This window comes from Streptomyces bluensis (genome assembly GCF_014650715.1).
GTDB classification, from domain to species: Bacteria; Actinomycetota; Actinomycetes; order Streptomycetales; family Streptomycetaceae; genus Streptomyces; species Streptomyces bluensis.
Genome location: NZ_BMVM01000022.1, coordinates 1 through 57,671 on the forward strand (window position 1 = coordinate 1; position 57,671 = coordinate 57,671).

General features: G+C 68.8%; 53 protein-coding genes and 5 pseudogenes (1 of these 58 running past the window's edge). 22 read left to right on the forward strand and 36 right to left on the reverse strand.

What is annotated here, in order from left to right:
- Together IE262_RS34350 and IE262_RS34355 are read left to right on the forward strand one after the other, a co-directional pair.
- Positions 1–1,142: reverse transcriptase domain-containing protein (locus IE262_RS34350; RefSeq protein WP_189879257.1), on the forward strand; the 1,142-nt coding region annotated here is incomplete at its 5' end.
- A 286-nt stretch (positions 1,143–1,428) separates the two neighbouring features.
- Complete coding sequence (locus IE262_RS34355) at positions 1,429–2,646, forward strand: IS110 family RNA-guided transposase (RefSeq protein ID WP_189879260.1); 1,218 nt, start codon at positions 1,429–1,431, stop codon at positions 2,644–2,646.
- Between the two features lie 382 nt (positions 2,647–3,028).
- Here the strand turns inward: IE262_RS34355 and IE262_RS34360 are convergent, their stop codons facing one another.
- From IE262_RS34360 to IE262_RS39925, 12 genes are all read right to left on the reverse strand, one after another.
- The gene (locus tag IE262_RS34360) at positions 3,029–3,643 is read right to left on the reverse strand and encodes a histidine phosphatase family protein (RefSeq protein WP_189879261.1); all 615 of its coding nucleotides are present in this window, start codon (positions 3,641–3,643) and stop codon (positions 3,029–3,031) included.
- A 278-nt stretch (positions 3,644–3,921) separates the two neighbouring features.
- Positions 3,922–4,422, reverse strand: a complete 501-nt coding sequence (locus IE262_RS34365) for an NUDIX domain-containing protein (protein ID WP_229877786.1) — start codon at positions 4,420–4,422, stop codon at positions 3,922–3,924.
- A gap of 97 nt (positions 4,423–4,519) precedes the next feature.
- Positions 4,520–5,209, reverse strand: coding sequence for a hypothetical protein (locus IE262_RS34370; protein WP_189879263.1), 690 nt, complete (start codon positions 5,207–5,209; stop codon positions 4,520–4,522).
- Between the two features lie 93 nt (positions 5,210–5,302).
- Positions 5,303–5,749 carry a hypothetical protein gene (locus IE262_RS34375; protein WP_189879266.1) on the reverse strand — a complete coding sequence of 149 codons (447 nt, stop codon included), beginning with the start codon at positions 5,747–5,749 and terminating at the stop codon, positions 5,303–5,305.
- Between the two features lie 85 nt (positions 5,750–5,834).
- Positions 5,835–7,565, reverse strand: a complete 1,731-nt coding sequence (locus IE262_RS34380) for a relaxase/mobilization nuclease domain-containing protein (protein WP_189879268.1) — start codon at positions 7,563–7,565, stop codon at positions 5,835–5,837.
- The gene (locus tag IE262_RS39920) at positions 7,562–8,224 is read right to left on the reverse strand and encodes a plasmid mobilization protein (RefSeq protein WP_229877788.1); all 663 of its coding nucleotides are present in this window, start codon (positions 8,222–8,224) and stop codon (positions 7,562–7,564) included. Before IE262_RS39920 ends, IE262_RS34380 begins: the two co-directional genes overlap by 4 nt.
- Entirely contained in the window at positions 8,221–8,505 is a 285-nt protein-coding gene (locus IE262_RS34390) for a PHD finger domain-containing protein (RefSeq protein ID WP_229877790.1), read from the reverse strand. Before IE262_RS34390 ends, IE262_RS39920 begins: the two co-directional genes overlap by 4 nt.
- A gap of 48 nt (positions 8,506–8,553) precedes the next feature.
- Positions 8,554–8,745, reverse strand: coding sequence for a hypothetical protein (locus tag IE262_RS34395; protein ID WP_189879269.1), 192 nt, complete (start codon positions 8,743–8,745; stop codon positions 8,554–8,556).
- A complete protein-coding gene (locus tag IE262_RS34400; protein WP_189879271.1) occupies positions 8,742–10,073 on the reverse strand; it encodes a DUF2637 domain-containing protein in 1,332 nt (443 codons plus the stop codon). The genes IE262_RS34395 and IE262_RS34400 overlap by 4 nt, the downstream gene beginning before the upstream one ends.
- A 95-nt stretch (positions 10,074–10,168) precedes the next feature.
- Positions 10,169–10,816 carry a WhiB family transcriptional regulator gene (locus IE262_RS34405; protein ID WP_189879273.1) on the reverse strand — a complete coding sequence of 216 codons (648 nt, stop codon included), beginning with the start codon at positions 10,814–10,816 and terminating at the stop codon, positions 10,169–10,171.
- A gap of 118 nt (positions 10,817–10,934) precedes the next feature.
- Complete coding sequence (locus IE262_RS34410; RefSeq protein ID WP_189879275.1) at positions 10,935–11,690, reverse strand: ATP-binding protein; 756 nt, start codon at positions 11,688–11,690, stop codon at positions 10,935–10,937.
- Complete coding sequence (locus IE262_RS39925) at positions 11,687–12,751, reverse strand: hypothetical protein (RefSeq protein WP_229877791.1); 1,065 nt, start codon at positions 12,749–12,751, stop codon at positions 11,687–11,689. The genes IE262_RS34410 and IE262_RS39925 overlap by 4 nt, the downstream gene beginning before the upstream one ends.
- 856 nt (positions 12,752–13,607) lie before the next feature.
- On the opposite strand from IE262_RS39925, the gene IE262_RS34420 reads away from it, so the two are divergent.
- The 4 genes from IE262_RS34420 to IE262_RS34435 all read left to right on the forward strand — a co-directional run bounded on the left by IE262_RS34420 (position 13,608) and on the right by IE262_RS34435 (position 16,658).
- Entirely contained in the window at positions 13,608–14,048 is a 441-nt protein-coding gene (locus IE262_RS34420) for a helix-turn-helix domain-containing protein (RefSeq protein ID WP_189879277.1), read from the forward strand.
- Positions 14,049–14,280: 232 nt separating this feature from the next.
- A complete protein-coding gene (locus IE262_RS34425) occupies positions 14,281–14,877 on the forward strand; it encodes a hypothetical protein (protein ID WP_189879279.1) in 597 nt (198 codons plus the stop codon).
- A gap of 12 nt (positions 14,878–14,889) precedes the next feature.
- Positions 14,890–16,083 (forward strand): MAB_1171c family putative transporter, encoded by a 1,194-nt coding sequence (locus tag IE262_RS34430; RefSeq protein ID WP_189879281.1) that lies wholly within the window; start codon positions 14,890–14,892, stop codon positions 16,081–16,083.
- On the forward strand, positions 16,080–16,658 hold the full coding sequence (locus IE262_RS34435) for a phosphatase PAP2 family protein (protein ID WP_229877793.1): 579 nt from the start codon (positions 16,080–16,082) through the stop codon (positions 16,656–16,658). The genes IE262_RS34430 and IE262_RS34435 overlap by 4 nt, the downstream gene beginning before the upstream one ends.
- A 116-nt stretch (positions 16,659–16,774) precedes the next feature.
- Here the strand turns inward: IE262_RS34435 and IE262_RS34440 are convergent, their stop codons facing one another.
- From IE262_RS34440 to IE262_RS34465, 6 genes are all read right to left on the reverse strand, one after another.
- Entirely contained in the window at positions 16,775–17,296 is a 522-nt protein-coding gene (locus IE262_RS34440) for an HAD-IA family hydrolase (protein WP_268249594.1), read from the reverse strand.
- A 129-nt stretch (positions 17,297–17,425) separates the two neighbouring features.
- Positions 17,426–17,899 carry a hypothetical protein gene (locus tag IE262_RS34445; RefSeq protein ID WP_189879285.1) on the reverse strand — a complete coding sequence of 158 codons (474 nt, stop codon included), beginning with the start codon at positions 17,897–17,899 and terminating at the stop codon, positions 17,426–17,428.
- A gap of 27 nt (positions 17,900–17,926) precedes the next feature.
- On the reverse strand, positions 17,927–18,256 hold the full coding sequence (locus IE262_RS34450; RefSeq protein WP_189879287.1) for a pentapeptide repeat-containing protein: 330 nt from the start codon (positions 18,254–18,256) through the stop codon (positions 17,927–17,929).
- Positions 18,257–18,288: 32 nt separating this feature from the next.
- Positions 18,289–19,497 (reverse strand): hypothetical protein, encoded by a 1,209-nt coding sequence (locus IE262_RS34455; RefSeq protein WP_189879289.1) that lies wholly within the window; start codon positions 19,495–19,497, stop codon positions 18,289–18,291.
- A 52-nt stretch (positions 19,498–19,549) separates the two neighbouring features.
- Positions 19,550–19,930, reverse strand: coding sequence for a hypothetical protein (locus IE262_RS34460; protein WP_189879291.1), 381 nt, complete (start codon positions 19,928–19,930; stop codon positions 19,550–19,552).
- A complete protein-coding gene (locus IE262_RS34465; RefSeq protein WP_189879293.1) occupies positions 19,927–20,409 on the reverse strand; it encodes a hypothetical protein in 483 nt (160 codons plus the stop codon). Before IE262_RS34465 ends, IE262_RS34460 begins: the two co-directional genes overlap by 4 nt.
- A gap of 290 nt (positions 20,410–20,699) precedes the next feature.
- On the opposite strand from IE262_RS34465, the gene IE262_RS34470 reads away from it, so the two are divergent.
- From IE262_RS34470 to IE262_RS34480, 4 genes and pseudogenes are all read left to right on the forward strand, one after another.
- Positions 20,700–21,194 (forward strand): hypothetical protein, encoded by a 495-nt coding sequence (locus IE262_RS34470; RefSeq protein ID WP_189879295.1) that lies wholly within the window; start codon positions 20,700–20,702, stop codon positions 21,192–21,194.
- Positions 21,181–21,504: pseudogene (locus tag IE262_RS39930) on the forward strand (class I SAM-dependent DNA methyltransferase); the annotation flags it as partial. The gene IE262_RS34470 and the pseudogene IE262_RS39930, both read left to right, overlap by 14 nt.
- Before the next feature lie 161 nt (positions 21,505–21,665).
- Positions 21,666–21,875 carry a hypothetical protein gene (locus IE262_RS39935; RefSeq protein WP_229877812.1) on the forward strand — a complete coding sequence of 70 codons (210 nt, stop codon included), beginning with the start codon at positions 21,666–21,668 and terminating at the stop codon, positions 21,873–21,875.
- A 40-nt stretch (positions 21,876–21,915) separates the two neighbouring features.
- Positions 21,916–22,500: pseudogene (locus IE262_RS34480) on the forward strand (P-loop nucleotide/nucleoside kinase family protein); the annotation flags it as partial.
- Between the two features lie 40 nt (positions 22,501–22,540).
- On the opposite strand, the gene IE262_RS34485 reads toward IE262_RS34480, so the two are convergent.
- Complete coding sequence (locus IE262_RS34485; protein ID WP_189879299.1) at positions 22,541–23,293, reverse strand: restriction endonuclease; 753 nt, start codon at positions 23,291–23,293, stop codon at positions 22,541–22,543.
- Positions 23,294–23,327: 34 nt separating this feature from the next.
- A complete protein-coding gene (locus tag IE262_RS34490) occupies positions 23,328–24,011 on the reverse strand; it encodes a restriction endonuclease (protein ID WP_189879420.1) in 684 nt (227 codons plus the stop codon).
- A 730-nt stretch (positions 24,012–24,741) separates the two neighbouring features.
- Here IE262_RS34490 and IE262_RS34495 point away from each other — a divergent pair.
- On the forward strand, positions 24,742–24,897 hold the full coding sequence (locus IE262_RS34495) for a hypothetical protein (protein ID WP_189879301.1): 156 nt from the start codon (positions 24,742–24,744) through the stop codon (positions 24,895–24,897).
- A 230-nt stretch (positions 24,898–25,127) separates the two neighbouring features.
- Entirely contained in the window at positions 25,128–27,785 is a 2,658-nt protein-coding gene (alaS, locus tag IE262_RS34500) for an alanine--tRNA ligase (RefSeq protein ID WP_189879303.1), read from the forward strand.
- Positions 27,786–27,836: 51 nt separating this feature from the next.
- Here the strand turns inward: alaS and IE262_RS34505 are convergent, their stop codons facing one another.
- The 3 genes and pseudogenes from IE262_RS34505 to IE262_RS40645 all read right to left on the reverse strand — a co-directional run bounded on the left by IE262_RS34505 (position 27,837) and on the right by IE262_RS40645 (position 31,088).
- Entirely contained in the window at positions 27,837–28,334 is a 498-nt protein-coding gene (locus tag IE262_RS34505; protein ID WP_189879304.1) for a hypothetical protein, read from the reverse strand.
- Positions 28,335–28,774: 440 nt separating this feature from the next.
- Entirely contained in the window at positions 28,775–30,124 is a 1,350-nt protein-coding gene (gene hisD, locus IE262_RS34510; RefSeq protein WP_189879306.1) for a histidinol dehydrogenase, read from the reverse strand.
- A gap of 143 nt (positions 30,125–30,267) precedes the next feature.
- Positions 30,268–31,088 (reverse strand): annotated as a pseudogene (locus IE262_RS40645) (SDR family oxidoreductase).
- A 364-nt stretch (positions 31,089–31,452) separates the two neighbouring features.
- On the opposite strand from IE262_RS40645, the gene IE262_RS34520 reads away from it, so the two are divergent.
- Both IE262_RS34520 and IE262_RS34525 read left to right on the forward strand, forming a co-directional pair.
- The gene (locus IE262_RS34520) at positions 31,453–32,193 is read left to right on the forward strand and encodes a hypothetical protein (RefSeq protein ID WP_189879308.1); all 741 of its coding nucleotides are present in this window, start codon (positions 31,453–31,455) and stop codon (positions 32,191–32,193) included.
- 739 nt (positions 32,194–32,932) lie between these two features.
- Positions 32,933–34,387, forward strand: coding sequence for a hypothetical protein (locus IE262_RS34525; protein ID WP_189879309.1), 1,455 nt, complete (start codon positions 32,933–32,935; stop codon positions 34,385–34,387).
- 8 nt (positions 34,388–34,395) lie between these two features.
- Here IE262_RS34525 and IE262_RS34530 read toward each other — a convergent pair whose 3' ends face one another.
- Positions 34,396–34,917: an NUDIX hydrolase gene (locus IE262_RS34530; RefSeq protein WP_030213704.1), complete on the reverse strand. Its 522-nt coding sequence runs from the start codon at positions 34,915–34,917 to the stop codon at positions 34,396–34,398.
- Positions 34,918–35,131: 214 nt separating this feature from the next.
- Between IE262_RS34530 and amcB the strand changes: the two genes are divergently transcribed.
- The 7 genes and pseudogenes from amcB to IE262_RS34560 all read left to right on the forward strand — a co-directional run bounded on the left by amcB (position 35,132) and on the right by IE262_RS34560 (position 39,275).
- A complete protein-coding gene (gene amcB / locus IE262_RS34535) occupies positions 35,132–36,283 on the forward strand; it encodes a cyclophane-forming radical SAM peptide maturase AmcB (protein WP_189879312.1) in 1,152 nt (383 codons plus the stop codon).
- The gene (amcA, locus tag IE262_RS34540) at positions 36,280–36,471 is read left to right on the forward strand and encodes a multiple cyclophane-containing RiPP AmcA (RefSeq protein WP_189879442.1); all 192 of its coding nucleotides are present in this window, start codon (positions 36,280–36,282) and stop codon (positions 36,469–36,471) included. Before amcB ends, amcA begins: the two co-directional genes overlap by 4 nt.
- Before the next feature lie 75 nt (positions 36,472–36,546).
- Entirely contained in the window at positions 36,547–37,233 is a 687-nt protein-coding gene (locus IE262_RS34545; RefSeq protein ID WP_189879314.1) for a pentapeptide repeat-containing protein, read from the forward strand.
- Positions 37,234–37,262: 29 nt separating this feature from the next.
- A complete protein-coding gene (locus IE262_RS34550; RefSeq protein WP_189879315.1) occupies positions 37,263–37,988 on the forward strand; it encodes a hypothetical protein in 726 nt (241 codons plus the stop codon).
- A gap of 44 nt (positions 37,989–38,032) precedes the next feature.
- A complete protein-coding gene (locus IE262_RS34555; protein ID WP_189879317.1) occupies positions 38,033–38,542 on the forward strand; it encodes a hypothetical protein in 510 nt (169 codons plus the stop codon).
- A 199-nt stretch (positions 38,543–38,741) separates the two neighbouring features.
- Positions 38,742–38,840 (forward strand): annotated as a pseudogene (locus IE262_RS40765) (hypothetical protein); the annotation flags it as partial.
- A gap of 9 nt (positions 38,841–38,849) precedes the next feature.
- Complete coding sequence (locus IE262_RS34560; protein WP_189879319.1) at positions 38,850–39,275, forward strand: NUDIX domain-containing protein; 426 nt, start codon at positions 38,850–38,852, stop codon at positions 39,273–39,275.
- A 68-nt stretch (positions 39,276–39,343) separates the two neighbouring features.
- On the opposite strand, the gene IE262_RS34565 is transcribed toward IE262_RS34560, so the two are convergent.
- Positions 39,344–39,853, reverse strand: a complete 510-nt coding sequence (locus tag IE262_RS34565; RefSeq protein ID WP_189879321.1) for a hypothetical protein — start codon at positions 39,851–39,853, stop codon at positions 39,344–39,346.
- A gap of 183 nt (positions 39,854–40,036) precedes the next feature.
- Positions 40,037–41,770 carry a tetratricopeptide repeat protein gene (locus IE262_RS34570; protein WP_189879323.1) on the reverse strand — a complete coding sequence of 578 codons (1,734 nt, stop codon included), beginning with the start codon at positions 41,768–41,770 and terminating at the stop codon, positions 40,037–40,039.
- 270 nt (positions 41,771–42,040) lie between these two features.
- On the opposite strand from IE262_RS34570, the gene IE262_RS34575 reads away from it, so the two are divergent.
- Entirely contained in the window at positions 42,041–43,921 is a 1,881-nt protein-coding gene (locus IE262_RS34575) for a hypothetical protein (protein WP_189879325.1), read from the forward strand.
- Between the two features lie 807 nt (positions 43,922–44,728).
- Here IE262_RS34575 and IE262_RS34580 read toward each other — a convergent pair.
- The 10 genes and pseudogenes from IE262_RS34580 to IE262_RS34625 form a co-directional block, all read right to left on the reverse strand.
- Entirely contained in the window at positions 44,729–45,175 is a 447-nt protein-coding gene (locus tag IE262_RS34580; protein ID WP_189879327.1) for a hypothetical protein, read from the reverse strand.
- 41 nt (positions 45,176–45,216) lie between these two features.
- Positions 45,217–46,755, reverse strand: a complete 1,539-nt coding sequence (locus tag IE262_RS39940) for a restriction endonuclease fold toxin-2 domain-containing protein (RefSeq protein ID WP_229877794.1) — start codon at positions 46,753–46,755, stop codon at positions 45,217–45,219.
- A 420-nt stretch (positions 46,756–47,175) separates the two neighbouring features.
- Positions 47,176–47,850 carry a 2'-5' RNA ligase family protein gene (locus IE262_RS34590; protein ID WP_189879329.1) on the reverse strand — a complete coding sequence of 225 codons (675 nt, stop codon included), beginning with the start codon at positions 47,848–47,850 and terminating at the stop codon, positions 47,176–47,178.
- Positions 47,851–47,858: 8 nt separating this feature from the next.
- On the reverse strand, positions 47,859–48,824 hold the full coding sequence (locus tag IE262_RS34595) for a hypothetical protein (RefSeq protein ID WP_189879331.1): 966 nt from the start codon (positions 48,822–48,824) through the stop codon (positions 47,859–47,861).
- A gap of 169 nt (positions 48,825–48,993) precedes the next feature.
- Positions 48,994–51,303, reverse strand: coding sequence for a methyltransferase, FxLD system (fxlM, locus tag IE262_RS34600; protein ID WP_189879332.1), 2,310 nt, complete (start codon positions 51,301–51,303; stop codon positions 48,994–48,996).
- A 34-nt stretch (positions 51,304–51,337) separates the two neighbouring features.
- On the reverse strand, positions 51,338–52,738 hold the full coding sequence (locus tag IE262_RS34605) for a phosphotransferase (protein ID WP_189879334.1): 1,401 nt from the start codon (positions 52,736–52,738) through the stop codon (positions 51,338–51,340).
- Positions 52,739–52,922: 184 nt separating this feature from the next.
- A complete protein-coding gene (locus IE262_RS34610; RefSeq protein WP_189879336.1) occupies positions 52,923–54,191 on the reverse strand; it encodes a protein-L-isoaspartate O-methyltransferase family protein in 1,269 nt (422 codons plus the stop codon).
- 42 nt (positions 54,192–54,233) lie between these two features.
- A complete protein-coding gene (locus tag IE262_RS34615; RefSeq protein WP_229877796.1) occupies positions 54,234–55,160 on the reverse strand; it encodes an NUDIX hydrolase in 927 nt (308 codons plus the stop codon).
- 194 nt (positions 55,161–55,354) lie between these two features.
- Positions 55,355–56,278: pseudogene (locus tag IE262_RS34620) on the reverse strand (ABC transporter ATP-binding protein); the annotation flags it as partial.
- A gap of 1,296 nt (positions 56,279–57,574) precedes the next feature.
- A protein-coding gene (locus IE262_RS34625; protein WP_189879338.1) for a type II toxin-antitoxin system HicA family toxin crosses the window boundary here: on the reverse strand, positions 57,575–57,671 show its end. The gene runs 362 nt beyond the window's last position; only the last 97 of its 459 coding nucleotides appear in the window; the start codon falls outside the window, past its right edge; it ends in the stop codon at positions 57,575–57,577.

The following is a 57,671-nucleotide window of genomic DNA, read 5'->3' on the forward strand; positions in this document are numbered from 1 at the left end:
CTGAAGGGCCAACCACCCGCCAGCCGCGTCCCCAACCTCACAGGGCAATACACCTAGGTATTCCGACGGTGGCGGACCGGGTTGTCCAGGCGGCGCTGAAGCTGGTGTTGGAACCTATCTTCGAGGCCGACTTTGAGCCGGTCTCCTACGGGTTCCGGCCCGAGCGGCGTGCTCACGACGCGATCGCCGAGATTCAGCTGTTCGGCTCCAAGGGTTACCGCTGGGTGCTGGATGCTGACGTCGAAGCGGCCTTCGACACCGTTTCGCACTCCGCTCTCCTTGAGCGGGTACGCAAGCGGGTCAAGGACAAGCGAGTCGTGGCCCTGGTGAAGGCGTTCCTTAAGGCCGGAGTTCTCACCGAACTCGGAGGCCAGAGGGCCTCCGACGCCGGGACGCCGCAGGGAGGCATCCTGTCTCCGTTGCTGTTCAACATAGCTATGTCGGCGCTCGATGAGCGTCTGCAGGAGCCGTGGAAGGACGGCGGGACGATGGGAACCGCTGCCCGACGCGTCCGACGCCGGTCGAAGGGCCTGCCGAACTGGAAGGTCTCCCGCTACGCGGACGACCTTGTGGTGCTCGTGAATGGCTCCCGCGCCGACGTCGAGGACCTGAAGCACGAGGTCACTGAAGTGCTCGAACCACTCGGGTTACGGCTGTCACCAGCCAAGACTCGGATCGTGCACATGAGTGAAGCGTTCGACTTCCTTGAGTTCCGCATCCAGTGGAAGCGCAAGCGAGGAACGGACAAGTGGTACGTCTACACGTTCATCGCGGACCGGCCCATCCGGTCGCTGAAGGACAGGATTCGTGCCCTGACACGCAGGAAGTCGCAGCAGAACCCCAGAGACGTGCAGGCCAGGCTCAATCTGATCATGCACGGCTGGGCCAACTACTTCAGGCATGCAGTCTGCAAACACACCCTGAGCAACCTGGCGAATTTCGTCTGGTGGCGGATGGTCAAGTGGATGCAGACCCTGCATCGCTGGAGGTGGAAGGACGTCCGCCGCTGGCTGAAGGCACCCAATGGGAGCTGGAAGCCGATCTCGGTGGACGGGGTCGAGTTGTTCGACATGGCAGCGGTGCCGGTTACCCGCTACCGCTACCGAGGCAGCAAGATTCCCAATCCCTGGGTCCCTGCATAACCACGCAGAACGGCAGAGACCGTGGAGAGCCCGTTGCGTCGTGAGACGCACGGCGGGTTCGGCGAGCGGCCTGGGGAGACGGACCGGGAGCAATCCCGGCACCGCGCCCCAGGCCGACTCAACCCGGGCCCGGGAGGTGCCGTCGGAGACGCTGATGAGAGGTCCGGCCACCGCCCGGTCCGGCGCAATGCCGGACAGCTCGCGGGCGACAGGTCTGCATAACGTGGATGCGCGCGTACGACACCACTGCCACGGCCAGCACGTTCAACTCCCTTGGGAGGGCGCGATGTTCGACACCGAAGACGTGGGCGTGTTCCTCGGCCTGGACGTCGGCAAGAGTGCCCATCACGGGCACGGGCTGACCCCGGCCGGCAAGAAGGTCTTCGACAAGCAGCTGCCCAACAGCGAGCCGAAGCTGCGGGCCGTCTTCGACAAGCTGACTGCGAAGTTCGGCACCGTCCTGGTGATCGTGGACCAGCCCGCCTCCATCGGAGCCCTCCCGCTCACCGTCGCCCGGGACGCGGGCTGCCAGGTCGCCTACCTGCCGGGACTGGCCATGCGCCGGATCGCGGATCTGTATCCGGGCGAGGCCAAGACGGATGCCAAGGACGCCGCGGTGATCGCGGACGCCGCCCGCACCATGCCGCACACCCTGCGCTCGCTGGAGCTCACCGACGAGATCACCGCCGAGCTGACCGTGCTGGTGGGCTTCGGCCAGGACCTCGCGGCCGAGGCCACCCGCACCAGCAACCGGATACGCGGCCTGCTCACCCAATTCCACCCCAGCCTCGAACGCGTCCTCGGGCCCCGCCTGGACCACCCCGCCGTCACCTGGCTGCTGGAGCGTTACGGCTCTCCCGCAGCCCTGCGCAAGGCCGGACGCCGCAGGCTGGTGGAGGTGATCCGCCCCAAGGCCCCGCGCATGGCCACCCGGCTCATCGACGACGTGTTCACCGCCCTGGACGAGCAGACCGTCGTCGTCCCGGGCACCGGCACCCTCGACATCGTGATCCCCACCCTGGCCGCCTCCCTGGCCACCGTCCACACCCAGCGCCGGGCCCTGGAAGCCCAGATCAACGCCCTGCTGGAGGCTCACCCTCTTTCCCCGGTCCTGACGTCGATGCCCGGCGTCGGCGTCAGGACCGCCGCCGTCCTGCTGGTCACCGTCGGCGACGGCACCAGCTTCCCGAGCGCCGCCCACCTGGCCTCCTACGCCGGCCTCGCCCCGACCACGAGGTCATCGGGGACCTCGATCCACGGCGAACACGCACCCCGAGGCGGAAACCGACAGCTCAAACGCGCCATGTTCCTCTCCGCCTTCGCCTGCATGAACGCCGATCCGGCCTCCCGCACCTACTACGACAAGCAACGCGCCCGCGGCAAAACCCACACCCAGGCCCTCCTCCGCCTCGCCCGCCAACGCATCAGCGTCCTGTTCGCCATGCTCCGAGACGGCACCTTCTACGAATCCCGCACACCCGCGGACGTTGCACTCGCCGCATGACCCCAGCAAGCCCCAATCACCCCAAAACCGACAGGGGTGCCTTGACGAAGGACATAGAGGCACCCCCCGGGGCTGGCGGCTCGCCGTCCTCGTCTACGTCCCTGCCGACGACGAGATCGTGGAGCGGGCGATCCACCACGACCGCCACCTCGTCATCCAACGGCCGCATGCGCCGGATGCGGGCAAGCCCACGCTGCCCTGAGTTACGGCAGCATCGGAACGATGCCTGCGCTGACGGCTCCTGGCAGCGTCTGCTTCTTCCCGAGGCGTTTTCCGATGACTTCGGGAGGCTTTTCAGGCGGCATTGCCCGGTTCAACACCTGACTGGATTCGACGTCGTTCGGTGCAAGTCTGGCTCAGGCGGCGTCGTCAGGCCGAATGGCTATGCCGACCCCGCGGCCCGGTCGAAAGACAGTCGGCTAATCTGCCCAGCGGCTCCCACGCAATACACGACGTCAGAGGGGTGACCGAGCCGCAGCGCCGCTTCGCGGTCCAGTCGGCCCAGGTGCTTCAGCAGCATCCGGCCAATCATCTCGTGCGAGACCAGGAGCGGCCTTCGGGCTCCGGCTCGGGCAACGCTGGCCAGGGCTCGGCCTGCCCGCGCATCCGCGTCGGCGTAACTCTCCCCACCGGGAAAGCGATAGGAATACTTGTCGCGTGCCCGAGCTGCGACCTCGCCGGGCCAGCCGGACTCGATTTCCCCGTCTGTGAGCCCGGACCACTCGCCATGGTCAACCTCGCTGAGGTCGTCGAGTAGTTGCACCGTCAGACCCAGTGCCGTCGCGAACACCTCCGCCGACGTCCGTGCGCGCTCCAGCGGGCTCGCGAAAATCGCGTCCACCGGTTCACGGCTGGTCAGTCGCGCGTTGCGGTGCACCTGGTGGACGCCCCGATCGGTAAGGGGCGAATCCAGCCGCCCCTGCTTCCTTCCCGCCAGGTTCCACTCTGTCTGTCCATGCCTGGCCAGATAAACGGCCTCGAATACAAAAGCTGCCACGAGACCTTGGTCCTATCGAACCTTGGCACGTTCTGGCCACCGCATTTCCCGCCAGGCAGACGGCCATCCGCCTATTTGGTCAAGGGCGAGCACGCTGACGACTCCGAAGTCAATCCGCACAGCCGGGCGCCTGTGCCCTACCGACCGGCATGCGCCCCAGCAGGGCCCGGTTTCCTCATCTTTGCCAAGGTGAAGGAACCGGGCCCGTTTCTCGTTCTGTCAGGGTGGCCGTGCCTTCCTGAGGTTCACAGGGCTCGGACGGTGCGCGTGGCGCGGGATCAGGCTTTCGGACTTGGGGGCGGCAGGCGCCGAGCGAGCTGCTCGACGTAGTGCCGGACATGGGGCGGCATCCTGCCCGGGAGCGCGTCGAGCGGGAACAGGCGAAGCTCCTGTCCCTCGCCAAGGACCAGCTCGTTCTCGGTTCCGTCCCAGACCGCAACGAACACGTGAGGCGGCGTCTTGCCCCTCTCGTACGCGGTGACCGCAGCTTCCGTGATCGCGTCCGGCACGATGCCAGTCTCCTCCAGCAATTCACGCAGGATCGTCTCAAGCGGCGTCTCGCCCGCCTCCGCTCCGCCTCCGGGAAGCGACCAGTGCCCCGGCCAGGCTATATGCGGCTTGTCGTCCCGCAGCTGGAGCACGACCTCACGGCGAGGCGTGGTGACGAACGCGAAACAACCATGGGTCTTTGTCGGCCGGTCCGTCACGCCGGTGACCTCTCTTCGTGCGATAGCTCCGAATTGCCCGGCCCCCGGCCGTGGCCGCATCACGGTTTTCACGGTGGCAGTTGTCCGGGGGCCACGGTAGTACCGGATGACGAATGCCCCGTCCTCCCCCTGGAGGCAGGGGAGGAGGGGGCAGGACGGTGTGCCTCGGTCAGGGGGCGAGCGCCGTTCGTACGGCGGCTGCGAGGTGAGTGTCGACGAGGGCGGGCGATCCCGAGACGACCACCAGGATGGCGCCGGTGAGGATCGCCGTCTGCTTGACGACGCTGCGCCGTCCGTCGGCGCTATAGGTGAGCAGCTGGCTCCACTGCTTGCCACCGAGCCGGGGTGCACTGACCTGCTGGGCGCGTATGTCGATGAGCGTGCTGCCCGCCGACACCTGGTAGGCCGGGCACTGGGTCATGGCGTTGAAGATCCGGTTCACGCCAGTGGACAGCTTCGCGGGGGTGTCGCTGTACAGCTCCTCGGAGACCTCTGATCCGCTGGAACCGGCGTAGGTGAAGGACACCTTCGCCGAGTGGGGGAAGTCGAGGCTGCCGCCGGCTGCTGCCTGGCCGCCGAGCTTGGCCAGTGCCGGGCAGCCGATCACGGTGACGTCGTCGTGCCGAGCCGTGGTCTCCGGGGTACGGGTGTAACCCTCTCCCAAGTCGCTTGCGTCGAGGAGCCGGTTGGCCAGCGCGGCCGAGGACAGTGGCTTGGCCGTCGGGGCGTTGTGGTCCTTCGTGTCCGTCGCTGCGGTGGAGGATGGCGGATTGGAGGGCGCGGAGGTGTTGTTGGAGCAGCCCGTCAGGGCCAGGACGGCGAGGCCGAGGCTGAGGACGGTCGTGGTGGGAAGGCGCATGCGGAAACCCCTAGGTGGCGCGGTGCGGACGGTCTGACCGGGCCGGCCCTCCAGTTGCCGGCAGATGCGATGGGGGTAGGGGTTTCGAGAGGGTCAGTGCCCGAGGTGGCGCAGGCCGTCCTCCAGGGTGGGGTGCCAGTGGTCGACGGGACCGCAGTTGCGGTTGAACCAGGCAGCGTCCAGACGCGGCTCGATCACCTGGTGGCCGGCCGGGCAGCGCAGCCACACCGAGTCGTCGTTCATGTTGAAGACGATCCAGTCACGGTATGCGCCGCACGTCGGGCAGGGGTGGACCTCGCCGTCGATGACGAGCGGGGGCATCCAGCGCATCATCACGCCCTCGACGTCGTGCCTGGACGGTGCCCGCAGGTCGGCCGGCGGGAAGTCCGGGACCACTGTCTCTGCGTTGTCCGCGGCTGGGGCCTTGGTCTGGACGGTGTCGGACGGCCAGGGCTCTTGGGCGTGTAGCTGCCGCAGCGCGAGCGCCTCACGCTGGGCCTGGCGGAACTCCCGGTCGTCGCGGGCACGTCGTCGGAACATGCGGGTCTCCATTCCCTGTGTCGTCTGGCGGGCACATGGAGAGTGCCCTAAGCGTCTGACCTGCCGCAACGTTGAAATTTCAGAATCACCTAGGCTTGCGTGGCCGGTCCGCCCGGCGAGTGGAAGCCTGCTCAGTACGCCCGCGTGTCCGGGCTGCTGCAGTGGCGCCGGGTTCAGGCATTGCGGAGGCGTCGGCCGGCAGGTCGGCCATGCGGCGCAGCCGCCAGACCAGTACGTCGCTGATCGAGTCGGCGGTGTCCAGCTCCCGCCGCTCGGTGGCCTCGGCCAGCAGCGCGGCCGGGTCGTGCCCGGCGCTCTCGGCGTCGGCGAGGGTGGCCGCGAGGGCGTACCAGCCGGCTTCGGCCAGGACCTGTTCGGCTAGTTCGGGCACCGCTTGGCGAAGGTAGGCGATCTGCTTGTGCCGCAGGGGCTGGGACAGGCGCCGGCCCCGCTGATAGAGCACGCCGATCGGCATGCCAGCGGCGGCCTGGTAGGCGGCGCGCAGGTGCTCGGCAGCCTCACGGGCGGCAGCGGCCTGCTGGGCGTGCTGCTTCTTGCCATGCCAGTGGGCGGCAGCGGTGACAAGGAAGAACGCCATGTCGATCAGCATGGCGGTGGTCGCCCCGTCTTCCCCACGGCCGAGCGCGGGCCCGCTGTAGACGAGGTCGCGGGCGGCCTGGCGCAGGGCGCGGTCGTGCCCGCGCTCGGCCTGGATGTGAGAGCGGGTGGCCCGCTCGAACGCGAAGGCCGCCTCCCGCAGTTGGGCACGTGTGTGGGCGGCGGAGGTCTTGGCGAGCGCGTCGAGAACCTCCCCGGCGGCGGCGATCTGCGCGGCCACCACCGCGTCGTCGCCCTGGTCGATGACCAGCAGCGCCTCCCAGGCGGCCGTGGCAGCACTGCGCCGCGCCGTGGCCGGACCGCCCGGCACGGCACCGACACCGGGCTCCGATGGCGTCCCGCCCGCCGAGCTGCGAGCGTCGTCACCGGACCAGCGTTGGCGGATCCGCGGCAGGGACAGGTCCGGGGCGAGGGTGGAGCCCGCATAGAACACCGGCTCCTTGTCCTCGTTACGGTCGTCGGGCAGGGCGACCTTGTAGCCGAGCAGATCACCAGACGGTGCGACGCGCTTGTGGATCAACACACCGGCGCCGGCCAGCCGGTCAAAGAACTCTGCCTCGCTCCTGGCCCCGGCCACTGCCTGCCGCACGGTTTCGCGTAGCTCCTCGCGGGCGGGACGTTCCCGGCCCTCGCGTTCGGCCTTGTGGCGTTCGGCGCTGGTGGGCCGCTTGGCGGCGGTGCCGTCGCCCGTGTTGAGGCGCCGCAGCCCGTAGTCGATCTCGATCTTCCGTGCTTCCTCCTGGGAGTGTTTGCCGTCTTGGCGGATGCGGGCTTGCCGGCCGTCTTCGCGTACGACGGTGGCGATGATGTGGATGTGGTCGTCGGCGTGGCGCACGGCAGCCCAGCGGCAGCCCGCGGCGTCGCCGTCGGGGGCGATACCGGTGGCGGCGACCATGCGCCGGGCGATGTCCGCCCACTGCTCGTCGGTGAGGATGGGGTCTTCTGGCGCAGCACGGACGGACAGGTGCCACACGTGTTCGGTGGGGCGCCGGCTTTTGGGTAGGGCCATGACCGGTTGGTCGAGGAGGCGTTGGAGATCGCCGTACGTGGCGTTGGGGTCGCGGCCTGGGTCGGGAGCCAGGCTGTCCCAGGCAGCGACGAGATGGGGGTCGATGTGCTCCTCGTGGGTGCCGGGCCCGTAGAGGTAGTACAGCAGGCCGATCGTGCGCGTACCCATGTCGTGGACTCGGGGGATCATGCAGCAGAGGTCTCGCTGTCCACGTACTGCTGAGTGAAGGCGTCCACGCGCTTCGCGGCGCGGTGCACGGCCGAGAGGACCGCCTCAGCCTGGGGGGCATCGGCACCCGAATTCAGGGCCTTGGCCACCTGATTGAGGTTGTTGCCGATCTGGCCGAGGTGGCGGCGCAGGCTGAACAGTTCGTTCAGCATCTCTCGCTCGCCCGCGATTTCCGCGGCGGTGCGATTGAGGTCGCGGGCGGCCTTGAGGGCGGCGTGGGCGAGGAAGCTGGCGACGCTCATGCGGCAGACGTCGGCTGCGCGGACGAGGAGTTGGTACTCGTCGTCGTTCATGCGGCAGCTGGGCTGACGGACGCGCTTCTTCTCGTCGCGCAGGCGCTCGCGCTGCTGGACGTGGGGCTTCTGCGGCGCGGCGTGGGCGCAGTCGACGCTGTGACAGGCGTGCGGTTCCCCTTCCTCTGGATGCGCGCCGCCCTCGGTCGCATCCAGACGGATCGGCGCCCCCCGGTGCCGATCCTCTCCCGCACCTTCCGGGGCGGGGGAGGCAAGAGCATTGCTCCCGGCGGGAGCAATGCTCTTGCACCAACTTGCTCGCGTCGAGGCCGAGTTGGTTTCGGGCTCACTTGGCGCGGGGGTGGGGTTTGTCGTCGGGTTCGTCATCGGGTTCGGTGCCTCGTGGTGCGTATCTGATGCTGGATTTCGGCGACGAGTTCGACCATGGCGGCCGGGCCGTCGAGGACGCGGACGGGCGATTCGACACAGTGCTGGACGAGCCACTGGCCGTTCGGGGCCAAAACCGCCGCGTGCACAAGCTGGTGGCGGACCAGGACGTCCGCCCAGGCGGCTGCCTCGGCGCCGGTCGGGAGAGACGTGTGGTGCTTGCGGGAGTGGATGGCGAGTCCTCCATAGCCGGGCGGCGGCCCGGCACAAGTCCGGACCACCGCGTCAGAGGGAATGGAACAGCGGCATGACCCGCGGCTATGCCGGTGTCAGACGCACATGGGGCAGCGCTCGTAGTGCCTGCTGAGCGCTCTGGCCATGCGGCTCTTGACACCGTGGACGGTCGTCGCGCTGACCTTCCCCGCCCGTGTGCCCTCGTGGATCCTGGCGTGGTTGCCCAAGTACGTGATGTCCCGCTCATAGCCGCTCTTGATGCGGTCGAAAGATGCGCAAGTCTTCATCGGGTCTTCCTCGGTGTGCGGGGCAGGTGCGCGAGCGTCGGGTCCGCGTACAGGTGGGCCTGGAGCTCGCTGAACAGCTCGTTGCTGACTTTGATGTTGTGTTTGCGCAGGTGTGGCCGTATGGCCCTGCGGGTCATCCGCCCTTCTGCGAGGGCGGCCTTGCGGGCGACCTCGACCTTCACCTCCCACGGGACGTCGTCGTCCTGGTCCGCCGGGGCGGTCTGCACCGCGGACGGGGCACCGTGCGGGTGTGTGGTCCGCGCGACCTGCGGACTGCCGGAGGAGCCGTCCTCGTCTTGGTCCGCAGGTTGGTCCGGATGGTCCGGGGCGGGGCTGGTCCGCTGGTCCCGAGCCTCAGCGTCGTGGCCCGCGGGAGCGGATTGTGTCGGCTGGCCCGTGGTCCGCAGGGCGTGGTCCGTGTCTTGCGGGTGGTCCTGGGCCTGCATCAGGTCCGCAGGTGAGCCGTGGTCCGTGCCCTCGCGATCGGCCTCATTGGCCGGTCCGCCAGTGAGGTCTGCCCGCTCGTGGCCCGCCGGTGGCTTCGACTCGGCACCGGCGTGACCTGCGGTGTTGCTGGTCCGCTCCTCGCGAGCTGTCTCCTGCGGACCAGGACTGGATGCCTGGTCCGCAGGCTGGTCCGCGTCGACTGGGGCGGGATTGTTCCGCTGGTCTGGAGCCGCAGCGTCGTGGTCCACGGGGACGGATCCCGTCGGCTGGTCCGTGGTCCGGAGGCGAACCTGCCCTTCTACCTGGTCCCTGGCATGGCCCTGGACCGCGCGCTCCGGACCAGACTGGTGAGCTGGTCCGCCGGCGCTGTCAGTACGAGGCCGGTGGTCCGTGCTGGTCCGCTCCAGGGGCACGGCTTCGTCGGTTCCGGAGGTACGAGATGTGTCGGGACCGGTCTTGGCCAGCGCAGTGGTCTCAGCGGGCAGCAAGGTCCGTTCCGCGTTGACCGTGGCGCCGAGGTGTACGGCCAGTGCGGCGGCCAGTGGTGGCACGGCCGACACGGCGATCACCAGGTAGGGGCTGGTTTTGAGGTGTCCGGTCGATACCAGGTGGCCGACCGCGTTGAGGATGACGGACACCGCGACGGTCGTGAGCGTCAGCACCTGGCCGAGCTTTCGGCCGACGCCTGCCGCGATCCAGGCGAGTCCGGCGACGAGTGCCAGGGCATCGACGCTCACGGGAAGCGACCAGGCGAGCACGGTACCCCAGCCCACGGCGCGTCCGAGGGCGGCAAGGGTGTCGGCGCTGGCAGCCATGGCGACGACGGTGACCAGGGCGGCGCCGGCGACGATCAGAATGCGCTGGGTCTTCGTGGCGCCCACCTGCTGGACTCCTTCGTCGGGGTGGTTGCGATCGCGAGGCGCTTCTTCGCCCCGTCTGGCAGGTGCTGCGGCGGGAGGTGCAGCGGTGGGGTGGGTCATGCAGCCTTTCCGAGCGCGGTGATCAGGGCGGCGGTGTGCACCTGGCGGGGCACGGGCGAGGTGGTCACCTCGGTTTCGTCGCCGTCCTCCTCGTCGTCCTGGGGGTGCTCCTCGTCGGTGGCGTCGGTCTCCTCGTCGTACAGGCCCCAGTAGCGGTCGCGATCCGTGACGTCGTGGGCGGCCTGCCGCATCAGGTCCTTGGCCCACTCGAGTTCGAGCTCGAGCGTGTAGGCGAGGCGCTCCACCGTCCATCCGCGGGCGTAGGCGTGGCGGACGACGGTTTCGCGCTCGGCTTCGCTGAGGTGCACGTCACGTCCTTGGAAGGCGGCGAGGACGCGGCTGTAGTCCAGGCGCTTGCTGACCTTGGCGTGCCAGGGGCGGCGCTCGGCCTCGGTCAGGCCGCCCCACATGCCGTGGCGGATCTCGTTGTCGAGGGCGTAGTTGAAGCAGTCCTTCTTGACCGGGCACCGGCCGCAGATGGACTTCGCCTCGGCAATGGCCGCGTGGCTGCGGGGAGCGTGGAAGAACAGCTCGTCGGCGTCCTCGGCGGGCATGCCGTAGCACAGGCCCCGGGCGTGCCAGCTGTGATCGGCGATCCCGCGCAGCGTCGGGCGCGCGGTGTCGTTCGTGGTGATGGTGCGCAAGAGGATCTCCGGGTACGCCTCAGCACTCGCGTGGCGCCGACAGGGCGGCGCGGTGAGGCGGGGGTGGGGGCGCGGCGGTGCCGCACCGGAGGTACGGGAGGTTGCGGGAGAGGCCGGTTCAGCGGCGTTGGAAGCGACGGTCCGGGCCGGTGAAGTGGACCGGGGTACACATGCCCGACAGGCGGGACAGGATCCGGTCGCCGATGACGTCACGCAGGACCGGCTGCTGCCGGGCCATGCCGGGCTCGCGCACCGGTGGCAGGTTCGTGGTGAAGATCGTCGGCAGGCGGTTCTGGCAGCGCCAGTTCACCAGCCGGAAGGTGATCTCCTCCGTCCACGCGCTGGTCTTGGCGGCGCCGAGGTCGTCGAGCAGCAGCAGCGGCACCCGCACGATCCGGCGCAGCATGTGCTCGGGGTCGACACCGGACTGAGGGCGCATGTCGGCGTACAGGTCCGCGGCTGTAGTCGCGCGCCAGCTCACGCCGCACCCGGCGGCGGTCAGGGCCCGGATCGCCCCGTACGCCTGGTGGGTCTTGCCCGCGCCGGTGCTGCCCCACAGCAGCAGCGACGGGCCGTGTGCGATCCGACGGCGTCCGGAAGCGCCGAAGTGCGGGTTGAGTCCGCCGGCGTTCGGCTCGACGGCCGCGTCGGCGATGGCCCGGACCCAGGCGGCGACGTCGGGGTGCTCGACCACAGCGTCGCGGTAGTCGACCGGGATGCGCACCTGCGCGGCCTCCAGGGCCGGGATCGGCTCTGGGGTATCAGGCAGTGGCGCGGTCGGGTCGATGCCGCGTTCGGCCAGCTTGGCCTCCAGGCGGGCACGGAGCCGCTCGCCGATGGCGGGCTGGGGGTCGGTGAGGCGTGCGCGGGTCACAGGCGGCCTCCAAACGTCGTCGGCTCGGCACTTGGGTTGAGGTAGGGCGTGTAGCCGGAGGTGGTGGTGCTGGCCCAGGGCCCCGCGCCGGAGGCGGACGACGCCGCCGAGGCGGCCTGCGGCGGGCTCGCGTTGACGACCTCGTTCACCAGACTCGGCAGGACGCTGGGGTGCAGGCCCTTGGCCCGAAGCCGCTCTAGCGCGGCCCGGACGTCCTGCGGATCGAAGCGCTCGTCCAGCAGGACCTTGACCTTGCGCCCTAGGTGCCCGAGGAAGTCCTCCGGTGGGCGGCGGTGGCAGCCCCGGACGTACTCGGCCACCAGATCCTTCGCGGAGACCGATCCGGGGACGGCGTCGGGTGCGGGTGCCTCGCGCCCCTTAAGGAAAGATCCAGGATCCAAGATCCTAGATCCAGGGCGGGAGTCCTCCCGCACTCCTCCCGTAGTCCTCCGGGAGTCCTCCGGGAACGCCGCCTGACCTGCGGTTTTCCCGGACGGTACGGGAGTGGCGTCAGCGAGGCCGTCCGGCGGAACCGGCAGAGGCTTGCCAGGGTCCGCCGTTGAAGCCTGGGGCTCGGCGAGTGGCAGGGACGGCGTCTGCACTCCTCCCTGAGGGCTCCCGGAGTCCTCCCGGAGGGTTCCAGGAGAGGTCACGGAGGACGCCATGCGCATGGCAGGGCAGGCGGCGGCTTGGCACTTGCCGCACGACTGGGAGCCCTGGTGGCTGGGGCAGCGCGGGATGCGGGACGCCGTGGGCTTGTTGATCTTCTGGTGCTGCTCCCAGGTCACGACGTGCAGCCAGGTGCGCCCGTCACAGCCGGTGTAGCGGCAGATCAGCCCAGCGGTGGCCAGCTCCTCCAGGTCCTGGGCGACGTGGGCGGCGGTGTGCTCCGGGCGCAGGGCCCACAGGCGTCCGGCGATGATCGCCGGGTGGTCGCGGTGACGGCCGGAGTCGTCGGCCTGCGTCAGCAGCCCGATGAAGGTGAGCATGGCGGTCACCGAGCACTCGGCCAGCGACTCGGACTCGAACATCTCGGGCTTGACGGTGCGGATGCGTGCCATCAGGCATCACCGCCACTCCGCTGCACCGACGGGGTGGAAGGGGCACAGGCTGCCGCGCCGGCCAGGCACAGTGGCCTTTTGCGCAGAGCAGTCGACATGCGAAACTCTCCTGTGAAGTGAACCCGCGCCGGTACGCCCCGTGGAAAGGGCCGGTGCGGTGATCTGGGTGAATCTCCCGCCCTTGCACAGGCAGGAGTGTCATCTCGCGATCGGCGTCTGTGAGTTGCACGCTCTCAGGCGCCGTCGCTGTTCTCCGGGTCGGGGCCCTGTGCCCGGGGCGGTGCGCGTCCCAACGCTTCTCCTCTCGTACAGGTCGCGGGCCGGTGCCCCGCGGGGGACCAGCAACATACGTGTGACCTGCCACGACATCCAGACTTAGCTCTTGAATCCTCTACAACTCGTCGTGAGGCGGCCTGAGCCTGCGCGGCCAGAGGCCGGGCGAGGAGGCGGAGCATGTGAAGCAAACCTGGGCGACGGAGGCATGTGGCTGGTCGGATCCTGTACGCAGCAAGAACTCCGCCAGATACCAGGTCGCATGTGCCAGGGCACCTTCGTGCCGTCTAGATCGTCACGCCCGCTCGTGGCCGTGGGGTGGCCGGCGCGCGCCCTACTGGGGGTCGCCGGGTGCTACGGGTAAGCCCTTGAGCGGCAGTGTCCGCACAGCTGCCCCCTTCCCCGTCCATGTGATCCCTGGAGGCCATGGCCCCCTCATTCGCATCAGTCGATGCGGATGTGGATCACAATAGACCAGCGAAGATGGATCACGTCAACTGGCAAGAATGGATTCGCTGCGCCTGGCGGTGTATCGTTCACGCCAGTCGAAGAGTCGCTGTGAGTCACCGAAGGATGGGCCTGTATGGGCGAAGGAGCGCCGGCGAAGCAGCGCACCCTCGCGGAGAAGCTCGACCACCTCTTCAGGACGGTCCACCCGAAGAACCGCGGTGAGTACACCTACGAAGAGGTGGCCCAAGCGATCCAAGAGTCGGGGGGGCCAACCATCTCGGCGAGTTACATCTGGACCCTTCGGAAGGGTAAGAAGGACAATCCGACCATGAAGCACCTGGAGGCCCTAGCCGGCTTCTTCGGTGTCGCCCCCGCCTACTTCTTCAACGACGAGTCCTCCGAGCGGATCGCTGCCCAGCTGGAACTGATCGAGACCATGCGAGACAACGATGTGGTCGAGGTCGCCACCAGGGCCTCCGGGCTGTCGGTGGAGACCCTAAAGACGATCAAGGGATTCATTGAGCGGGCCCGCGAGCTGGAGGGGCTGGCCGATGGTGAGGCGTCCAGCCGGTAAACGTGGAGCGATCTCCAGGTGTAAAGGTAAGCTTGGCGGAAGTTGTGGCGCAGGTCACCCTTGGGGTCCGGTTGCGCAGTTCGGAGTGGTGTCAACGCGTATCGCCGCACAATTCAGCCTTGATCAAATGACGCTGAATCAGACGCATTTCTTGATCATCCTGGGGTGAGCACAAATTGAGCAGGCTCCTGGCATATTTGCTTGGAGCTTGTCGTATCGTTCCTGTGCCGGAATGTTGGATTCCGGCGCCGCCTCTGCCGCGGACACGTACAGCGCCACCTGCGGAGTCGAGTTGTCGTTGCGTAGTCGAAGACAGCAGCCGGGCGACGGACGCCGAGACCGCCCGGACATCGGGGACGTGCTTTCCTCGATCGACATCCCGGACCCATTCGATGTCCAGGTCTTCTGTGAACGAATCGCGGCACAGCGAGGTCGTCCGCTCCATCTGCACAGCGTCCCCGGCATCTCCGGCACCGACGCCCCGTGCGGGGTATGGATCGCCACCGAGAAGGCGGACCACATCTTCCACGAGGCGGCGACAAGCCCGCTGCACCAAGATCACATCATTCTGCACGAGATCGGTCACATGCTCCTGGGACACCGCTCCATCCTCGACGGCGTCCAGGCAAACGGCGGCGGCTTGTTCCCGGACATTGACCCGGCCACTGTGGTCAGTCTCCTCACCAGGGCCAGTTACGGCACCGAGGACGAACGGGACGCCGAGCGTCTCGCAGGGCTGATCGCCGGCAAAGCCGCGGCCTCCCGCACCAGCAAGACGCCGCGCAGCAGTGTCCTGCGGCGCCTGGGCGACGCGCTCAGCGACTCATAAGAGCGCCCTGGGATGATCGACATACTTCCTGCGGTCCTGTTGTGGCTGGTCACCGCGTGGCGCACCCCGGCCGCATGGCGCGACTCCAGCAAACGAGCCCTGTGGATCGCCTTCCTCGCCCTCGCCGTCGCCATCACACTCAGGGTGCCCTCCATCGCCGCACCCATAGACGCCGCACTCGGGGTCAACAATCTGAGCGCCCTGGGCAAGCACCTCGGCTGCACCGTTGCCGCGCATGCGGTGCTGACCTTCGTCCATGACATGGCCAAGGAGAAGGCATCCGGGCTGAAGCCCTCCCGCATGCACCTCGTTGTCCCGACTACCGCGGCCGCCATGATCACGGTGCTGTTCTTCGCCACTCCGCAGCCGCACGAAGCGGTCGACCTGTTGACCGAGTACGCCGCCGATTGGCGCATCGCCGCCTACGGCGGGGTGTGGACGGCGTACCTCGGGGCAGCACTGTTCAGCGCCTCCCGGCTGTGCTGGCGCTGGGGACGACAGCCTGATGCCGGCCTCCTCGGCCGCGGCCTGCGTCTCACCGGCATAGGCACCACCATCGGCATCGTCTACGCCGCGCACCGCGTTGCCACCGTGATCCTGGGATTTCTGGGACAGAGCCCTGTTCCGGCCAGCACGAGTGAGACGATCAGCGGTCTTCTCCTCTTCAGTGCGCTGCTCTTCATCATGACCGGCAGCACGCTGCCCGCCGCCGGACGACTGCGCCGCTGGAGCCGCGAATACCGTGACCTGCTGCAGCTGTACCCGCTCTGGCTCAGTCTCACGCAGGCCGTACCCTCCGTCCGCCTTGACCCGCCACGACGCAGAACAGCCGAGATTCTCCACCCCCGTAACGTTCACGACCGGCTGTATCGCCGCACCATAGAGATCCGAGACGCCGTCCTGACCCTCAGCGACCACGCTCCTGGCAGCCTGCGCGACCATGCCCGGGCCCACGTCGCAGCCTCCGGTCTCATCGGAGCCCAGGCCGACATCGCCGCCGAAGCCTGCTGGATCATCGGCGCCCAACAAGCCCGGCAGCACAACGAGCCCTCGTCTGGCGAGGCCCTCCCGCCCGCCAGCGGCGGCCGAGATCTGCCCAGCGAGATCCACGCGCTCAAGCAACTCGCAAGGGCCTACGACTCCGACCTCACCCGCACCTTCGCTACCAAGCTCGACCACGCCCGCACGCTGGAGACGACACAGTGACCGAGTCCCGCATGGCCCGCCTCATCACCGACACACTCGCGCCGGCCAACCTCGTCATCGCGATACTGCTGATCATCGGCTGGCACAGCACGAGCAGCGTCACAGGGCTCGGCTGGGGCATGCTGGCCGCCCTGTTCTGCGGCGGCGTCCCGTTCGCCGTCATCATTCTCGGTGTGAAGCGCGGCCACTGGACCGACAAGCACGTGCGAGTCCGCGAACAGCGCGCCGTACCTCTCCTCGCCACTATGGCGTCAGTACTGATCGGCATCTCGCTGCTCGTCGTGCTCCGGGCGCCCCGCGAGGTGTTCGCCCTGGTCGTCGCCATGCTCGTCGGCCTTATCACAACCATGATGGTGACCGTCTGGTGGAAGGTCTCGGTCCACACTGCCGTTGCCGGCGGAGTGGTCGTGATCCTGCTCCTCGCCTACGGCGCAAGCATGGCACCGCTGGCACTCGGCATCGCGGCAATCGGCTGGTCCCGCGTCGCGCTCCGCGACCACACTCCCGCCCAGACGGTGGTCGGTGCCCTGCTTGGAGGGCTGGCCGCAGCTGTGGTCTTCAGCGCGATGCGCTGACGAACTCTGCTGGGACGCCAGGCGTGTCGCGCTCTGCCGCGCGGCTGACGATCACAGTCATCCGGTACCTGGGGGAGTGGCGAGTTGAACTGCACGATCGTGCTTGATCTTGGGTTCTATTCCGGAGCTGCTTTCTGGCTTTCGGCGGCCACTTCGGCTTGGGGGTCTACTACCAGGCCGAAACTGAGTAGGCGCTCAGAGAACTCTGCAGGCCCGGTGAACAGGCGGGCGTGCATGCCGAGGGTTCGGGCGGCCTGCACGAAGGTGGGTTCGTCGTCGAAGTAGGCCAGAGCGTCCGGGGCGATGTCCATGCGCTCGGCCGCGCGCAGGTACGCGTGTGGGGAGGGTTTGTCGACGCCGAGTTCTGCGGAGGGGAAGACGTGGTCGAAGACGATGCTGTGGTATTTCAGGTCGTCGTTGAGGGCGTCAGTGCAGTTGGAGAGGATGCCGACGGGGAGGTGCTGCCGTATCTGGGCGAGCAGGTTGATCATCTGGGTGTCGGGTTTCGCCGCGATCGGCTCGCCAGGGGGCGAGGGCGTCGCGTACGTGGGCTCCGAAGTCTGCGGCGAGGCGATTGGTGACGTCGTCGGCCCACTGTTGGTCGGTGAGGACTCCCACGCGTGCGTCGGCCCACGCACGGAGTGCCATCTGGATCAGCGCCGACGCCTGCGCTCTGCGGTCGGCGGCCATCGTCTCCTCAGCCGAGCGGAGCTCGGCCTCACTCATGGTGTCGCGGATCTGGAACGCCTGTGCCAACAGTGCCGGGATCAGTTCTTCGGCATGTCCGCAATGGTGGAGGCGATCTGTCCGGGCGCGGCCAGTATCCGCCCGCTGGCCGCGGCCTTCGAAGCGTCCTGCAGGAGCACGGCTTCGAGATAGTCGAAGGCCGTCCTCCACTGGGCCAGAGCCCAGTTGCCGGGGCTGGCCGCGCAGCCCAGAGCGTGGTGGGCCAGCGGCCATCGAGGGGGGTCTAGGCGGGCGGCGGTTTCGAGGCGGGCCTCCAGGGCATCCGGGGCGCTCTCCGGCAGCGGCCGGTGTACGAGTTCGATCAGGACACTGTCCGGCGTCGCGCCGTCGGCACGGAGGTGCTTGGCGTCATCGGCAGTGATGGGATTCCAGTCGCTGCCGGGGACGAGGGCGCCGTCGTCGTAGCCGGACTCGTTGCGGGTCAGCCGGACCGACGCGATGTCGCACCGGCCGCGTATGTCGTCGAACGCTTCGAATAAGAGTCGTGGACCCATGGCCGGTCTCCCGAGGACGGTGAGGGGCTACTTTTCCAGGTCTTCGCCGTAGGTGACGTCGAGCTCCGCGGCGAGCGCCTCGGCCAGTTGCAGCGTCTGAGCCCGGTCGATGATCACCTGCTTGAGCGAGGCGAGGCCGCGGAGCTGGGAGAGGTCGTTGCCGCGCAAGTCCAGGCTGCGGTACGTGCCGCTGTCGAACTCGGCCAGTCGCAGATCGCAGTCGTTGAACGCCGCCGCGCTCAGGTCGGCTGCCTCGAATGTGGTCTCGCGCAGGGAGCACTGGGAGAAGATCACGGGCCCAGCGGCCCGGACCCGGGTGAGGGTGCCGATCCTCAATGCGCTGGCGCTGCTGGACACGTCAGGTCGTGGTCTGGGCCGAGGGCTCGGTCCTACGCCGCCTCCAAGGAGTGGGGAAAGAAACTGTAGTTGGACCTGATTGCGGTTCGGATCCCGTCGGTGACCGCGGGGCCGAACCGTCCGGTATGCATGGGGGTGAGGGGCGGTTCGGAGGTGTGGTCGATCCGCAGTCGCTGCCACAGCCGTGCTACGGGGTCGGCTGTGTCCTCCGGATCGTGGCCCAGGTCCCGCAGGCGGGCCTCCCAGAGCGCGGGGACTTCGCGGGTGTCGAGGTGCAGAGCGGCCAGCTCGATGACTTGTTCCGCGGTGACTTCGGACGGGGGCAGGCTGTTCGTCATGGCCTCGATGTAGATAGCCGTTGTGAGCGCGGCGGCGGCTTCGGCGAACAGTCCGTCTTGCCCCATCGTGTAGCCACCGAGTCTGACTTCGACTAGTTGGAGCGTGCGGTCCCAGGCCGCCTGCCATTCCTCGGGACCGCCCTCGTCCCGCCATGCGTGCAGTTGATCTCGAACCAGGACACGGGTCGGCGCCGTGCGCTGCCACTCGGTCCGGATGTCGTCGAGGAGAGCGCGGATCTCCGCGTCCAGCGCGCGTCCGTCGTCGGTGTGGCGGATCGCCGGCGTGGCGAGGGCGAGCGTCGCGTGCACCAGGAGGAGCTCCAGTGGGCGTCCCGCATGTCGGAGCGGCAGCTGGATTCCGATGGCGGTGTGCAGGGCCTGTGCGAGGTCGGCAGTGGTGAGGTCGGTGTTCTCGGCGATCCGAGCGTCGCGCTTGTCGGGCCCCGTGTACCAGGGTTCACGGCGGCCTTCGTGTTCCTTGTCGCGCCACGCGGTCACCCGCCGCAGCAGGGTGCGGGCCCAGGAGGCTGGATCGGCCTCGGTGAGGATCAGCCGCGCCAGCAGGTTGGGTCCCCAGTTCAGACGGGGGTTTTCATGCGCTTCGACAATGGTCGTGTGGCCGCCCGGGCAGGTGAAGGTCAGTGGGCCGCCCCAGTGGCCGGTGACCTCAAGGGGACATGTGATCCGGCAGCGGGGGCAGTTGAGAAGTTCGATGCCGGTCTCCGGCATGTAGTCGTTCACGCTGAACTCACTGTGGTCGGCCACCACCCCATTCCATGAGGCGGCATCGGCATCCCACCGCTCGACCGCGATCCTGTCGAGGACGATGGTCCAGATGCGGGTGTCCCCGCCGGACGGTGGACCTTCGACCGGGGGCTTCTCCCGGTATCCACGAGCAAGCATGACGGCTACCTCCCTGGCGTGACGGACACTCAGCACACGGTAGTGGCTGCGTTCAGCGGTGCTTCCACGGGTTGGACGTATCGAGGTCGGTGTCGATAGTGAACACCAGCCCCTTGTGGTCGGATGCGCCGTCGGGGCTGCCGAGGAGCCGGTAGCCGGAGACTGCAGGAGCGACAGGCGTGGACACCCATGCCTGGTCGATGCGGTCGTCTGCTCCGGTCGGTTCCAGAAGGGCCGGATCCTGCTCCTTCTGGAACAAGTACCAGACGACATCGACGTATCCGTGGTCCTCGAGCTTTTCCGTCACTTGCCGGTCCGGCCGCCGGTCCGTACTTCCGGGCGCGGGTCGACAGGTGCGTGCGCCGATGTTGTAGGGCCGCATGGTGCTGTAGTCGGGCAGAGGGCTCTGCGGAGAGGCCGGGGCGTAGTTCACGTCTCCGGCCAGGACCACGTAGGGGCCGTACTGTAGCCGCGGGAGGCAGTTGTGCCGGCCTCGATCGTCGCCTTCTCCGCCGCGAACGGAGTGAAGCGCACAGGTACGAACGACAATGAGGCGGGCAGGCCGACGTCGAAGGCTGTTACCGCGAACCCGTGCAACGTCTCGCTGGAGAAATCCGGGTTGTGACGCTTCCACCGGCTCAGAACCTCCCGCCGGTACAACAGCGCGGTGCCCAGTCCGCTCGACGACGGGGCCAGCGGCGCCACGTCCAGGTCGAGGTCCTCACATGCACGGGCGAGTTGCTTGTACGCGTATCGGTGCCAGTCCATCACCTCGCACAGCATGACGAAGTCGACACGGTCGGCGGCAGAGTTGATCCGTTCGGCGAGCAGAGGCCACCGATCGTCAGGCCGTCCGTCACCGTCCTCGGTGCCGCCCGTGCCGAGGTTCTGCACCACTCCGGTCAGCAGCACACCTGCTCCTTATGCTCTCTTGGCCACTGCGAGGCCGCCCACCGTCATGCAGCGATGATCCTCCCGCGCCCATGGGGTGCCGCGCAGTAGTTGCCGGAATTCGGCCGGGCAGCGTGCCTGAACCGGCACCTTCAGCCGACCCGGTACGGCCGCGAACACTCCGTCCTCCGGGGAGCGGGCGCCAGGGATTCCACGTCCACGACACCTGGCCGCAGGCTTCGAGAAGTGCAGCCCAGAACTCACCGCGCCTCTACGAGTGCCGAGTTGGATTCCCGTCCGAGTCGAGCTCCGTGCGCCACCAGAGCCAGCCGAACATCAACTCGCGGCCATCGGCGCCCTGGGGCGGCGAAGGCGAACGTCGCGGCGCCGGCCTTCGCCAGTGTCCCGGCCAGCTTCTGCGCTGGGCCGAGTGTGATCAGATCGCGGCGGATGTCCTTCCGGGCGAGCTGGCGGATAACCCGGACGGCAATCCGGAGGAAGGCGGCGATGCCCAGGGCGGCGACGCCGCCGACGAGCGTCCAGGCTGTGCTCACTACGCGTGGCCGGCCACCGATCCACTCGTCGTCTCCTACCGGGAGTGGTTCAGCCGCTTCGACGCCTGGCTCGACGCCCGCATCCAGCAGGGCAGGCAGATCCCGCCACACATCTACGAGCGGGCCGTGCGCGGCCTCCACCCCGGCTTCATCGCGGGCGCCGTGCCCGACCCTGGGCTGCTCGACCGCCTGCTGCCCACCGTCGGCGCATCCGGCGCATCGCTGCGGGAGGTGGCCCATGCGGTCGGATGACAGCGCAGCGGCCTACGACGGCTTCGCGGACACCTTCGCCGCCGAGGCGGCCGTCAGCCCCTACAACGCCCACTACGACCGGCCCGCCATCCTCCCTCTCCTCGGCGACGTCCGCGGCCGACGCGTCCTGGACGCCGGCTGCGGGCCCGGCCTGTACCTGGCCGAACTGGTCGCACGCGGCGCGAAGGTGACCGGGTTCGACCAGAGCGCGGACATGGTCCGCCACGCCCGTTCCCGTCTCGGCCTCGGCATCGACGTGCGCCAGCACGACCTTGACGACCCGCTCGACTGGCTCGAGGACGAGGCCGTGGACCTCGTCCTCGCCGCCCTGGGCATCCACTACGTCCGGCGACCGCGTCGCCGCGCTGCGCGAGCTCCACCGGGTCCTGCGTCCCGACGGCCGTCTCGTCCTGTCCACCAGCCATCCGACCGCCGACTGGCTCGCCGACGGCGGCAGCTACTTCGACGCCCGTGCCCCAGCCCCTCGAACGCTGGGTCGCAGAGATCACCGAGGCTGGCTTCGTCATCGAATGCCTGGTGGAACACCGCCCCGCCCCCGCGATGGCCCAACACCACCCCCGCGAATACGCCAAACTGTCCCGCGAGCCCGGATTCATCGCCCTGCGGATCGCGAAGAACACCACGCCCATTCGCCCCCGCCCTGACGGGACGATGCCATGAACGGGAACATCATGCTGACCTGCGAGAACACACGATGAGCACACCAATCCTGGTCGTCGTGAGCGGCGGCCCCGGAACAGGGAAGACCACGCTTGCGCACAAGCTCGCCCGCGCCCTCGGATGCCCCGCGATCATCCGCGACGAGATCAAGCAGGGCATGGTCCTGTCCCACCCGGGCTACCAGAGCGGCGGCGACGACCCCCTCAACTACCCCACTCTCGACGCCTTCTTCGGCGTGCTCAAGGTGCTCCTGAAGGCTGGCGTCACGCTCGTCGCCGAAGCCGCCTTTCAGGATCGGCTGTGGCGCCCGAACCTTGAGCCGCTCACCAGCCTCGCGCAGATCCGCGTAATCCGCTGCACCACTAAGGCCGACGTCGCTCACATCCGCATCGTCCAGCGCGTCAAGGAAGACGCGCACCGGGCCGCCCACGGCGATCAGGACCTGCTTCAAGCGATCTCTGCCGGAGAGCACTCCCTTGATTCCTGGGTTCCGATCTCCTTGGACGTCCCCACCCTGACCGTGGACACCTCGGATGGCTACCAGCCGGGCCTCGCGGCCATCGCCGACTTCATCAGGGCGTCCGCACACGACGAGTCATTGCCCGAGCCGGCGGCAGGCAGCTGAACGCGCTGTTGCACTGCGTGCCGGGCCCCGGAGAGGTGGGCTATGCAGGCGAGTGTTCCTCCTTGACCACGGTGTACAGATGCTCGCCGTGGGCCCAGCGCTTGAGCTCCGGGCGGCCCACGAGGACGATTCCGTGGCGCCGGGCGAAGTCCGTCGCGGGCCGGGTGAAGCCGTTCAGGGCGACGATGACGGCCACCTGCGCGTGATGTTCGGGCACCGCAGTGCCGTTGAACCTCTGCACGGCTTCGGACCCGACAGTGCCGCTGTACTGCTTGCACTGCAAAACGATCTTGTCACCGTCGTCGTCCCAGGCCACGACGTCCGCCCCCAGGTCTCCAGAGCCGCCGATCCGGCGGGCACGCTGGAACCCGTCCCGGGCTAGTAGGTCGGCGCACGCCTGCTCGAAACCGTCCGCGCTCATCGCGGCGAGCTGCTTCATCCGGAAGGTCAGGATCTTGGGCGCCGCGGTGCCGGGCTCGCTGTCACTGCTCGCGACCGGGCTGTGGTCGCTGTCGTCGGGCGCGTCGCCGTAGGCGACGTAGCCGCCCCGGTCGGAGAAAACCACGAAGCACAACAGCACGAGCGTGCCCAGGATGATCAGCGCGAACCACCAGGGATGCCCCATGAGCCATTCCCACACGTCCTCGCTGAACCAGCCCCCGACGTCGTCGCGTACCCACGGCCATGCGTCCTGCGTCAGCCATTTCCAGACGACCTTGGCGATGGCCAGGCCGAGGATCAACCAGAGGATGACCTTCAGTACCGGGTCCAGTGACCCGTCCTCGTCGAACACCGTTCCCCCTTCTCTGCCCTCTCTGTGGCCCGCGCTACGCGGCTCGTCGCACCGCGGTCCTGCGTGCCCTGCGGGCGGGCAGTCGCAGCAGTGTGTGCAGCGGGACTCCGTCTTCAGCCCACTGCCGCAGCCGTTCGCGATCGACCCAGTGGACCTGGTGCCGCTCGCCCCATGCCTTGGCATCACGGGTGAAGCCGCCGTTGGTGACCACGACCGCGACATCGGCTTTGTGTACGGGTCCGGCGGTCCCCTTGACCTGGTACATCACCTTCGAGTCGACCTTCCCGCCGACGGTGGTGTGCTTGGCCTGCAGCACGATCCGCCCACGCTGGGCATGCCGGCCGATGACATCGGCCGCCTGATCGCCGGCCTGCCCGACCCGCTGAGCCGACCAGCCGTCACGGACGAGGAGATCCCGCAGCGCGAACTCGAACTCCGCATCACCGAGCGAGTCGATCCGGTCAAGCGGGAGCCGCAGCACCGCGACCAACTCGGCCTGAGCCCGCCGCAGCTGAACCCGCCGCACTTGCCACCAGGCGGCAGCCAGCAGGACCGCCACCGCCACGGCGACCGCGAGTGGCCACCCGCGCACGATCGCGCGCCACAGCACCGTGGCCGCCTGGACCAGCATGGTGACCACGGCCAGGGCGACGAGTACCGCCGCCACTCGTTCGCGGCGACCGCGCGGCGCGCGCAGCCGCATCCGGATGCCGCCCATCACCGGTTCGGCGATGAGGACACCGACGGAGTGGAGGCCGGCTTGTTCGTCTCGGCTCCGCTGTCGCTGCTGCCGAAACCGAAGATCTGTCCCCACAACCAGACGAAGGCGACGATTCCCGCGATGGTCCAGCCGCCCAGCTTCTTTCCGCGTGGCCGAGGATTCCTGCGGATGTGGCGACGAACCTCGTGAAATCCCTCCGGCGGCATGCCCTTTCCCCCTCCTGTGACCTGGCGACTTGATGATGCTGTCCCTGTGGATATGGGTGTATCAGCGGGCACTGACAAAAACTGATGGATCATCACGAGGGTCGGCCTGCATCGATCACAAACCAGCCATGGCCGACCGAACCGTCCTCGTCGACCGATGAGGCGAGCGAGCATCGCGCCTCTGAACTGGAGTTTCTCCATGTGCGCGCACCACCGCATCTCGCCGATTCGCCGCCGGCTGCCGACAGTTCACCTGCATCGACGCTGCGAAGGCGCCCCTGGAAGGCAGCGGCGAGTTGACGCGAAAGCGGAGGTGCCGAACAGCACCCGGAGCCACATTTGGCCACCACTTTTCGGCCCATCCGGAAGGGCACTGAGCACACCAGAAGTGCCGCTGTTCCGATCACTGTACGTCAGCTTGATCGCGCTGGTGGGCCCAGGAAGCGCGCGCTTGCAAGCTGTCCGTCGCCCCCGAGGACGCGGTCTTCCTCGGCGACATGGAGTCCGACATCCGGGCCGGCATGGCTACCCGAGTCACCGCGCTCGGCGCCGGATGGGGCTTCTCCAGCCCCGAACGGCTCAGCCAGGCCGGGGCCTACCAGATCCTCGCCGATCCGGCCGAGATCCTGCCCGCCGTACTCGATCCGGCACGGACCGGTCACGTGAAGCGATCTTGATGCGCGACCCGCTACAGTCGGTGGTGCAGCAGACCCAGAACTCGATGTCCTAGTGGACTGCTGCACCACCTGTGTAGCGACGGATCGGGAGTCAAGGTGTACCCCCTGGGGGCGCGAGCTATCTGCGTCGAGCTGGAGAACTGAGAACCCTCTCAGTCCCTGTTCTCGGCCCGGCTCGGCGTGTGATCCCCCCTTCACCTTCCGTGACTCTTCCGTGAGGCCATGCCGCCATGCGCTCGACGCAGATCCGTAGCCTGTTCACCGACTTCTTCACCTCCCGCGGCCACCAGCCGGTGCCGTCCAGCCCGCTGGTCCCCGACGACCCGACGCTGCTGCTGGCGAACGCCGGGATGAACCAGTTCAAGCTCTACTTCCTGGGCGAGACCACCCCGCCCTTCCCGCGCGCGACCAGCATCCAGAAGTGCGCCCGCACCTCCGACATCGACAACGTCGGCCGCACCAACCGGCACGCGACGTTCTTCGAGATGATGGGCAACTTCTCCTTCGGCGACTATTTCAAGGAAGACGCCATCGCCTTCGCCTGGGAACTGCTGACCCAGGGCTACCAACTGGAGAAGGACAAGCTCTGGATCACCGTCTTCGAGGACGACGACGAGGCCGAGCACATCTGGCGCCGCATCGGCGTCCCCGCGAGCCGCATCCAGCGGCTCGGCATGGAGGACAACTACTGGTCCATGGGCGTCCCCGGGCCCTGCGGGCCCTGCTCGGAGGTCAACTACGACCGCGGCCCCGCCTTCGGCAAGGAGGGCGGACCCGCCATCGACGGCGAACGCTACGTCGAGATCTGGAACCTGGTCTTCATGCAGTTCCAGCGCGGCGAGGGCGACAAGAAGGGCAACTTCCCCATCCTCGGCGAACTCGCGCGCAAGGGCGTCGACACCGGCCTGGGCCTGGACCGGCTCGCCGCGATCCTCCAGGACGCGCAGAACGTGTGCACCACCGACCTGCTGCTGCCCACCTTCCACACTGTCCAGGACCTCGCCGGCCGTGAGGCCCCCAACGAGGGCGAGGAGAAGGTGTCCTTCCAGGTCGTCACCGAGCACGCCCGCTCCATCGCCTTCCTCATCGCCGACGGCGTCCTCCCGGCCAAGGATGGCCGCGGCTACATCCTGCGGCGGCTCATGCGCCGCGCGATCCGCCACGCCCGGCTGCTCGGCATCGACGGGCCCGTCCTCCCCGCCGTCACCGCCAGCGTGATCGGCAACCTCGGCACCGTCTGGCCCGAGTTGTCCGCGCAGGCCACGTTGATCGAGCAGGTCGTCACCGCGGAGGAGGAGTCCTTCTCTCGCACCCTGGCCCAGGGCACCCGGCTGCTGGATGCCGCGATCAGCCGCACCCAGGGCAGCGGCTCGGCCGCGCTGCCCGGTGAGACGGCCTTCGAACTCGCCGATACCTACGGCTTTCCACTCGAGCTGACCGTGGAGGCCGCCCGGGATGCCGGGCTGACGGTCGATGAGGACCGGTTCGCCGTGCTGCTGGACGAGCAGAAGAAGCGCGCCAAGGCCGGCGGCAAGGCCAAGACCGCCGAGGCGCTGCGCAAGATGGACACCTACCGCGAGCTGGCGGCCGCTCTGCCACGCACCGAGTTCCTCGGCTACGAGCACCTCACCGCCGAGACCACCATCAAGGGCCTCATCTCCAACGGCGCGGTCGTGTCCACCGTGACGGCAGGCTCCGACGTCGAAGTCGTCCTGGACCGCTCGCCGTTCTACGCCGAAGCCGGAGGGCAGATCGGCGACACCGGCACCCTGCGCACTCCAAGCGGCGCCCTCGTTCGTGTCACTGACACCCGGTACGGGCTGGAGGGCTTCCGCATCCACACCGCCCGCGTCCTCGAAGGCGAACTGCACCCCGGCGACAGCGGCGAAGCCGCCGTGGACGCCGAACGCCGCGCCGGCCTGATGCGCTCGCACTCCGCCACCCACATCCTGCACGCCGTCGTCATGGCCACCCTCGGCGACCACGCCCGCCAGCAGGGCTCCCTCGTCGAACCCGACCGGCTCCGCTTCGACTTCGCCCACTTCACCGCCCTTACCCCCGACCAGCTCCACCAGATCGAGCAGGCCGTCAACGGCCACGTCCTGGACGACCCCGCTGTCCGCGCCTGGCACGCCGACCGCGCCGAGGCCGAAGCCGCTGGCGCCATCGCCCTGTTCGGCGAGAAGTACGGCGACACCGTCCGCATCGTCGACATCGGCGACTTCTCCCGCGAACTGTGCGGCGGCACCCACGTTGCCCACGGCTCCCAGGTCGGCGCTTTCCGCCTGCTGACCGAGTCCTCCATCGGCTCCAACCTCCGCCGCGTCGAAGCCCTCACCGGCCACGGCACCCTCACCCATATCGACACCGAGCGGCGCCTGCTGAACGAGGTCGCCGTCCTCCTCGGCACGCGCCCCGGCGACACCCCCGAGGTCCTGCGCAAGCGGTTGGAGGCACTGGCCACCGCTCAGGACCAACTCGCCCGGCTGCGCGCGGCTGAGCTCAGGCAGCAAGCCGAACTCCTTGCCGGACAGGCCCAGCCCGCCGGGGAGGGCCTGCTACTGGCCCGGCGCATCACCGGGATCGCCCCGGATGAACTGCGTGGATTCGCAGCCGACGTCGTGACCCGGATCCCGCACGACCGCGCGATCGTCGTCTTCGGCGCCGAGCAGGACGGGAAGGCTCTGCTGGTCGCTGCGGTCTCCGGCCGCCTCAACCAGGACGGAGTCGAGGCGAGCCGGATCCTCACTAAGGCCGCCCGCGTGGTCGGCGGAGGTTCCGGCGGCCGCGGCCCGGTCGCCAACGCTGGCGGCCGGCAACCCGAGCACCTCGACCAGGCGCTGGAATCTGCCGGGCGGGAAGCAGCCCAGATCCTTGAACGAAGCTGAGCACGGCTGCCCCGGGACGGACGTCTTCCGTCCCGGGCACCGCTCACCGCGTCAGCTGCACGATCCGTAGGGCGCAATGTGCGTCGCGACGTTCGGCAGTGAGCGTACCCGCGCGTTCGAGGCGACCGCTTCCCGTAGCTGCTCGATCTCGGCGTGCTGGGCAGCCAGCCGGGAGACCGCCAGGGCTTTGAACTCGGTCAGCTCGGCCAGTTGCTCATCGCGGGCAGTGATCCGCCTCTTCAGCTCGGCGACCTGTTTCTTGAGCCGGTCGATCTGGGCGTCTCGCGGGTCGACGATCTCTCCGGCGGCCCGGAGGTCCTGCAATCGGCGTTCGAACTCTTCGGCGAGGTGCTGGTAGGGCCCCGGCCTCGGGGTGCCGTCACGGTTCTTCTTCGGGTAGAAGCCGGTACGGGTGACACCGGCCGCGGCGGCGAGGGTCTTCAGGTCGGCTCTGTTGCCGGGCGGCAGGTCGCCAGCCAGGATGCGATCCATGGCGGCCGTGATCGCGGCCTCGTTAAGGGCCTTGTCCGTTTCGGTGAGGCGGGCCACGGTCAGTTCCTCCCTGCGAGGACGGGGGTGGCGGCATCGATCTCGGCAACGACTGCACCAGGTGGCGGCCAGCGCGGCCCTCGACCTGGGTGAGCACCGCCGGGCGCTGGAGCACTTCCAGGCCGCAGGTGACGCCGCCGATCCGTACGACACGGAGAAGGAGCCGCGCGGGACCGCGATCTACCTGACCCGCCAGCGGAGACCCACCCAGCGCTGGGGGAGATCGACGCTGCGGTGGACCTGGCCCGTCAGGCGGTGGACCGCATGGGCGGCACCGCCTCGGCCCTCGGCAGTAGCACCATCACCGCTCTGCGCGGCAAACTCGCCGCACAACCGTGCCATCCCCGACGTGAGGGACTTCCTCGCCGCCACCGCATGGAACACCGGCGTCCCGCCTCCCGAGGGCTGGGGGCGGGACGCCGTACGGGCGGCAGGGCCGGTTACTCGGAGGCGCGCTCGCGGACGGTCACGGTCGCGGTGTGCGCGGGGAAGCCCTCGTGGCCAGCGAGCTCGGTCACCACTGGGGCCAGCCGGCGGAACTCGGCCTCGTCCAGCTGCGCGAGGGCGGCCCGCACCAGGTATGTCGAGGCGGTCACGCCGCTGGAGACCTGAGCGAACCCGGTGGTCGGCAGCGTCGCGGGGGTGCCGATGGCGAAGTTGGAGGCCGCGAACGTCGTCCACTGGCCCAGCAGCACCGTGCCGGAGTACTTCGCCAGCGGCAGCCACGCCTTCGGCTCTGCGACGGCCAGCTGCAGGTGCTCGGGGGCGTAGGCGTTGGCGACCTCCATTGCCTCCTCGCGGCTTGCGGCGAGTACCAGGCCGCCGTTGGCCGCGATCGACGTCGTCGCGTAGGTGCGGCGCGGCTCGGGCAGCTCGGCCAGCTGCTCGGCGACGTGCGCGCGGACGCCTTCCAGTAGCGTGCGGGAGGTGGAGACCAGCACGGCGGAGGAGTCCGGGCCGTGCTCGGCCTCGTTGATCAGGTCGGCGGCCAGCAGCCGCAGGTCGGCGCTGTCGTCGGCCACGATCAGCGCGTCGGTGGGGCCGAAGCCGACCTCCACCACGCAGCCCAGCCGCTGCACCTCCAGCTGCGCGCACGCCACCGCGGGCGAGCCCGGGCCGACGATCTTCCGCACCTTCGGGACCGTCTCGGTGCCGCAGGCCAGCGCGGCGATTCCGGCCGGGCCGTTGCTGCGGTACACCTCGCTCAGGCCGAGCTCCTGCGCGGCGACCAGGGTCGCCGGATCCACCTGGCCACTTCCGCCGGGCACCGGCGGCACCATGACCACGATCCGTTCGACCCCGGCGACCACGGCCGGGGTGGCGATCTGGATCAGTACGGACGGGAAGGAGCCCTTGCCGGAGGGGACGAACAGCCCGACCGAGGGAATCGCCGTGGCCTGCTCGCCGACCAGCAGCCCCGGCCGCGGCTCCGCCGTCCACGACGCACGCTCGACGATCAGCTCGTTGAACGCCCGCACCTGCGCGATCGAGGTGCGGATCGCCTCGATGAGCGGCTTGCTGACCGCCGCGCGGGCCTGGGCGAACTCCTCCTCGCTCACCAGCAGGCGCTGTGCCGGCAGGGTCATCTTGTCGAACCGGCCGAGCGCGTCGACCAGCGCGGCGTCTCCGCGCTTGCGGACGTCCTCCACGATGGTCGCGATCGAGGCCCGCAGGCCCTCGTCCACGCCGTCGTGATCGCTTCCCCGGGCCAGAATCCGATGGTGCTCCTCGGCCGTCGCCGTGCCCCAGTCGACCAGCCGCAGATCGGCCACGTTCACAGTCCCAGTCATCCGTCCGCTTCTCATCGCCCGCTCGTGTACGGGTCAGGCCCGGCTCGAGTCCGTCTCTCCGAGGGAGACCTTCTTCGAGGCAGGGCCTCTCGCCTCCAGGGTAGCGACCAGGCTCTCCCGCCACGCGGGGGTCGCGCTTGCATTCACCCGCAGCCGGATTCGCCGCCGTCGACCGGGATCACCACGCCGGTCACGTACGCACCCGCCCGGGAGGCCAGGAACAGCGCCGCACCCGCCACGTCCTCCGCCCGCCCGAGCCGGGCCAACGGAATCGCCGCCACGAGCAGCTCGCGCTGGTCGGGGTCGGCCAGCAGCTCGGCGGTCATCGCGGTGGCGAACAGCCCCGGCGCCACCGCGTTCACCGTCACCCGCTCCCCGGCCAGCCGCCGGGCCAGGTGCCGGGTGAGCTGGTGCACCGCCGCCTTGCTCGCCCGTAGGCATAGTTCTCCACCGGCGAGACCACTGGCCCGCCGTCGATCGACCCGATCGTGATCACGCGTGCCGGTTCGCCCGGGCGAGCGGCCACTGCTGCCCGCAGCCCCGGAAGCAGCCCCACGGTCAGGCGGAACACTGCCTTGACGTTGATCGCCCATACCGCATCGAACACCTCATCGGGATGGTCCGTAAGCGGCCCCACCCAGGTGGTGCCCGCGTTGTTCACCAGCACATCCACCACCGGCGCCACCGCCAGCACCTGCTCGGCCACCCGGTCCACGCCCTGCGCCGTGGACAGATCGCCGATCACCACCTCACAGCGCCCCGACGCCCGCAGCTCCGCAGGGGCCTCCTCGCGTGCCTCAGCCCGCCGCGACACCAGCACCACCGGGGCGCCGCCGGCCGCGAAGCCGCTCGTGACCATCCGTCCGATCCCCGTGGCGCCCCCGGTGACCACGACGGTCTTGCCCTCCACTGCGAACAGCCCATCCGGGCCGACCGGCCCGCTCCGCGTACGTGTCTCCTCCATACGGCCCAGCCCACCCCACCAGCACCCCCAGCGACAGGGGAGAAGTGTGTGCCCGCCGTGTGCCGCACCGGCATCTCGCCGCCTGCCACCGCCAGACTCACCGCTTCCCGGGCACACGCACTCCAGCAGCCGGTCGTCCAGTAGCAACTGTGTTCCGTCCTGCCACCGTCACCGGGCGGCCGATCGCCACACGGCCGCGGACACGGCCCAGGACCCTCGTCGAGCGGGCGGTGGCGGACCATACAGACTGGCTGACCTCCTGGCCGGGGCACCGGCCGCGCCCACGGTGGTGCGGGCGTGAGGTCGCACAGGAACGCCGGTCGGGCTCGGCGCCTCTGCGTCGGCGCTGGGCCTGTTCGTGCTGATGCCTGGCCTGATTGGCGGCCTGCTGGCCGAGCGCGGCCACCACCTGTCACTGACACGCCCCGCCTCACCAGGAAGATTGATCACCATGGCGAGCGACGACGAGGCGCCGCTCGCGCACTCCGGCCCAGATCGAAAGAAGCACCACGTGAGTGACCCCGCGCAGCAGTGGGACGACATACTCGCCGACCTCCTCGTGGAATGCGGCCACTGCCACGCCCCTATGTCCCCGCTCCCGCCGACCGCCGCCGAGCCGCGCTATTCGTGCCTGCAGGAGATGTACCCGGCGTGCACCGAGGCGGCGATGCCAGCCCTCGAACTTGAGGACTACGTGGCCTACCAGGTGCTGGGAGAGATGGCCAAGCCCGCGGTCGCGGAGGCTCTGACTCAGGTTCTCCTCCAGTTCCTCGACACAGACCTGGCCTCCGGGCAGGGGGAACGAGCCGCTGTCAGAGCCCTCGCCGATGTGCCGGCCGAAGAGGCCGAGGCTATCCGCCGCAACCTCACCCGCTACATGGACGAGGACACCTTCAGCCCGCGCTGGCTGGCCGACTGGTGGAACCGACGCGCCGCCCGCGTTCCCCACCGCAAGCGCCAGCTGTGCCGGGCGTTCCTGACCAAGGTCGAACTGCGTGCCGGTCCCGCGCCCGCACCCGGAGCCCTGTACGACGACCGGATCGTCCTGCACTGGAAGGTCTGGGAGAACCCGCCAGACAGCATCAGTCTCCGAGAAGCGCCGTGATTCCCTCATTGCATCGCACCGGTATCGCGCACAAAGTGGGTGCCTCAGGGCAAGATCGTCGGCGTGGGAACCCTACCGGCCCCCGGCGGTGACTGCTTCGCAGTGATCGCAGCCCCAGGGATCTTCGCCGTGGCCGCCGAAGTAGTCGCTCTCGCCGAACTCGCGGGTACGGCACGGGCGTTCGCATATGGGATCCGGCACGGCCGCTTGAGCCGACCTGGCGGATCGGCAGCATGAACACCACGGATGTCAGTCGATGAGGGTGGCGCGTCCTTCGGTGGCCAGCACCGGATTGCGCAGTGCGGCGCCGGTGCCTGCGGGCCAACGGCGTGCCCGTACTGCAGTTCGCGAGCAAGCTCGTTCATCACCTCGGGCAAGAACAAGGGCCACCACCCCTCGGTCGCCACCATCTACCGCATCCTTGCCGAAGCCGACGCGGCGGACGGCATCGAGAAGCCCGTACGTAAGCCGCCCCGGTGGCACGGGGGAACACCACCGGGACGGTTCCGCTCAGCGTAGGGCCACGTGGCCCGCGCAGGGTACCTACTCGGACTTCTTGACCATGGTCTTGCCGCAGCAGCACGTCGGGCTCTGCTGGCCACACGTCCTGGGCATGCTGGAACACGAACGGCTTCATGACCATGCACCGTAGCCTCTCGACCCTGAACGCGCGTCGGCTGTAGGCGAGTTGGGTACGGTCCGACCGGCAGTCCGGGTCGTTCGGCGGCGGAGGCGAATCATGAAGAGTGCGCACATGGGGCTCGCGGCGTTCGAGACCAGAGTGAGCGAGGCTGCCCGGACGCTGCTGCACAACCAGGGGTACGACGGCGGGTGGGGCCTCACCCTGACCTCAGTCTCGTCGATCGTCAACACCAGCGAGGTCCTGCCGATTCTGCGGGCCGCCGGCATCGCCGGACAGCCGGTTCGCCAAGGGCTCGACTTCCTCACCGGCGCCATCCCGGAGCACTCGCGGCCCCGGCCCAAAGGCGGTCGTGGTGAGCACACCCGGTTCATCGCCTTCGGCCTGGCCGGACTGCTGTCCCACCCTCGTTTCTTCCACCACAACGGCGTTGCGGAGACCGCGGCCTGGTGCGTCGGTTGGTTGGAGGACCACCAGGTCGACCACGGCTGGCCCGAAGTCCTCGGACTCGACGACACCTCGCTGCACCAGACCGCCTTGGTGGTGCACCGGCTCGCCGAGCTCAGAGATGCCCTCCATGACTTCGGCCCCGGACTCCTCTTACCCGGCGGGGTGGAGACCACCAGCCTGCTGGAGCGCGTCGAACCGCTGATCGACCACGGAGTGCACGGCCTGCTCTACCACCGGCGCCCCAGCGGGGCATGGGGGTGGCGTACCTACATCGACACCGACCCGAGCCCGAGCAAGACCGCGCTGTGCCTGCTCGCGCTGTCGGCCGTCTGTGCCGGAACCGGGCCCGGCGGCGAGCCCGCCTACCGGGACGTTCCGCAGGAGGTGGGCGGGGTGCACGGCCCGGTGCAGTGGAAGCGGCTGTCCGAGGCGGTCGTCGAGGCCGGCCAGTGGTTGCTGCACAACCACCACCGGTGGGAGGAGTTCGTCGAGGACGACAAGGACGTGCAAGGCACGGCCTGGGAGCACATGGCGTACGCGCTGTGCACCGAGGCTGCCATCCGGGCCGGCGCGAGCCCGCGCGATCCCCGCCTCGCCAAGGCGTGGAAGTTGATGAACGCCCTGTGGGACCCGGAGGCCGGGCTGTGGAACGAGCCGGGTGCCTCGGGCAAGCGCGCCACCATCAGGGCCGCGTACTACACGGTGTCGGCCTACGAGGAAGCGATGCAGCGTCTGGCCCGGATGAACCTTGCCGACACCACCTCCGAGGGCGCGAGCGAGGCGTCGGCCGAGATGGTCATCGTCCATGTCGCCCTCGGTCCGGACCGGACCGTCCTCCTCGGGGCACGCGACAGCGAAGGAAGCGTGGCGTGTGAGCTGTCGGAGCGCCTGTTCGACGTGGTGAAGGTCGTGTACGACGCCCCCGAGGCCGGAATGTCGACTGAGCGGATCGCGGCGAAGCTCTACGTCGCCCCGTCCTCGGTGCCCAAGTACGTTCAGCGTCTCAACCAGGCTGTCTCTGCGGCCTTTGGCGGCGCCCCGGCGCGGCTACTGCTGGCCAGCACGGTGGACGGGGCCAGCGGGTATCGCCTCGCAGGGCGGTAGGCCGCCGCCTACGACGTGGCGCGCTCCCCAGCCACCGGGTAGTTCAGCAGGGCGAACCGCGCCAGGGAACGGACCTGGTCGAAGGTCTTGAGGGTGTCCAGGTCCTCCAGGCCGAACCAGGCGGCCCCGTGCACTTCTTCGAGCTGCGCCTCCACGGCCTGTTCCCGGGTGCCCGGCTGCCGCTGGACGTAGAAGAACTGGACCAGCGCCGGCGTCGGAAAGCCTTCGCGTTCGATGTCCACATAGAACGGCACGGGTTCAGGAGTGGCGTTGTGGTCGGCCGGGTGGATGGCCGGCTGGCTGGAGATCGCCTCCACCAGCAGCCCCGTCTCCTCCTTGAACTCGCGCACCGCCGTGCCCGCGAAGGACTCCCCGGGCTCGATATGACCGCCCGGCGGAACCCATTTGTCGAAGCGGTTGTGGTGTACAAGCAGCACTTTGCCGCGCTCGACGAGGTAGCCGGAGCAGCAGTACACCAGACCGATATCGCGGGCGGTCTGGCCGTCGTGGATCAGAATCGAGCGAGGCACCCCGCCACGATATCCCACAGGGAAGCACTCGAACTCCCGTGCAGGTGTAGCTACTTCAGCGCAGTGTCATTGCCGCGCCGATGACATGTCATCGGCAATGACAGCGCGATGTCATCGCGTACACGTCATCGCGGGTCGGATCGTGGTCGCATCCCGCTCCGCGGCACCCGCCGCAGGCCGGCGTTGCCCTCTGTCCGTTGAGGAGAGGACCCTGATGCGCTCTCGCCCCTTCCCGTGGCGTGCCCGTTACCAGCAGCGGTTCGCGGCCCCGCAGACCGTGGTGGTCCAGCCCACGACCTGGTGTAATCTGGACTGCCGGTACTGCTACCTGCCGTTTCGCAAGCTCAAGCACCAGATGCCCCTGGAGGTGGCCGAGGCCCTGGCGCAGGCGGTGGCCCAGTTCGACGACAGCGGCCATCCGATCGGCATCGTCTGGCACGGCGGGGAGCCGCTCGCCGTGGGCCAGCAGAAGTTCGCCGCCCTGCTCGCGCCGTTTGAGGCCCTGCGGCGGGCGGGCCGAGTCCACCACTATGTGCAGACCAACGCGACGCTGATCACCGAGACGTGGTGCGACCTGCTGGCCGCGTACGACGTCCGCGTCGGGGTGAGCATCGACGGCCCGGCCGCCTTGAACGCCGAGCGCGTCGACCTGCGAGGCAAGCCCACCTTCGACCGGATCCTGCGCGGCATCTCGCAGCTGCGCGAGAACGGCATCCCGTTCTCCGTCATCTCGGTGGTCGGCACCCTGGGCATCGCGATGCCGGAGGAGCTGCTGGAGTTCTTGACCTCTCTGGGCGGCCATTCGGTGGGCTTCAACATCGAGGAGATCGAAGGGGTCAACACCGACCGGCAGCCGCCCACCGCGGTCCAGGCCGAGGAGTTCTGGCGCCGCACCCTCACCTGGGCCCGCGAGCATCCTGGCGCCCCGGCGGTCCGGGAAGTCGAACGGCTCGCCGAGTACCTCCAGCTGATCCGTTCCGGCCAGAGAGCTGAGTGGGACGGGCGCCGTCTCGACCCGATCCCCACCGTCTCCTGGAAGGGTGACGTGGTCCTGCTCTCCCCGGAACTCGCGGACACAGCGGCGCCCGAGTACGGCGACTTCGTGGCTGGCAACATCCTCGACCGCCCCCTGCCCGAGATCCTCCGTGATGCTCACCGGCTGCGCTACGTACGCGACTTTCTCACCGGCCTGGACCGCTGCCAGGCCGAATGCGAGTTCTTCGACTTCTGCCGCGGCGCACAGGCCGCCAACCGCTACTTCGAGAACGGCGACCTCACGACCACCGAGACCAACTACTGCCGGGTCTCCCGGCAGGCCCTGGTCAGGGCCCTGTCCACGCTCGCAACCAAGGAGGCTGTTGCATGAAGATCCTGGACCGACTCGCCACATCCGGCACCCCCGTCGTGATGGAGTTGATAGCCACGCACGACGCCCCGCCCCCGGTGATCGTTGAAGGAGCGTGGGACAACCGGCCCACGTGGGACAACTGGGCGAAGAACCCGGCTCCCTTCGACAACCGCCCGACCTGGGACAACTGGAACAAGAAGCAGTAAGCCGCGCCGCTGCTGGCACGCCCCTGGGCGTGCCAGCAGCGCCGGCGACCGAGCCACCGCGCTGAAAGGCTGTTGATGGACACCCGCACGATCCGCCGTACGAGCGTCACCCTCCCCGCCCTGAACGAGCCGGGCCTCTACCTCTCCAACGTCACCTCGCTGGAGGGCGGCCGTGGCCGGGTGGCGGAGTTCCACTACGCCGACGCCGACCTGCGGGACCTCGACCTGGCCGACACCCACCTGATGGACGGGCGGATCACCGGCCTCAAGGCCCAGCGCACCCGCCTGGAGAAGCTCCGCGTCGACTCCGTGGAGTTCACCGGCTGCGACCTGGCCTCCCTGCAGTGGACCGACAGCAAGATCTCCCGAACCGTCTTCCGCGACTGCAAGCTCATGGGCGCCTCACTCGAAGACGTCACGCTCGACAACGTCATGTTCGAGAACTGCAAGATCGACTACAGCACCCTCACCCGCGTCCGGGCCACCGGCCCCGTGATCTTCGCCAAGTGCTCGCTGCGCGAGACCACCTTCGCCGCCGCTGACCTCGGCGCCGCCCTGATCGACGACTGTGATCTACGGCTGACCGAGTTCGACGGCGGGAAGTACCGCGGCCTGGACCTCCGGGGCAACGACCTCTCCCAGCTTCGCGGCCTCGCCTCGCTCAAGCAGGTCGTCATCGACCGCGCCCAGACGCTCCAGCTGGCGGAGGCCCTCGCCGCCGAGCTGGACGTCACCTTCGGTGAAGACCTCGACGACAAGTAGCCCCGCACCTGCCCCAGGGAGGCACGGCCATGGGCCCGCGACTCGTATTCGACACGTTCGACGACATACGCGGCCGGTGCGACACCACACCGGTCCGGCAGACCGGCAGCGAGCCCGGCTACGACCTCGGCGCTGTCGTCCCCAGCGACGACTGGGCACCCCTCACCGCCGACGAGGCCGAGCGGCACCAGGCCGACGACTCGGCGCCGGACAGCATCCGCATCGAGCTCGTACGCCGACCGCTGCCGCCGCTCGACCCGGACGACCTGTCCGGCCGACTCGAAACCGCCGCCCGCCTCGACCCCCTCAACGGCCGCTGGCCCACCACCCTCCTGGGGTGCGCGTCCAGCCCCGGCAACTGGACCACCACCACAGAGGACTCCGCCACCGGCCGACGCATCGGTCTGCACGTCGACAACTTCGACCGGCTGCCGTACCCCAGACGCCACCTGGGCCGCCGCCGTCTCTGCCTCAACCTCGGCCCCGGCCCGCGTTACCTCCTCATCGCCGACCACGACATCCAGCAGATCTGCCGTAGCCTCCACACCGACCTGGACCGCCACCACCCCCACACCGAGGACATCCGCCGGTACGTCGCCGCAGGACACCAGCTGCGCTGCCTGCGCATCCGCCTCGAACCGGGCGACGGCTACATAGCTCCGACCGAGTTCCTTGCTCACGACGGCTCGACCGCCGGAATCGACCAGCCCTCCGTCGCCGCCTTCTGGCTCGGCCAGCCACCGAACGCGTCATGACCGATCAGCCGCGAAACCGAGTTCAAGGACCGGGAGACCCGAGCATGGACGCGAGGGCGCCGCACCCCGCGCTCGACCCTGCCATCGCCTGGCCCACGCTCGGCATGTGGGTCCGATGGGACCGCGAGCGTCTCGACCTCGTGTCGCTGGCGCCCGCACGTGGCGCCAAAGCAGAGCAAGTCCTGCTGCCGTGCTCCCCGGAACTCCTGATACAGCTCGGGAAAATCTCGCTCGACGGCAGCCGTGCCGGCCTGTACGCCGTGCGCCTGACGGAGGACGGTGCGGACCACCGTCTGGTGCTCTGCCAGCGAGGTTGGGAAAGTTCGGTCCGGATCAGCGGAGCCGTGTCCTCGATAGCGGAGCCGTTGTACGGGAAGACACGGGCGGCCATGCTCGCGGCCGGCCGGGAGCAGAGAGCCGCAGGGAACCAAGACGAGGCAGCGCAGTGGAGCGCGATGGCCCGTCAACTGCTGATGGCCAAGCGGGCGAGTCGGCGCGGACGCAGTGTCCGAACCGTCTCGGGCGGACTGCCGACACTCGGCAAGCACGGATGACTGGAAGGACGAACTATGGCAAAACTCCGGGCGTTGCCTTCCGAGGCCAGCTGAGGAGGGGGACCAGGCGCACGTGCCCGGTCTCCGGGTGCAGGCGGACATCACGGTCATTGGCGCGGGAAGCGCGGCCGGTTTCGGTCCGGGGACCTTAACGTGGGCGACGACCAGCGACAGTAGGCATCGGGAGGTCTCGGCGACGATGGCTTGGACGCGGACATCGACCGAACTCGTCCATCAGGGCCCCTTCGTATCCCTGCGCCGGGACTCCGTACTCCGACCCGACGGGAGCGCCGGCACCTACGAGCACGTGACGGTCGATGACGCAGCCCGGGTTGTCGCGCTCGATGGTCAGGGGCAAGTCGCGCTCGTCGAGGACGACTTCTACCTTCAGCAGCGACGCGTCCTGCACCTTCCTGGTGGCGGTTGTGGGGGCCAGGATCCATATAACGCGGCGCTTCGGGAGCTGGAGGAAGAGACGGGCCTTGTCGCTGGCCAACTGCTTCCGCTGGGTGTCATCGATCCGCTGCCGTCAACTACATCCGCGAGAACGCATCTATTCCTCGCCACCGACCTGAGGCCGGGCACGGTGCAGCGAGACGACACCGAGGTTGGAATGACGCTGCAGTGGTGGCCGATCCATGATGCCGTTGAGGCCGTCCTTGCAGGAAGGATCACCGAAGCGGGCAGTGTCAGCGCGCTGCTATTGGCAGAGCGGGCTCACCGGCCCTACTAGGTGTTTGCTGACCCACCGGCGTTACACGTGGGAAAAGGCGAGGCCAGGCCAGTGTGCTCCTGGGACGTTCATGCAGCGTGCCACGCCGCGGGGACGTTGTGTCCGGTGTACTGGGTGAGCCGGGATTGTAGTTCAGCCAGCACCTCGATGGCACCCTGTGTCCTGGCGCGGGCCACCTCGTAGCGCGGCCACGCGCGCAGCACCGAAGGATCGGGCCATTCCCGGTCCATGGCCGTCGCCGGCTCATCCTGGCCAGGCAGAGAGTGCTGCGCGCAGAAGTCGGCCCAGCTCTCGCTGGTCAGGGAAAGATCCGCAGCCGCCCTGCCCGCCGCGATAGCGGTCGTGTGCAAGGGATGATCCGGTTCGAGCGCGGTGAACAGTTCCTCGACGGCCTTGTACACCTTCGCGCTCTGCTCGATGGCCTCCCCGACGACGTGGTCCAGGTCATACTCCCTGTCGGTGTACGTCCATACCAGCGGAGCCAGGCTGGCGAGTGCGAGCTGTGCTCTGCGGGCCGCCATCTGCTGCGCGGATTCGCCGTTTCCGGACTTTCCCCTCCTCCATCGGCTCCATGCCACGTCCGTCCGCTCCTCTCGCATAGCCCATCCCTCGGGTCTGTCAGACACTTTGCCAGCACGAAGCCGACCGCAACCAGGGAGTCGCCCGTACTGCCGGGGGCAGTGCCCGACGGTGGTGCGCCTGCCGTCCGGTCCCCGTGTGCCGACGCCGTTCGGGAACACGTGACACTGGCGCGTGTGCGGTCACCTCGCTGGCCGCCCGGGGCCGAGCCCGGCCGCCTGTCCCAGCTCGGTCTCCTTTTCGCGGCATCTCTGCAGCAGTTCCTCGTCCTGGAGTTCCTCGGCAAGCTCAGCGAGGAGGGTGAGTGCCGTGCCGTAGAGCCGGTAGCGGGCGTGGCGAGCGGCGTGCTCGGCGGCGTCCACGGCCGCGGAAAGGGCCGGGCCGTGTTGTCGGAGGGCGCGGTATGCCGAAGCACGGGCCAGGTCGGCGTCCGCGTCGGACGGGGCGGCGCCGGACAGGAGGGCCAATGCCTCCTCCGCGCGCCCCGCCGCGACCAGGGCGTGCCCGAGCCGGGCGGTCGCCAGGGCGGCGTCGGCATGGTCCTGGGCCTGGGTGTAGCAGTGGCGGGCCTGCTGCCAGGCGGGTACCGGGTCTCGGTCGCGGTCCTCGTCCAGTTCGGCGCGGGTCTGCCAGATCAGGCCGCGCAGCCGGTCACTGGTGACCAGGGTCAGCATCTCCTGGGCGCTGGCGATGGCCTTGTCCGCCCGCTCGCGGTTGTCTGGGTAGCCGCACAGCAGCTCCAGGCCGGCGAGTTGGGTGCGCAGCTCGGCCTGGACGTCGATCGCGCCGTCCCACAGTGCCGCCTCGGCACCGCAGGTGTGGCTCTCCTGCCAGTAGGACTGATAGACCCGCGCGTCGTACAGGGGCCGAAGGGCCATCGCCAGCCGCCATACATCCTGGTGCCACTGGACGTGTGTGATCGTCTGCATGAGCTGGGTCACGGTGTGCTGCTCGGCGTCCAGCACTTCGATTGCCGCCCGGCGCTCGGCGTCATCGGCGGCGGGCGAGGTGCAGGTGACGGCGGCTTCTTCGACCACCTTCAGGCAGGCATCAGTGATCTGCCGCAGCACGTGCAGCCGGTCCTGGGGCGGCTCGGCGGTGGCCTGGGCCCGCGCGTGAGTCAGGGCGTGCTCGCGCAGCCGGAACCGGCCTTCCGCGCCTGCCGACACCAGCAGTCCGGCCTCCGTCAGTTCCGTGATGGCCGTCTGGCCGGCGGAGTCAAGCAGGGCGCGGGCCAGGGCGGGGCCGATAGTGGGCGCGGGCAGGTGCCCCAGCAGCCGGTACAAGACGCTGGCCGGCTTCGTCAGCCTCCTCACCGCGGCGTCCAGGTCCTCACTTGGCGGGGCAGGGCTGGCCAGGTTCAGGAAGACAACGTCGCCGTGCAGGCTCAGCCCGGGAAGCGACCGGTTGCTACCCACCAGCAGCATGCCCTGCGCGCATGCCGCAATCGCGGCCTCCGGCACGTGGGACACGCCGTCGACCACGATGACGATCCGGCGCTGCGCTGCGACCTGCTGCAGTGTGTGGTAGCGATCGGCGTACCGGGCCGGGATGAACTCCTCCCACATACCCAGAGCGCGCAGGTGGCGGGCCAGCATCACGTCCGGGTCTCCGGCGCCGTCGCGGCGGACGTCGTGCATGTCGAAGTACAGCTGCCCGTCGGGAAACTGTGCGGCGTGGCGGCGTACCCAGTCGGCCAGCAGTGCGCGACGCGCTTCCCGGTCGGCCATCTGCACCGCGACGATCTGGGCCCCGGCGACGGTGGCCTGGTCCAACGCGGCCTGGTGCTCGGCCATCACGGTCCCGAGCCAGATTTCCCTTAGCTGATGAGGCACGGGCAAGGTGCGCTGGGGCAGCATGATCCTCGCCAGCCGGGTCGCCGGGTCGGTGGTCCCGGAGGTGCCGTCATTCGGCACGTGTACTCCTTGGTATTGCTCGGCTCACACGCCGTGCGGCGCTTCCCGCATCCTGCCACCAGGAAGACCTCCCCGGTCCCGGCACAGGGCTCGTGACGTTCCCCGCCGGGGCGAGTTCTCTTCGGCGCACGCAGCCCCGCCGCACCCTGCCCTGCGCACCCCTGGGCGCGCGGCGAGCGCTTAGAAGTCCGGCATGATTTGACCGCGCTGAGCGGCCGGGCCCTGTGCCCTCGGTCCGTTCACGCGACCAACTGCTCCTAGAATCCAGGCATGGGCGAGGAGTTGGAGAGTGTGCGCTGGTCGCAGGCCCGCGCGAAGGCCGACACGTTCCGTGGGCTCGATGGCCGCGAGCGGGATGTCCTGGCCCTCCTCTACTACGTCGTCGCAGTGCGCGAGGGGCGCGAGGTGGCCAGCGTCGGCTTGCCGGAGACGCGGCGCCGGCTGACTGACCTCGACGCGCTACAGCAGGACCTGGACGCGCTGCTTCCCGGCCCCGGCCCTGATCCGGACCGGACCTTTGAGGAGGGGCAGCGCGCACAGATCCGCAGGCTGACCGCTGACACCGCAGGCAGGGACGGCGGTTTCACGGGGCCGGGGCCGGTTACCGGCCGGATCTGGCATGTCTGGGACTGCCTGCGGACACCGCACGGGGAAGTCGCCGACGACCTGATGTCAGACATGCCCGACCACGATCCTCCGGCCAGGATCCAGCTGACCGGCAAGACCTGGTTCGAGCAGTCCGCGGGCCAGTTGGTGCGCCATGTGGACCAGCTGCTGCTGGCCGCGGCCGGTGCGCACCTTGTACACAGCCCCGTACAGATCACGGCCGGCATCCACGCGGGCCGCACCGGCAGGATCAACACCGTGATCTGGGATACCGAACGCGATCTCGCAGTCGGCGATCCCCCCGCCTCGTACCGGGTCCGCCTCGACGAACTGTACGGGCCTCAGGGGCTCGTGGACGTCAGCCCGCGGGAGCTGATGAAACTGCCCGAGTGGGACAACAAGTTCGTCGTTGTCCATGCCGGCGAGATCCTCCCCACCGAGTGGAACGCTGCGGTGCTTCTCGCCGCCGACGGCGACACCTCCTGGCACGACGACGCAGTGGAGGCCCTGCGCGAGAGCCAGCGTTGCTATGGCCGCCAGGTGGTCCTTATTCCCCGTCCTCCCGACGGCAGGGCGCCGTCGGCCGAGCACGATCAGTGGATCAGCAACGCTCACGCCTGGGCCGACGAGATCATCGCTCCGGACGCCGGCGTCCCTGGCGAGCCGCCTCGCTTGGCGCCGGGAGTTCCCGCCGATGGCCGTGAGCACGACGGCAGGCTGATCGTCTTCCCCCGTACTCCGGGCACGGAGCTGTCCGAGCGGTCCTGGGCCAGGCAGCACGCGGTGATCGCCGAGGACGCCGTCGCTGCGGCCCGCGCAGCCCAACTGCGTATCGGCCGCGGCATGTCACGCAAGAGCGGCGCGCGGGGAGTACCGCTCCTGGTTGCCCAGACGGGCGGGTTTGCAGACTGGCGGATGCGCCTGGCCGAACACGGCAGACGACTGGTGGAAGCCCGCGTCGCCTGGGCCGACCGGGAGGGCGGGAAAGACCGGGCCGCGCGCTGGGCCGTGCACGCACGCATCGAGGACCGAGAACTGCACACCACCCATGAGGTGATCACCGGGCACACCACTCGACTCAGCATCGTCCTCTACCGGCCTCGGACAGTTTGGACGGACAGCGAGATCGTGCTAGTCCAGGACGACACCAGCATCCTGAACGTGGCCCCCGAGATCGGAGGACCGCACATGCTGCTCCGGCTGCCGACGATGGACATCGGGCTCATCCGCAGCGGGGGAACGCGCGATCGAGTACAGGCCGTACTCAGCCTGAAATTCGGCCTGAGCATCGAGACAGACCGGCTCTTCTCGCAGTGGCCCCGCAATGACACCAGCATGACGGCATCAGCCCATCAAGTCTTGGGCCTGGAAATCACCGAGGAAGAACTCAACTCGCTCAGCAGCAGCGCTGCTGAGCGGCCAAGCCCCTCCGTGCGCTGCGAGATCCGCACCCTAGCCGAACTGATGGCCAAGCCGGTGACGGACTGGGCCACCCTCGGAATGATCACAACAGTCATGCGACCCACCGGCCTCACCGACCGCTGAACTGTCGACAGCCGCCGACAACGAACTGACCTCGAGTCGCGGTGGGGTAGCACAAGATCATCTCAGCGCATCGCGCTGGTGGTCGCGCAGCGCGACACCGGACCTGCCGATCGCCACGACCCCGAGTACCAGCGGTGTCCGGAACCGAGCTTGCTCGTCTTCCTCGGTGCCGTGTGCACTCCGGAGTGCGTACTTCGCCGACCTGCTGTCCGAACCTCTCTGTGACTGGGCCATTATCGGCCTCGTCACCCGCGCGATCATGCACACTAGCCCGCCCGCCTCCGGCGACGTCGACCACCCGCGCGGATGTGAACGCATTAGCAGCACACCAGGTCTCCTTGCCTGCCAAAATGGATACGCCACGAGGACACTGACGAATGCCCTGGGGGCGATGCGCGCATGGATGCGTCATGCCGGTCATTACCTCATCACCGAGCGGTTTACCTCTCGTCGCGGGTCTGTCAAACGTTTGACAGACCCCGTCGACCAGATCACCGACCGCGTGGGGGGCAGACATCGACCCGGCCGATAGTTTGCCGGCCGTTTCCGTATCGGGCGTGCGGCGACATGGGCGGGCCGCGTACGCCGCCCCCGCCGCCGCTGGCCTGCTGCCACTGCACGGCCACCTGGCGGTGGGTGCCCCGCGTACGGGCCAAGATCGCCGCCGGGACCTGGGAAGCCAGCGTGAGCAGGGACGTGGCGCGATCTTGGCGCGGTTGGACGGTCCAACAGCCGGAGCCCGCTGAGTTGGTCGCTGCTGAGCGGCTGACCGGGGAGCCATGGCGGGGGCGTCGCCCGTGGCCGAAGCTAGTCCAGCCCCCCTGTCTGTGCGATGTGGGCGATGAAAAGGTCAGCAAGTTCGGGCTCTGAAGTGGTTGGCACAGGCGTGTCCGGGACTTCGCTCTGCATGCCCCACTCTGTGTTGAAATTGATGGCCGTGCCTTCCGGCGCCACGTTGTTCCTGAGCCATACGGCGAACGTGGCTGCTGAGCTGGCGGTGCAGTCTTGGACGGACATGCCTTCCGGCGACAGGAGGGCCATGCCCTCCAGTTGTTCGTCGTCCAGGGTGATCCCGAAGTGCATCGACGATCCCTTAACGGGCCCGTCGGTACCGGCGTCGATGCGGATGAACTCGTCGGGGTTCCGCTCTCGTAGTTTGGCTTCCAGGCTCTCGTACGTCAGGCCCCAGCTCTGTCCGCCCGGCGGAGTGAAGATGTACATGGTGCGGAGTTCTGCGATCTCTTCCGGTTCCATCGTGGTGTGGTGCTTCCTGTGCGGCGGAGTGGTGACGGTGGTCAGGGCACGTAGCGTGCGTAGCCTTTCACGCCGTAGGCGGCCATCATGACGCGCCAGTACTGGACGGATTCCTGGTTGTTCGTGACGGTTTCGACTCCCCGCATCTCTGTGTTCCGCGGGTCGTTGAGGGCTGCGGCGTACTTCTTGAGCTCGCCGCGGTCTGACCGGTAGAGGAAGTCCTTCTTCCCTGATTCGTGGTTTTCGCGGAGCTCTTCGAGGGAGCGGTAGCAGCGTTGGTCTGGCTTGTTGACGTACTTCGCTTCGACGGCCATGCCGTCGCGGTCGCGGAATCCGTCGACCATCAGGGTGTTGTTCACGCTATGTCCGGATGGGATGTGGACTTCGTACTCGGGGTATCCGGCCACACGTTTCTGGTAGGCGACCTCGGCGGGTCTGCCGCCTGAGACGTCGCCCTGGCGCAGGGAGTTCAGCCAGGTCTGGAAGTGTTTCTGCTCTCCGGGCGTGAGTGGTGGGAAGCGTGGGTTGGGTGGGGTGGCCGGGGATATCGGCTGGACGCGCGGGCCGTTGGCGGGTCGGTAGGCGACGGGGACCAGGGTCGGGATGCGGATGAGAGGGGCCAGGAGCGGGGGCAGGCCAGGCACGGGGCTGTTGTTGTCGGGCCGTGGCATCTTCACCCGGGCCTTGGAGCTGTCCAGGGCGGGCGGGATCTTGCCGAGTGCCGCGATCCGCATGTCGCTGGCGATGAGTTCGTGCAGGCCGCCGTCGTTGCCGTCTCCTCCGAACCGCGGTTGCTCCCAGGGCAGGAGGAACTCGCCGGTGATTGGGTTCGAGTCCATGGGGAGTCGCTGCTTGGCGGTTTCGACGTGATCGGCGTAGGAGTCGCAGGCGTTGGCGATCATCCTGCAGGCGGTGGGCAGGTTCGCCATGAGGGTCTCGTCCTCGCTCACCTCACTGGGTGGCGGGTGCTTGCCGACGAACTTCCTGAAGAAGTTCTCGACCGCGTCGGCGGTCTCACCGACCTCGTCGAGGGTGGCTCTCTTCCACGCGGTCTCGGAATCCCAGTACGCGTCTTCGAGGATCTTGGCGGCGTGCCGCCAGGTCAGGGCGGCGGCGCGGAGCTTATCTGGTTGTCCGAGGAAGCGTTCGTTGAAGAGGTACTGGTCAACGCCGCTGGTCTCGCCGACGACTTCGGGGAGGTCCTCGGCGTGGTGGCTGGCGCGCGGGCTGCAGTCAGGGCCTGACGGTTGAGCCCCGATATCAGGACCCTGGGGGCTCTGGCCAAGGAGCTCTGCCGCGATCTTGCTTTCCTGTTTCAGGAACGCCTCGGCCGACTTGAGTAACGCGCCCGCTCCGTTGGCCATCACCTGATGGGCGAACCCTGCCTTGTCGAAGACCGTCTTCACGGCTTCCTTGTACACGGTGGCGAAGGCCCGGCCGGCCTCGCCGTCGCCTGCCATGCCTCCGTTCTCGCTGAGTTCCGTGGAGAGCAGGCTCAACATGTTGTAGATCAGGTCACGCAGATCCACCATGGACCAGGAGGCGTTGACGAAGTTCGCCGTTTGATGCCGAAGGTTCACCGTCCCTCCCCCGTGGATCCCTGACAAGCGCTCAGGGAACCATACTCGGTTGCGAATCGGTGCCATGAGGAGGCTGATGGGGCGTCGGCAGGCAGAGGTATTTTCCTAGCACAGCACTTCGACTCATCTGGTCGTGGCGGGAAGTATGTGGAGTGCTGCTGACAGTCGGCTTTGACGGACATAACCAGTGCGTCGGTGGTGCACAGGAACCGGACCTGGTGCTCGGGGCCGGCGGTCATGGTCATGGTCTGCCGCCTCCTTCTATGGTCAGAATGTCGGTGAACGCAGTCGTGCTCTGTTTGGGGGCTGGCAGCCAGCCGTATTGGCGCGGCCGGGAAGTGCCTTGCAACGTGCTGTACCGGCTGGCGGTGCGGTCGGCATCGGGATAGCGGCTTGATGTGCCTCATGAACGGGCGTTTGTCAGAGCCCGGGCGTTGTTTTCCTACCGAGGGGCAGCTCCAGGATGCGCTCGGACGTATAGGTGTTGCGGTCGGGGTGCTGGGTTTCCAACACCAGCCACACGGACTTGATGCGGGCGGTTACGTGATGGCGGGCATGGCGGAGTAGGGCGGAGGCAAGGGAGTCCGCGCGGTCCACCAGGTTGGGCGTGTCGGTGTCGACGGTCCCGTACCCGGCCGACAGGTGTGGGAAGTATGCTTCGGCGGCCTCAGGCATGATCAGCCCGCCGTTTGCTAGCCCGGCCTGTACCCGCCGGTTCAGCTCGGTCGGTGCGTCATGGGGCGCAAGGTGCGGCCAAACCCGCGCGAGGACAGCCGAGCGGCTGAGCGCGACCGGCCCGATGTCCACGGAGAATGGCTCTACTTCGGACAGCTCGGCCCGGAGGGCTTCGGCTGCGTCCTTGAGTTGCCGGGGGCCGACGCGCTCGTCGGCGTAGTCGTGCGCGAGGGCAGCCTGGATGGTCCAGTGCAGGTCGCTGTCGGCTACTGGGGTCACGATGTCCTGGTACGGGGCGAGTACCTCCCGTACCTGCCGGAAGTAGCTGACCACGTCTGGGGGCGGCAGCCACAGTACGTGCGGGCGGACGCTGTCCTCGGCAGGGCCGCCCTCGGCGCGCCACAGCCGGCCAGGATGCATGAACCTCTTCACGCCGCCATCACTGCCAGTTCGTGCAGTGCGAAGTCGGCTGTGACCATCAAGTGGTCTGAGGCCGCTTCGGCGTCCGGCCCGTCGTGAGTGAGGTGCGTGCGGGTGGTGGCGGCAATGTCCGCGGTGACGCGCAGAGTGTCGATACGGCGCTGGCCGAAGTCGTCGGGCCGCCCTTTGGCGTCGACCCAGTGCCCGCACGACCACTGCCACGGCACGTCCAGGACGGCGGCGGTATCCCTCAGCCCGCCTGGATCGCGTCGCAGGAACTCCCCGGCATCCCGGTTCGCCAGCTTGGGCGCGTTGGGGTCCTTGGGGTCGAAGGTGACCTGGTAGCGCAGCTTGCGGTGGTTCTGTTCCAGGTACGGCTCGGGGTCGTAGTACTCCCCCCTCGGGCGCCGGTCCGCACTGAGCCCGTTCCAGTCGGCCGCGACGCCGCCAGGGATGGCCGGGTCCTGGAAGACGGACAGCACGCGGTGGGCCTCCCACAGGCGCCGCTCGGGCCGGAAGGGGTCGGCGTGGTAGGAGCACCAGCGGGTGGGCACTGGTCCTCCGGCGCGGAAGGTGGCGGCGACCAGGCCGTGCCAGAAGTCGCTTCCGCCTTCGTACGCCCGGAGGGTGCCGGGGATTGGCTCGATGTCGGGTGTCCACAGCAGGCCGACGTGGAAGCGGTTGGCGCTCGCGCCGGCCGCCTGGCTGGCCAGTGCCGGGATCGCTTTGTGTCTGCGTGCCGGGATCGCCTCGCAGCACATGCCGGTGTCGTGAGCGATCCTCCGTATGAGGCGTCGGGCGTCGGCTTTGGTGTCGCCGAGGAGTTCCTGTATGCCGAGGACGCCTGTGCGGCCCTGGTAGGCGCGCCGGATGTTCCCGATGATCAGGTTGTATCGCTGCTGTAGCTGGGGGGTAGTCGGTATCTCCAGGTTGAGCAGGTTGTACGTGCCGAATCGGAACAGTGCCGATCTCACAGCGGCTCCCTTTCTTCTACGCGATCAGTGTGTCGGCCGGGAATGGTGCAGGGCCGTCGGCCGCCCGGTCCGCTCAGTGGGTTCGTAGGTGGCCGCACTGCTCGTGTGCGGGCAGGCCGACGGACGGTCTGAGCGGGGCCCGGCGGGCGCATGTACCCGGGTTTGGGTTTCAGGGCGTGTCGGGCGGCCAGGTGAAGACGAGCCGGCTGCGCTGTTTGTCCAGGACGTGGCCCCCGGGCAGATCACGGTCCGCGGTGCCAGTGGGGTATACCGACAGGTGCGGGCCGACGCTGCCGCGTGCGTCACGGTCCCAGGTCACGACGAGGTCGGCCATGATCTCGGCGAGTTCGTCGGCGCGCGGGCCGTGAGCGTGGATGCCGAACTCCCACAGGCTGATACCGGATGCGTCGGCGGGGAGTTTGCGGGTCAGGAGGTGGGCGAGGGAGTCGTCGCGGACGAGGGCGGCGGCCTCCCAGCCTTTGGGCCGGTGGAGGATACCGGTGTCGAGATCCGCGTCGACGGCGAGGCGGGCAAACCCGTTGCCGAGGTGGGTCGCCAGCCACAGCAGGAGCATGTCGAACGGCACGTTGCCGGGGATGGTGACGCCGGTCCAGCGTTCGGTGCGGGGCATGTTGAGGGCGGCGTCGAGGCGACTGGTGTCGGTGGGGCTGCCGTCGGCGAACCGTACGGTGACCTCTCCACCACGCAGCCGGATGACGGTGTCCTCGCGGTAGCCGGGGCCCTGGAGGGGAACGAACCCGCAGACCGTATAGCTGTCCGCGACCAGCACACCATCGCGTTTGGTGAAAGCGATGGACCAGGTGTAGCCGTGGATGCGCAGTGGGACGACCAGGCGTCCGTTCTCGGCGAGGCAGTCGACCCATGCGGGCGGGATGTCGCGGGCTTCGACGGTGACGATGAGGGCGTCCACACTCCTGGGTTTGGTGAGCAGGGCCGGGGCCTGTTCGCCGTCGCCGAGGTGGATGCGGACCTGGTGATAGCCGGTGTCGGTAAGGAAGCGGCGGGCGCGGTCGGTGACGTAGGGGTCGATGTCGATACTGATCACGGTGCCGTGTCGGCCGACGACTTCCTGAAGGAGGGCGGCGTTGTATCCGCCGGAGCCGATCTCGACCACGGTGCTACCGGGGCGCAGCGCGGCATCGCGGAGCATGAGGGCCTGCAGCCAGGGGGCCGAGGCGCTGCTCGTGGCCGCCCCGCTCGTGGTTCGCTTGATGACGGGCGCCTGCTGGGTGTCGTACGCATCCTCCAGGGCGACACCAGGGAGAAAGCGGTGGCGCGGGACCAGCCGAAACGCCGTATCGATCGCACTGCCCACATCCATGCGGCCCTCCTCGATCAGCCGGTCGGCCATCGCCTGCCGCAGCACGGCCGTCTCGGCGGCCTGTTGGGCGAACTCGGTTACGTCAGCATGAGCGATCGAATACCGGTGCACAGGAGGCAGGCCAGTGAGCAGGCCGGGCCAGAGGGTGTCGATGACGTGCGCGCTCGGGGTGAACAACGGCTGGGCGAGGTGAGGCAGGTCAGCGGGCTCGTGCCACTCCCACCGGCGGATCAAGTGAGGTTCGGTGACAGACGGTTCGCCGGTGTAGGAGGTGACACGGACGGCGGCCGTAAGGCGTGGGATGCCGTGGGTGGAGTCCATCAGGATGGCCAGCAGCCGCGCGTCCGCGGGGTCGGCCTTCAGACCGGTCTCCTCCTGAAGCTCCCGCACGGCGGCGTTGACGAAGTCCTCGTCGGCGTCGTTCTTGCCGCCAGGTAGCTCCCAGACCCCGCGGCGAGTCGACCAGCCCAGCAGGATCCGCCCCACCGGGTCGGTGACGACGACCCCGGCGCCCGTGAGCGCGTGCGGGGATGGGCGCCCCTTGCCGGCGCTCTCACCCCGGGCGGGGGCGGGCTCGCGCAGGACGACGAAGGCGAGCCCGTCCGCGTCGTACTGTTCGGCGACGTTCCAGCCCGCGCACAGCAGGCCGAGTTCGTCATCGTCGAGGGCAATGCCCCGCTTGCTGTCCGGCAGAGCGGTGGCGATCGGAGTGATCACACACAGCGTCCCGCCTGGACGCAGCCGCTCACGCAGCCTGTTCATCACACGGGTGCGGTCGCGGATGAAGGCCCAGCTGAGGCGGAAGGTGATCAGGTCGTAGGCAGCGTGGGGCAGATCGTCCAGACAGTCCCGCTCGATGTCGAACACCCGGTAGGTGATGTCGCCGGTGCCGTCGCCGCCTTCGCGGGCGAGGTCGACGGCGGCGGGGCAGTAGTCAACGGCATCCACCCGGTAGCTGCTGGCGGCAAGGTGGCGGGCGAGTTCACCCGTGCCGCAGCCGATGTCCAGGGCCCGGCCGCCTTCGATGGGGGCGGGCGCATGCTCGGCCAGCAACGTCCGCTCGCTTTCCCCGAGTTGCCGGAAGCCCTGCCCTCCGGCGTAGTGCTCGTCCCATTCCTTCTGTCCGGTGTAGGCCAATGGGGTATCTCCTTCATTGAGGTGGCGGGAGGGGTCAGGAACGGGCGAGTTGGTGGAGGCGGGCCAGGGTGCGGTGGCCGCGCTCGACGAGTTCGGGGTCGTGGTGGGTCATGCCGAACTGGATGCTGGAGAGCGCATCGAGTCCCCTCTCGCATTCCCACAGCTCCACCTCGTCTGCGGTGAGGGTGCGGCCGTAGCCGTCCAGGAAGGCTTCCTCCAGGTCGGGGCGGCCGTGCCACTGGTCGCTGAGGCGGACCAGGTCACGCACCGCGGGCGCGTACTCGGCGCGCTCGAAGTCGAACAGGCCGAGCGTGTCGTCATCGGCGAGCAGCGCATTCCGCGGCTGCAGATCACCGAGGGTGGGCACCTCGACGATCGGAGGCAGGGCCGCACGCCGGGCGGCGAGAGCGCGCAGCAGTTCTTCGTCCCCGTTCTTCAGATACGGGCGGGCGACGGACAGGTGACGCTCCAACTTCCCCGAGGGGGAGGTGAGGTCGGCGGGGGGTGAGTGGGGCGGGGCGCTGTGGTGGAACGCGCCGGCCAGCTCGCCGAGCCCGCGGTGCACCCGCGCCTCAGTTGTCCGGTCCAGGATGGCGCCGTGCAGGCTGCGTCCCGGCAAGGCGGTCACCACGATCGCCCGCTGCGACGCGTCGGCGGCTACCAGGCGCGGCGCGTGCCAACCGAGCGAATGCGTCCACGAGCGGTACGCGGTCACCTCCCGTCCGTGGAAGCGGTCATTGTGGTGGATCTTCACGTACCAGGTGCCCCCGGAGCGGCCGACGGCCCGCCACACGCGGCTGTTCTCGCGGACCCACGACGCATCCGCCCAGTCGGCGATCCGGCCCACCGCCTGCTCTGCGAAGACACGCACCGCGTCCTGCGGTGCCAGTGCGTTCGAGGGACGGGGTGCGTCGGCGACGATGCGCAATCGGTCGAGGGCGGGATCGTAGGCGATCGGATCGCGGGGCTGTTGGAAGTGCACGGCCAGGCGTGCTCCGGCGCGGTAAGCGTCGAGGCCGGCTCGGCAGTAGGCCACCATCGGCTCCGGCAGCGCATCCCATCCGAACCAGTCCATCGCGTCGCACAGGGTGGGCTCGGTAATCTCCGGCTCGCCCTGCCAGTCCACCACGACCAGGAACACTCCGGCGCGGGCGCCGCCTGCCGGGGCGCGGTGATGGACTGTGAGCGCCCCACGGACATCCGCCCGGCTGGCCACGACACCGGTCTCCTCCCGAAGCTCCCGCAGTCCGCTCTCGACGACGTCCTCGTGCGGTCCGTCCAGGTGCCCCGAGGGCAGATGCCACATTCCGGCCGCATACACGGGCCCGGCCCGCCGGGTCAGCAGCACCTGCTGGCCCTTGGGGCTGTTGCGCAGCAGGATCAGGTGCACGTCGACCGGAACCGTGAATCGCCCTCCGGCGGCCTGCCCGCTCACGCGGGGCCTCCCGGGCGGCGGGCCAACAGCGCCACGTCGGGCACGCCCGGTATGGCGTCGGCCAGTAGCCGCGTGACCTGCTCGGGCACGCCAGGCCGGAAGCGGGGGTACGCGTCGGCCGCTGGCCCGACCAACAGGTCCTTGTCATCTGGAGTCGAGGTGGGTTGGTGATCGGCGGGCGAGTTCACCGCGGGTCCCCTTTCAGAGGGCGCTGGTCGTGGAGCGGCCAGCAGAGCTTGTTACGGCCGAACCCGGCGACGGCCCACTGTTTTCCGTCCGCATAGAACTCGATCCGGTACGCGTCAGGTTCGCCGGCCGCCTGCCATCGGGCCGCGATCTGTTCGATCTCGTGCCAGATGGCGCGAGGTCCGAACGCTGTGACTGAGCACATGCCGTCACCATTCGGGCTCATGCGCACCCAGGAGCCGCACTCCGGAGCGCCGATCTGAAGGTGCTCGGCGCCGAAGTTGCGTACCAGTCCGGGACGAAGGTGATCGAGGGCCAGCCAGAATCCACGTGCCTCTGGGGGTGGTGGCAGGCGGTGCCCGCGTACGGTCACGCCTTCGGCTGTGGCCATCTGCGCGCGGAACGCGGCGGACAGGAAGAGGCGGTCCCTGCCCCACCCGGCGCGGTGCCCGAACTCGACCGCCCGCAGCTCTCCCTCAACGCGTCCTTGGGCGGTTTTCGTGATCACGGCAAGTCCGGGCCACGAGGGCGAACTGGTGCCGACCGTCGCCAGCAACAACCCCTGCGGCGCGAGCTGTTCCACCAGCGCCCGTGGCACTCGGGGTACGGCGAAGGAGATGAGCATTCGGTCGTACGGCGCCCGGTCCAGCCAGCCTGCCTCGCCATCCCCCGTGACCACGGTGGGCCGGTAGCCGAGGTCGGCGAGGTGGGCGGCGGCGGCCGAGGTGACGTGGTAGTCGATGTCGATCGTGACGACCCGGGCGTCGCTACTGACGAAGCAGGCCACTGCGGCAGTCACGGCGGTGCCCGTGCCAATATCCAGCACCCGCTGTCCAGGCTCCAGATCCAGCTCCTGCAGGAGTTCGGCTGTCATCCCCATCACGCTTGACATGGACGTCATCGCCCCGCCCGTACGCGTGCCACGCGACCGGCCCAGGAGCGGCTCACCGTCGTGCTGGACGGCCACGCTGTCCCCGCTGTAGAGCACGCGCAACAGCTCGTCCCGGTCCTCGGGCACCGACCAGTCCAGCAGGTCCCAGCGTGGTGGGGTCTCGTCCGGTGAGCTGCGCCGTACGTACGCCTGCGGCATCAGCGCCTGCCGGGGCAGCGCCAGCAGTGCCTCGGACACCGGGCCGGGGGACAGATGCCCGGCCGCGTGGAGGCGGGCGACCATGGCCGCACGGGCTGTCGCCGCGTCGGCGTCGTCCACGGCTGCGGCGGTCAGGGGTGCGGTGGTCAGGGATGCTGGTGGGGCGGGTTCAGGCATGGTGGTGATCTCCCTGAGAGGCGAGTGGGAAGGGGGAGAGGGTCAGGTCCAGCCGGGTTCGGTGTAGTGGCGTCCGTGCCGGATGCCGTCGATGGCGGCACGGGTGTAGGCGACGGTCGGCTCCGGCAGGGCGTCGGCGGGCCACCAGCCCCAGTTCACGCACTTGTCGGGCTCCAGGACCTGCGGTTCGCCTTGCCATTGGTGGGCCCGGAAGATCAGCTGCAGTCGGGGCTGGGTGCTGGGAGCCTCCAGGAGGTGGACGGTGTGCACGAGGTCGATGTCCTCGGCCTTGATCACCAGCCCGGCCTCCTCCGTCGCCTCCCGGATCAGACAGGCAACGGCGGACTCTCGCTCGCAGTGACCGGCCAGGAAGTGATGCTCCAAGGGCGCATAGGCAGAGTCGGGGTGCCGCAGCCCGAGCAGGATCTCGCCCTCCCGCTCCAGATACAGGTGGACACCGATGACGTTCGGAACCGTCTTCGTGCCGGTGCCGGTGCCGGTGCCGCGGACGCGGAGCACGGGCAGCTGCTCGCCGGCATGGTGGCGGGCACCCGGATCGGCCTGGTGGTGGTGGATGACGGCCGTGGTCTTGGGGTCCATGGTCAAATACGGGATCTGCTCGGGATCGGTCCAGCGCAGCATGATGCCCTCGGTGAGGGGCAATAGCGCGGGGTCGCCGTTCCAGGTCCCGACGTACACCAGGATCCGGTTGGTGGGCCGGTCATCGGTGTCGGTGTTCTCGACGACGGCGAGCGGGGCCAGGCCCGGGATGCGCAGGCCGGCCTCTTCCAGCAGTTCGCGGGCGATCGCGTCGTCGAGACTTTCGCCGGGCTCGGGGTGGCCGCCGGGCAGGGACCACTGCCCGGCGCTGCAGATGTTCTTGTTGGCGTCCCGCAGATGCAGCAGGTAGCGGCCATCGGGGCGGACGAGAAGCGCCATGACGGTCATGGGCGCAGCCGATGTGGTCAACGAATCCTCCGTACGGCGGGCAGGGTGCGAGGGTCGCCGCGCCCCTCACGGCGGGGTGCGGCAACGGGATGGTCAGCGGTCGTGAGAGAGGGCCAGGAGTTCGGCGAACAGGCCGCCTCCGGCGGCGAGTTCCTCGTACGTTCCCTGCTCGGAGATCCGGCCGTGCTCCATCACGATGATCCGGTCGGCGACCTAGCGCCGTAGACGACGAGCTGGCTGAGGGCTGCCAGCGTGGTCTGCACGGCAACGACCGCGGTCGCGGCGATGGCCGCCTCGATCCGCCCGGTGGCCGCCAGCCAGGCCAGCGCGGCCCAGGTGAGGACCAGGAAGATGCCGCCGATCGCCGAGCTGGCAAGCGTGATCAGCAGCATCTTGGGCGCGGCGGCCAGCGTGCGCGCGTCGATACGCTCCGAAATTGTCCGGTACCAGAACCCCAGATACCCGGTCATACCGTTGGCGCGGACCTCATCGGCAAATTTCAGGCTCGTAACCCAGCCACGCATGTTCTGCCGCACGTTGCGGTCGGCCACATTGGCGTAATGCGTCTCATAGGTGACCTTCGCGTGCAGCACAGCGCCCACCCCGGCGGGAACGACAGCGAGCAGCAGCAGCGGCAGCATCAGCGGATGCAGCACCGTCAATACCCCGCTCGCAGTGACCATCCGGACCACGGCGGCCGTAAGGCGGGTGGCATCCTGCACCACCAGGCGACTGCGGACCACACCCATCTCCGCGGCCTCCTCCCGGTCCGCGCAACCGTCCTCGGCGCGGGCGGCAGCCTCCATCCGGCACACCGCCTCCACCAGGCTGCTGTCCGCCTCGGTCGTCAACGGGGGCGTGATCCGGCCGTCCGCATACGAGGACAACGCGGTCGCGCCCCGTCCGACCGCCGCCGCCAGCGCGATGACCACCAGCGCGGGCAACGCCTCGCGCACCCGGTCGGCCACCTCCCCGCCGGCCAGGACCGACCGCATCGCATCGGTGGTCGCGGTCAGCTGGAGGGCGGCACTGACCCCGATGGCCAGCTGGCAGACGGCCAGCAACAGCACAGCCCGCCGGTCGATGGCCCACGCCATCCGGGCAGTCTGCGCCAGCACCGACGGAAGCCGCCGGCACATCGCCGCGAACGACACCTCCGCCAGCGGATTCTTGCCGTACCTGCCGCCATAGCGCAGCTCGGCGGGCGGCGGAGGCGGCAACCGGCGAGGTGACGCAGCTGCAGCAGGGGCCTGGGCTTGTGGTTCGGCGCTCACCGGTCACCCCCGGTCGGCTCAGTGGGCCAGCCCAGCGGCATAAACAACTGGCCCCTCCGGTACACCTCGAAGGTGGCGCGGCCAGAGCCGAGGAAGGGGACGGCGTGCCGGTGGGCGAACGTCTCCCGTATGTACGACGTGGGACTGGAGGGAACCCTCATGAAGAAGCGGGCATCGGCGCTTTGCCGCACTGTCTCCCAAACGCGTGAGGCAGGCCGTGCGCCGGAGGCGTCGAGCACGGCTGCGAGAGGGCCCAGGGTGGCTTCCGCCCAGGAGCGAATGGAAGCCGGCAGGAGTTTCGGGTCGGTCATGCCCCCCACCTCGGTGCCGGTCGTGACGTATCCGCGGCGGACATCCGGAGGGTGTCAACACCGTGCACCAGGTACGTCCGACTGGAGGAGGCACTCGGGACAGGCTGTTCGAAGGCAGGAGGTACCGGGGTGAGGGTGGGGACGGTATTCATAGCTTCCTCCTGTGATCGGTCGGATGGGTTGGGTGTCTCAAGAACTCGCCTGATCAAGAAGCCGTCACGGGCGGCGGCGGGCGAATCTTCGGGCGAAAGTTCGAGTGGGCGGCAGAGGTCCCGGGGGGCTGAGTGACGCGGTCGTGATGTCGCGTTCGACCACTCTGGCAGAGGGGTGTCACCCGGTTAAGGGATTGTCGTTGCTGCTGAGCACGTTAGGCGTCGTATTCGCAGGACGTCTGTCGGCCATCCCGTCCGCCCTTTCCGCTGACGAGTCGGAAGTGGTTCCGGCACTTTGCAATCAGAATGGACGGCTGTCCGCTGTCCAGGGCTTGGTCCAAGACCTTGCGCATCATTGTGTTCATGAAGTCCCTGCTGACTCCGATGTAGATCGCGGCCGTCGACGGTGATCCGCGACGGACTGTGCGGCTACCGAAAGTGCTGGCGAGCGATGATGGTGAAACCCTCCGAGGATGGAGCGGACGGGACGTGAAGCGGGTCCCCGTCGGTGACGGCACAGACAGCGACAGGACAAATGGGTTGGGGGTGAGGCCGTTCGCGGTTGTCCCAAGCGCCATCGCCAGAGCTCCGGCGTATTGGTTTCGGACTTGAGCGTTACAAGATCAGGGGTGGTCCAGACCTGGTTGAACGCGTCGAGGAGTGTCACGATTTGTGGGTATCGGCTTTTAAGCCCCGAACTAATTCATCAAGGAAGAGTTAACGCGGTGGACGCCCCCTATGCCCTGGTACTCCAGTCCGTGCTCGCGCAGCCGCTTCAATACGGCGAGATACGCC

Bases quoted from the DNA above. Each gene is read 5' to 3' on its own strand.
- IE262_RS34355 (WP_189879260.1), top strand. From the start codon at position 1,429: ATGTTCGACACCGAAGACGTGGGCGTGTTCCTCGGCCTGGACGTCGGC.
- IE262_RS34555 (WP_189879317.1), top strand. From the start codon at position 38,033: ATGGACGCGAGGGCGCCGCACCCCGCGCTCGACCCTGCCATCGCCTGG.
- IE262_RS34455 (WP_189879289.1), bottom strand. From the start codon at position 19,497: ATGCTTGCTCGTGGATACCGGGAGAAGCCCCCGGTCGAAGGTCCACCG.
- IE262_RS34445 (WP_189879285.1), bottom strand. From the start codon at position 17,899: ATGGGTCCACGACTCTTATTCGAAGCGTTCGACGACATACGCGGCCGG.
- amcB (WP_189879312.1), top strand. From the start codon at position 35,132: ATGCGCTCTCGCCCCTTCCCGTGGCGTGCCCGTTACCAGCAGCGGTTC.
- IE262_RS34590 (WP_189879329.1), bottom strand. From the start codon at position 47,850: ATGCATCCTGGCCGGCTGTGGCGCGCCGAGGGCGGCCCTGCCGAGGAC.
- IE262_RS34495 (WP_189879301.1), top strand. From the start codon at position 24,742: ATGGCTACCCGAGTCACCGCGCTCGGCGCCGGATGGGGCTTCTCCAGC.
- IE262_RS34575 (WP_189879325.1), top strand. From the start codon at position 42,041: ATGGGCGAGGAGTTGGAGAGTGTGCGCTGGTCGCAGGCCCGCGCGAAG.
- IE262_RS34430 (WP_189879281.1), top strand. From the start codon at position 14,890: ATGATCGACATACTTCCTGCGGTCCTGTTGTGGCTGGTCACCGCGTGG.
- IE262_RS34370 (WP_189879263.1), bottom strand. From the start codon at position 5,209: ATGCGCCTTCCCACCACGACCGTCCTCAGCCTCGGCCTCGCCGTCCTG.
- IE262_RS34520 (WP_189879308.1), top strand. From the start codon at position 31,453: ATGCCTGGCCTGATTGGCGGCCTGCTGGCCGAGCGCGGCCACCACCTG.
- IE262_RS34420 (WP_189879277.1), top strand. From the start codon at position 13,608: ATGGGCGAAGGAGCGCCGGCGAAGCAGCGCACCCTCGCGGAGAAGCTC.
- IE262_RS34375 (WP_189879266.1), bottom strand. From the start codon at position 5,749: ATGTTCCGACGACGTGCCCGCGACGACCGGGAGTTCCGCCAGGCCCAG.
- alaS (WP_189879303.1), top strand. From the start codon at position 25,128: ATGCGCTCGACGCAGATCCGTAGCCTGTTCACCGACTTCTTCACCTCC.
- IE262_RS34525 (WP_189879309.1), top strand. From the start codon at position 32,933: ATGAAGAGTGCGCACATGGGGCTCGCGGCGTTCGAGACCAGAGTGAGC.
- IE262_RS34425 (WP_189879279.1), top strand. From the start codon at position 14,281: ATGTTGGATTCCGGCGCCGCCTCTGCCGCGGACACGTACAGCGCCACC.
- IE262_RS34545 (WP_189879314.1), top strand. From the start codon at position 36,547: ATGGACACCCGCACGATCCGCCGTACGAGCGTCACCCTCCCCGCCCTG.
- IE262_RS34580 (WP_189879327.1), bottom strand. From the start codon at position 45,175: ATGGAACCGGAAGAGATCGCAGAACTCCGCACCATGTACATCTTCACT.
- IE262_RS34380 (WP_189879268.1), bottom strand. From the start codon at position 7,565: ATGATCCCCCGAGTCCACGACATGGGTACGCGCACGATCGGCCTGCTG.
- IE262_RS34610 (WP_189879336.1), bottom strand. From the start codon at position 54,191: ATGCCTGAACCCGCCCCACCAGCATCCCTGACCACCGCACCCCTGACC.
- IE262_RS39920 (WP_229877788.1), bottom strand. From the start codon at position 8,224: ATGACGAACCCGACGACAAACCCCACCCCCGCGCCAAGTGAGCCCGAA.
- IE262_RS34550 (WP_189879315.1), top strand. From the start codon at position 37,263: ATGGGCCCGCGACTCGTATTCGACACGTTCGACGACATACGCGGCCGG.
- IE262_RS34490 (WP_189879420.1), bottom strand. From the start codon at position 24,011: ATGGGCGGCATCCGGATGCGGCTGCGCGCGCCGCGCGGTCGCCGCGAA.
- hisD (WP_189879306.1), bottom strand. From the start codon at position 30,124: ATGACTGGGACTGTGAACGTGGCCGATCTGCGGCTGGTCGACTGGGGC.
- IE262_RS39925 (WP_229877791.1), bottom strand. From the start codon at position 12,751: ATGGCACGCATCCGCACCGTCAAGCCCGAGATGTTCGAGTCCGAGTCG.
- amcA (WP_189879442.1), top strand. From the start codon at position 36,280: ATGAAGATCCTGGACCGACTCGCCACATCCGGCACCCCCGTCGTGATG.
- IE262_RS34395 (WP_189879269.1), bottom strand. From the start codon at position 8,745: ATGAAGACTTGCGCATCTTTCGACCGCATCAAGAGCGGCTATGAGCGG.